The sequence below is a fragment of the Desulfonatronum lacustre DSM 10312 genome (assembly GCF_000519265.1).
Taxonomy (GTDB): Bacteria; Desulfobacterota; Desulfovibrionia; order Desulfovibrionales; family Desulfonatronaceae; genus Desulfonatronum; species Desulfonatronum lacustre.
Map to the genome: position 1 here is coordinate 1,301,253 of NZ_KI912608.1, position 57,671 is coordinate 1,358,923.

A 57,671-nucleotide genomic window follows, 5' to 3' on the forward strand; every position below is an offset into this window, starting at 1 on the left:
AAGTCGCCGGACCATAATTTTATCTTCAATCTTTTGAATTTATACTAACAATTTATATTGATCATAGTCCGGGTCGTGCGACCGGAACAACCACGATCCAGAGAATGCGGACAGCCCAAGAGGCTTGAAAAGGGACGGAACAGGGGGGAAGCGTTGAGGAAAACGGCAATCTGCGAAAAGTGGACTGGGGAGGTGGGGGGGAACTCGGTTTTCAACTGTTGGCGTGAGTGTCAGATCACCAGAAATACCACTGCCCGGTCTGAAGCACGTACGCGGCCAGAGCCAGGTTGGTCACGGCGTGGGCCAGAATGGCCTGGGCCAGGCTTTTGGTTCTGTAGAGCAGCCAGGAGTAGGCCATGGCGGCCATGATTCCGGCCAGGATGAAGTGGTGGGCCAGGCCGAAGAGCACGGCGCAGACCAGGAACGAGGAGAGCGTGAACGTGCCCAGGGGCACTTTGGAAAACTCCGGGTTGATGATGTAGCGGAGCAGAAAAGATCGCCAGAAAAGCTCCTCCATCACCGGGACCACCAGCACGGCGCTGGCCACCCGGATCAGGATCATGGTCAGCCGCATGGTATCATGGGAGAAAATGGACGGATCATAGCCCGGAGGAGCGGGAAGCGCCCCGAAGGACCAGTCCATGTTGATCCAGAGTACAAAGACCACCAGCCCGACGACGATACTGAGCAAGGTCGATCCGGGTTCCTTCAGGTCCGCCCAGCGCAGTTCCGTGTAGGCCCGGCGCAGCATGATCAGAGCAATCAGGGCTGCCAGAGGCTTGAGCGGATAAAGCAGAGCAAACGTCACGTCACCGAGGACGACCCACCCCCTGCCGTCCATGAAACGCAGACTCTCTTCCAGACCGATCACGGCCATGAACAACGCAAAAGGCAGTATCCGCGGCCAGGCTTTGTTTTCCATGAAACCATGGGATGCTATTTTTATGCCGGGATACCAGAGTCCCAGTGGGGTTATCGTATGCCGTCCCGTTGGGGCTGAAGAGCAAGCCCTGAAAGGGCGAAATAGGCAGCCCAGGGCAATGCCCTGGGATTCAAGGTGATATCCTTCAAAGCCCTGAAGGGGCGGCCCAAAAAGAAGGGACGCATCCAAAAACTTGTTCCCCCTTGACACGCCAAGCAAAAAGGCAGGGTCATTGCTGACCCTGCCTTCTTGAAGCGTCGTTGTACGGCGTGATTACTTGTTCATTTTTTTCCGGATAACACCTGCCAACGCGAGCAATCCGACCCCGAGAAGCATAACCGTGGAGGGTTCGGGAACGGGATTAACATCAAAGGGCAGGGTGGAAATCGTAAATGAGAATCCAAGAGCAGTGGATTCATTTTCCGGAGTAACAAATCCCAGCGTTCCTACCGGCACTCCCGCCAATGACGCGTGGGGTTCCTGGAGCCCGCTCAGCACGCCCCCCGTGCTCGGAAACACATTCACGAAATAGGTCTGAAGGCCGTCCGCGTCTCCAGCGTCATATTGGAAATCAAAATTCGGGAAACCGTCCAGAAGGGCGAAAATGTCCCAATCTCTAATATCTCCGAACACATTGGGAGTCTCCGTGAAATCAATGCCGAACGTAAACATTTGTGTCGGCAGTGCGGGTTGATCCGGGACCAGAGGTTTCAACATAACCGTCATTAGCAATGTGGTGAAATCAAGGGACGGAGGTTGAATGACGAAGTTATTATGCGTCAGGACAACGGAATCAGCCCAAAACGTATTAGGAATGCTCCCTCCTCCGACATACGTATCCACTGATCCACTGACTTCGGACGGATCTATTACCAGACTGCTCTTGGCTGTGCCTCCTCCCCATTCTAACGTGGTGCCGTCGGGCAGAGGCGTCCCGTCGACCAGTTCGGCATTGATAAATAGACCTGTAAGGGCGTAGTCCCAGGTGACCACGATTGCATGAGCATTGCCGCCAAACGACAGCAGCATGAAGCTCGCCAGCAGTAAAAATAATTTTTTCATCTCCCAACTCCTCATGGTTAAAAGCTCTCAAGGACTGAATAATGTCCTCGACACACAGCATGACCGACATGACCTATTGGATGCGCGCAACCCTGCAGTTTGAAACAGAACAAGCAATTCGTGTGCCGAATCGCAACACCATGAAATTACAAACCAAATATTATTTTTTTTCGACAAGTGTAATATTATTCGACAAGGAAAATCATGCGTGCAGGCATTCTCCAGTACACCTCCGATTGGAGTGAGTGCATGATTGTATGTTCGCTTCACAGCCATGCGCAGCCATGCATGATCTTAAAATCCGTCCCGTTTTTTCGACGTTTCGGCCATCTAAAAAGCCGTGGAGTATTCAGTTTCGTTTACGCTTGGTGCGGCATTGACGACCATATTTGTATGGATACTCCTTCGGACCTTTGTCGAAGAATTTTACACTTGCCAGCGAGCAACAAAAAAAACCAAACAAACAAACATATTACACTATGGCACGCCATTTGCTCAACCTCTGTCGTCCGGGAAGAGTTCCCGCATGCACACTTTAAACGTCGGAGGAAGCACAATGCGAAGCCTTAGAAAGACAATCACCAGCACTATCCTCGGCCTGTTTTTGGCCCTGTTCCTTATTCCGGGAACGGCATCGGCTTTTTTAAACAACTGGTATCTTGACCTGGACGGCGCAGGCCCCTTGCCGGCGGTACAGATCAACGAATTTCTGGACATTGTCGGCCCGGCCTACATTCAGAGCACATTTACAAGCCCGACCGGCGGCACCTTTCAGGAGTGGGGCGCATTTAAGGCCAACGAGCATGATGGCGGTGCAAGTTTTGCCGCCACGGACCTTGGGTACCTGGGATACGAAGTGACTTCCGTTTTTTATGCAACCGGCACGTTTGCTCTGGATGGATCATTCTCCTTCGATCCAGGCGGATATTTGAATGTTTATGTCAACAGCACACCTCAATTCGCCACAACTAACGGCATCTACGGCGCCAACGTCGGCACGTTGATCGGCACGTTCGAAGTTGTTGGCGGCACTGGAAGCATCGACGCGGCGGGTGTTCCGAACGGCCAGATCACCACGCTGCTCGCATCCACCGGGTTGACTCCGGGCTACTGGTTCGACAGCGACATGAACGACCTGTCGCTTACCGATCCCATCTCCTGGTTCATCGGTTTCGGCACCACGAACGCTTCCTGGGTCGCCAACCCAAGCTTCACAGTAGTGAATGAAATCGTCGGTGATTTCGCGAACCAATTGGCGAACTACAACAATAGTCCCTTTAATCCAGCCAACCCGACACCCACCTTCGACCTGCTCGTCAGCGCCAATGGTCAGTTCCGAGTGAATGTCGTCCCCGAACCCGGCACGATCCTCCTGCTCGGCATCGGCCTCCTGGGCTTGGCCGCCATCGGTCGCGGGAAGCTCCGCAAGAGCTGACAGTTCGTCCCGGCAAGCGCTACGCACCAAAAAAAACGGCCTGAGCGAACCAACGCTCAGGCCGTTTTATTTATGTATACCCTTCGCTACTTCAGTAGAAAATCGCGCATATCCTTGCGCGGGGTGCGATGACGTATTCCCGGGCCGTAGCCGGTCCGGAAAAGCATGCACAGCCCTTGCTTCTGGAAATCCACATCCGGGAACACGCCTGGGATTTCTTGCCAGACCTGTTCCAGCAGCCTTTGATGCGTGTCTGAAAAACTCCCCGGCCCCTCCCATTTCCAGCGCAGATGGAACAAGGTGAGCGCGGTCATAGGCTGCATCCGCAGACCGTGATGCTCCAGAGCCAGCCAGATGCGCTGCAACGCCTGACCGCCTTGCAAAAAATCCCTCTTTTCCATGCCGGAAACCACCACCATTCCCACAGCCCCGCTGGCCAGGATGGCCTGGGCCGAGTGCATGGCCACCATCCGGCCCAGACCGATGCGGTTCACGGCGCGCATGACCGACCACGGCTTGGTCAGGCGCAAAAAAAGTTCCCCGGCCCATCCGGCTTCCAGGTTTTTCAAGGGCAGGCCGTCACCGGACAGCCGCGCATCGTCGTCGGCGAACCGGACCATGGACGTGAAATGCTCGTGCAGCCCCTGATGCTCCGTGCGAATCCGGTCCGCCAGGTAGACCATCCTCGCAACTCGCTTGATCAGCGGGCGGGTGGTCAGCAAATGCAGACCTGCTCCGGGAATGTCCTGAATGCGTTCCTGCAGGTCGGCCTGCAGCCAGTCCGGCAGGACATCCTTGCGATAGGGACGGCGATTCGTGCAGCGGTTCCAGATCTGGTCTGTAAGTGGATTCGACAGCGGGTCCGCCACCCTGTTCGACTGACAAGCGCCGGGGGAAAGGCGGATGGTGGCCATCAGGTTGTCGTTTTCAGATGGCGGAAGCAGGTCTATGGCCGACTCCAGACCAAGGGAGCCGGCAGCCAGCCTGATGTTCTCGACGGCTGCTCCGCAAGCGATGACGGAGGCTGTCTGGCGGATGTTGAAAAAGGATTCGTCAGCCTGGGGATTCAAATACACATCAATGGCGTCGGTGGTTCGGGAAAATTTCCAGGGCTGGGCGTTGTCCCCTGACGGGGCTTGGATTCCGGCCCGGATCAGATAGGTCAGGGCATCGACGGAGAGTCCCCCGGCCGTGCCGGGCATGGCCGGGCGCTTCGGAACCACCGGCCTGGCCCGCTGGGTGGCTTGCAGAACGCGGCGCACGTACAGGATCTTGGCGCGTTGGAACGGGGAACGATTGCCCATGATCAGCCGCCCCTTGCGCAGTGTTTGGCGGTATGGATCAAACTGCACGAAATGCGGCGCCGGCTTCAGCTCCGGCTTGCCCAGAGCGATGCGTACGGCTTCGGTGGCGGCCAGGGCGGAGCACAGTTGGCAGGCGATGTTCAGGGACGGGCCTTTTCCGCCCTCAAGGTCCACTCGCGACAAATCCATATAGGCGATGTGCGTCGGACTGGGCGCCAAGCCCATGGCAAAGCGCAGATATTTTTCTTGCGCGGGCAGGCTGTCCTGCACGTCGAAATACTCGTCAAAGCTCATGCCTAGGGGGGAAAAAATCAGCAGGGCCGAGCTGTAGCCCAAAGGACCGGCCGTGATCACGGGAATGCCCATGGCCCGAGCCGTGTTGAACAGGGCCCGGCGGATCTCGAACTGGAAGAAGTCCAGGCCGTCCAGGACCACGTCCACCCCGGTCAGGAACGCTTCCAGGTTGTCCAGGGTCAATCCCTTGTCGAACAGCTTGAGGTCCAGAAACGGATTGATGGCCAGTGCTTCCGAAGCCAACACCTCCAGCTTGGGGCGGCCGAAGGAAGGAACAGCCGCGCCATACTGGCGGTTCACGTTGACCGGTTCAAAGTGGTCAAAGTCGGCCAGATGGAACCGGCCAAAGCCCGTGCGCACGAGATTGATCAGGTGCCCCCCCCCCACTCCGCCCATGCCCGGGATGGCCGCCCGAACCTGGGCCAGCCGTTCCTGCTCGCCCGGGGAAAACAGGCCGATGTTTCTGGAAAAGGCCGATTCACGGTAGGTCTGCGCCGAGTTGATGCCCAGAGACTGCAACGTGGTTGTCAGTGCTTCACGGTCCATAATGCTTCCTTGTTTTTAGTCGATCCGCATAGTTGCTCTGATCATGTCATACCCGAACGCCCATCCCATCCTCGGCCCTCCCTCGATGAAACGCCAGCATTATCGCCGGCAGGACGACCAGATCCCCGACAAGCGCCGTGACCATGACCACCGCGCTCAGGCCGCCGAAGCTGATGGTCGGCACGAAGTTGCTGAACAGCAGCACGCCAAATCCGATCACCAGGATCATTGAGGTCGCGCAAAGGGCCGCGCCTTTTTCCAGAGTAGCCTCGCGCAAAGCGTCCGGGATGGACATCCGGTCCGCGCGTCGACGGTTGTATTCCGTCAGAAAATGGATGGTATCATCCACGGCGATGCCCAGGGCCACCACGGAAATCAGGGCCGTGGACGTGTTCAGGGGAATACCCAGAGCGCCCATGATCCCAAAATTGATGACGAGCGGGAAAATGTTCGGGATCAGGCTCAAGGCGCCGATACGCACCGAGCGCAGGGCGAGAAACATGATCAGGCTGATCACGGCCGCAGCAATGGCCAGGCTGTGAATCTGCCCCCAGACCAGGTCGTCGATGATGTTCACATCCTGGACCGCGCGGCCCGTGACCCGGATTTCCAGACCCTGACGGTCCATCATGTCGATGAACTTCCGCAGGGCATCAATGAAGACGGCTTGGCCGGAGGAGCCGTGTTCGGATATGCGGATCAGAATGCGGGCATGGTCATACTCCATCGTGACAAAATCATCGATATCATCGGAATCATAGAGCAACAGGTACTGGGCGACAAGCTCCCGGCTATACGGGATGACATGGAACATGGCATCCTCGTCATGAAAGGCCTTGTTCATGTCCTTCAGAAAATCCACGAAGGACATGGTTTTATCCACATGGGGCAGGGTCTCGGCAAAATGTTGGATGTTTTCGATCACGCCCAGATTCTCCGGACTCAAAAAAGCTTCCTTGTCCTGGGATTTCAGGGAGACATCCACGGTGCCCACGCCGCTGAGCCGAGTTTCCACAAAATCCAGGCTTTGGCGGATGGGGCTGGAATACTTGAAGTATTCCAAAAGGTTGGTTTCCACCTGAATCGTGGACCCCGCCCAGACGGAGCCGACAACCAGCAAGGCGACGATCATCGATATGCTCCGGGGATAGCCCTGGACCGCGTTCACGAGTCGGCGTAGCGCCGGGCCGAAACGCCGCTCTCGATCCTGTCCGAAATATATGGATTCCGGTTTACAGAGCAGGAGCAAGGGAGGCAGCAGCAGGAAAGAGAAAATAAACTTGAACACCATGCCCGCCGCGGCCACGTAGGCGAATTCCTTGATGGGCGGAACATGGCTGACCGAGAGGGAGAAGAAGCCCACGGCGGTGGTCAGGCTGGTCAGAAAGCAGGGCATGATCACCTTGGCCAGGACGCTCTCCAAGGCCCGGGCCGGGTCGGGACTCCGGCGCAGCACGTTGGTCTTCAGGTTGGAGAAAATATGCACGGTGTCGCCAAGGGCCAGGGCCATGACCAGGGGCGGGACGATGGTGGTCACGTTGTTCAGGGTGATGCCCAGCACGGAGAACATGCCCATGGTCGCGCCGGTGCAGACGGAAATGTTGGCCAGGGCCAGCAGGGTCAGCCGCAGGTTGCGAAAGACCAGCCAGATGGTCAGGGTGATAAACAGGTAGGTCACCGGGATGAACACGGCCACGTCGGCCTTCATGTATCGGCTGAGGCTGAAATTGGTCACGGTCCAGCCGGCCAGATGGAACTCATCGACCAGGTCGCGGTGCTCTTCCAGGATGACGGTTGTGTGCTCCAAAATCCGCTTGCGAAAGCTGCCGTCACCTGTATCGCTGAGCTGGGGAAACACGGCAATGGCCGTGGTCCGTCCGTCTTCGGAGATGAGATTGCCCACATACAGCGGGGTCTCCAGGGCCTGACGACGAAGGGTCTCCAGTTCAACCGGGTCTTCGGGAATGCGCTCCAGAAATGGACGCACTTCAAAATAGTCCTGCTCACCATGGATGAAGTCCACATTGGCCAGACTCTGGACCTCCCGAACTTCCGGAATGGAGCCCAGTTGGTCCGTGAGCGCGACGATCAGCGTCAGAAAGGGGGGGGTGAACAGATCAGGATGGGTGAAGGCGACGACAAAGAACTCATCCTCGCCAAAGGTTGCCTTGATGGAGTCGTAAAATGCGACGTCCGGATCATCCTCAAGGGTAAAATAGTCCACATTGTCCACGGTTTGGACATGGGGAAGATGAGCCAGAAACGGCGCGACGAAAAGCAGGGAAAGAATCAGGGAAATAAAGGGATGCCGGGTGACCAGGGTTGGTATACGGTTCATGATCGTTCACGCGCTTTATGCTCCGCGAGAGTGGGCAGGAGGCATGTCAAATGGTGGTGGGACAGGCATCTTGCCTGTTCGTGCAGGCAGGATGCCTGCACCACCCAATTCACAAACGGTACTTCAGTAACAGCCATATCCCTAAACTTGGCGGCGACGCAGCAATTGGGAGTTTTTCAACGGACTGTTAGAAAAAAAATCTGGCCAGCATGTAGACCTGATCATTGTCCCGGTACTGTCCCGGAATCGTGTCTCCTGGTCCGCCGAGCAGATCCAGGCCCAGGGTGAATTCCCAGTTCTTGATAAAGCGCAGGATCACGTGCGGGTTCACAAAAAAACTTTGATCAGTGATGCCGTAATGATAGCGGAGCACGGCCTTCAGATTTCCACGCTGGAATTCCTTGTTTAATTCGCCGTTGATGGAATACTCATTGCGCTCCTGGAACAGGATCGTCGGGTCATGATCAAAAACAATCTGATGTCCGAACTGGACGTTGACATACCAGTCCTGCTCCCCCAGGTGGTCGACGCCCAGGACGTAATGCAGCACGGGCTTGCTCGTGGAGACAAGGCTGTCGGTCAGCAGGGAGCGGCGGTCGGAGTATGCGGCCTCGCCTCGAAAACCATACTGGTCCAGTGTTGTTTCAAATTCCAACCCCAGGGTATGGGAACGTTTGAAGACCACCTCGATACTCTCCCGCGTCAACCATGCATTGCGCGCAGCCGTTGTGATGGATTCAGGGGAGAGCCCCCCTTCCACATGCAACCCCTTCACGGGAAAGCTGCTGATGTGCGGAAACTTTTCCCAGGCATACAGATAGCTTGCGGCCAAATCCCATCCACTGATGCTTTTGGAAACACGAGTGCCCCAGTCTCCATTGGCCGCCCGGCGCGAAGGCGTATTTTCATTGACCGAGAGCGCGGAAAGATACTCCGACATGGGCTCGGGCAGGTTGGAACGCCGGGTGTCCTCCTTGAGATGCCGGAACATGGCCCAGTCCGTGTCGAAATAATCCAGCCTGGACGGTTCGAAGAACGGCACATACACGCCTTCCACGGTGAACCGGTCCGGAAAGAAGCGGACTCTGGCCATCCAATTAGGTATTTTGCGGTCCTCTCTCGGCGGCAAGAGAAACTCCCGGAGATCCTGCGGGTTGAGATTATCCACCGGACTGATCTCATCGGTCTTCCCCCACCGCACCCGTTGCCGCCCCAGACGGACTTCCCAGGGAGCTTTGGCCCAGTGCATGAAGCCCTCAAACAGATCCAGATCGTAGTCCTCGGTCGTGTTGTCCGGCCCAAACCAGAGATAATCGGACTGTAGGGAAGCCAGGAAAAACAGGGAGGATTCAGAGGGCCGGGCCGCCCTCTCGGAAAGGTGCCGCCCAGGCGTCCATCTGCCTTCCAGGCGGATGCGATGACGCAGCATGCGATCATGTTCAAAAGTATCGGATCGCTGGGTATCCAGGGCGGTTTTCAACTCCATGAAGCCGCTCAGATCCAAGGCTTCCGACCAGACTCGGGAATCGTTCTCAGCAGTAATCGGCTCGCCCGGCTCAGATGGCCCAGATGACTCGGATGGCTCAGAGAAGATCAGCACCTCGCGCGCGTCGGCCTGCGCAGTGGACGCCAAAAGGGCATCGCCCTCGGCCGCTGAAAGGAGCGACGCCGGGCACGGATGCTGGAAAAAGAGCACCGCCAGGAGGATGAGCGGTCCGCGGAGAAATTTCGGCATAGGCTTCTCGGATATCTCCCTGAATCCCAGGGCGCTTGCCCTGGGACGGGAGATGGCAAAGCAACGTTGAATGTAACTACTCAGTACATTTTGTCCGATCTTGCTCCGGCAATCGGTGTCGGGGTCGGCGCTTCGCTATCGGAGTCGGAATCGAAACAGGAAGAATTGAGAACGCATCAGCGTTTTCGATCCCGATCCCGATTCCGATTCCGACACCGGCAACAGAATTACTCTGTGCTGAGAGTTACCGTTGAATTACCAATTCTCCAGGTTCTGCTGCGTAAACAAATTGTCCGACAAACCCAGGTTGTACCGGATGTCCCTGGTCTCCAGCGTGGTGCTGTGCCCCGAGAGGAGGTCCTCCATGATCACCTTGGTCTCTGTCCAGATTCCCTGGATATTCTCAAGCTGCAAAACCCGGTACTGCTTGATGTGTTGATCGCGGTCGTCAAAATAATCAATTTTCAGGGGTACGCTTAAGTCTTGGGCAATCCACAGCCGGACCAAACCGTACTGGGATTGTGTTTCCGGTTTTGGTCGACTTTCAAGGATCCATGTTTCGACCCCGCTAAGATTCGCGACTCCGGCAATGAGATATTCGAAGTCGTCCACCGGGCGACGCTCCATGTCTTCATAGGTGAAGTCCGTATTCACGAAGCTCCGGCCTTTTTGTGTCGTTGCGATGCGCCGGGTCCGGTTCAGCGCCGGCAGGAAGAGAAACTGCTCGGTCCCGCCCTGACCGTCCTCAATGGAAAGAAAGCCGGTTCCGTTGATATCCGCCGGCGAGGTGAAACGCATGATTGTTTTTCGGATCGGGCCGTCCGCCTTGGCGAGGACGGTCAGTTCCCGCAATCTTCTCTGACCGCCGGCACTGATCAACTCCATGAGCACCTGGCTTTGGGAGTCTTGCCCGAGATCTCGATCATGGACCAGTTGCGCCACCTCGCGGCCTGAGGGAACAGTTTGGTCGGTGCTCCAGGTGATCACGGGCAGAGTGAAATAGAGAAGGAAGGTGGCTACAATCACTCTGTTTATCATGCTCGTCCAACCGCCTTACTGCACAGGGTAATTTTGTTCTCGACTCTTCTCACACTCTACCGGATCGGTATCGAAATCGAAAGCGATTTCTGATATATTTTTCGATTTCGATTTCGATTTCGATTTCGATTTCGATAGCGATTTCGATTGATGTTGGCGCTCTCCCTGGGAACACGCTGACCCCAGGCATCTACTGTATCGGTATTATTTACAGATAACAAAATTGTCCTGCCTCACTGCATATTTGCCCGGACATCGGCGGTGATGAGGTCTCGCAACCCGGGATAAAAAGAACTAAGAAATTTTGCCTGCCTTCCATCCAGTATCTCTAAAATGTCAGTTCTCAATCTGATAAAAGAAGCGAACGTCTCCTCGGACATCGGTTTTCTGAGGGGAACGCATGTGTTGAAAACGATTTCCGCGTATTTGCCTGATTCATCACAAAAAAAGGAGTGAAGATTGCTTTCAAAGGCGAAGTTGGCATAGGCTTGCCGGGATCGTTGCCCGATCAAGTCCAGATTCAGGCGCAGGGCCACGGCGGGAGCGTTGACCTCGGCATAAAACCGTTCCGGTCCAAAGTCTTCAAAAAGAAATAACGTCTTGTAAAACGAGGCGTGCTTGGGATTGACCATGATGCACAGATCGTTGACCCCGGTGTACATGGAATAGCGCAGGATGGCCCGGGAAAGATAAACAAAAAAATACTCCCAGCGGTTGCTGGAATGCGTTGCCAGGCTGGATATCTCGGCAATTCTTCTTTTCCTGGAGCGTAACCTGTTCAATTCCGCCCCGTACAAGGCGTCCATGGGCAAGCCGAAGAATGTGCTGTCCCCTATTTGAGTCACCGTGGAAATGACCCTACGGTATTCGCGAAACAGAAACGTCGTTGTTTGGGGCAGAAGTGAAAAAATATTGTAATGCAACGAAACGGAACCGTCCGCATGCACATAGCCTGCATTGACATACTCCTCATGCACCAGGGCGAAGGATTGTTCAAAATCATCTTGTTCCTCGGCGAGCTTGATGCTTGGTCGATCAATTTTTTCCAGATTGACCTTGAGCAGCGATGAACGCCGGAGGCGGATGGTTCTTCTCCGTTCAAGAGCGTGTTCCTGTTGATCCTGGATAATCATGGGGTAGGCGTCAAATCATGTTTATGTGAGTTTTGATATCCGGATAATGATATTGCAGAGATGCTATCTGCAACGCATTGAGTTCATGGAAAATTTCCTTTCTGATGTTCAAGAAGTACAGGAAATCCTCATAGTCCATTGGCTTTCGCTTTGTTGGACAGATATTGTCGCCTTCAATTTCCTCCATCGTGCTGTTTACCTTGCAAAAGAATGCATACAGATTTGTCTCGAAATCTAAATCTCCATAAGCTTGATTCAACTTCCCTTCGATACTGTCATAATTTATCCGCAAGGCGACTGCTGGAGCACCTACGGTTTCATAATATTTTTCTTCACCAAAATCTTCAAAAAGAAATATGGCCTTATAGAATCTGACATGTTTTGGGTTGACCATGATACAGATATCATTGACCTTGCTCAATTTGGAGTATTCGAACATGGTCTTGCACAAATAGACCATCAGATTGCACCAACGCGCTTCTTTTGGTGTTGCCAGGGCGGAGAGTTCCGTGACGATACGGCCTTGATCACGCAACGTGTTCAGTTCGTCGTGGTACAAAATATCCATGGGCAGACCGAATTCAGGGCTGTCGAAAATCTGCGTCAGGGTGGAGATGACGCTCAGATAGCTTTTGAAAATGAAAACACAAGTGGAAGGCAAAAAATTATAAACAGTGTATGAGAGTTTGGATGGGTGAGCTTGTTTGATGTATCCCTGCTCAAGATATTCCTTGTAAACAAGGGCAAAGGACTGACGCCATTCATCACGAATTTCCGCGACCTTGATGGCGGGCCGGTCTATGTCGTCCAGGTTCGTCTTGAGCAAGGCCGAACGCCGAATTCGGATGGTTCGCCGTCGTTCATGCATCAATGCGGCATTGTCGATGGATTCCATGATAATTCCCCTGACGGATCACACGCCGATCCTCGGTCTTGCGCGGCAATTTCGAGATCATCCCATGTGATGCATATACCATTGCCCGGCCAAGGTGAGGCCCTCATGGACGGAATATTCCGGGCGGTAGCCGAGAAGATTTTGAGCCTTGCCGATATCGGCAAGGGAGTGGCGGACGTCCCCGGCCCGGAAATCCTGGTAACGCGGTTTTACCGCGGAGATGGCGGGATGTTCCGCGGCCACCAGATCCCGAATGTGCGTGAAGAGCGCATTCAGGGTGGTCCGCTGACCGAATGCCACGTTGTAGACCTGGTTCACGGCCTGCTCCCTGGTCGCGCCCGCGGCCAGGATGTTGGCCTGAATCGTGTTTTCGATATAGCAGAAATCCCGACTGGTCTCGCCGTCGCCGTTGATAAAGGGCGCGTCGCCCTGAAGCAGGGCGGCAAACCATCTGGGAATCACCGCGGCGTACGCGCCGTTCGGATCCTGGCGTGGACCGAAAATATTGAAATACCTCAGGCCGATGCACTTGAAGCCATAACAGGAGGCGAAAACTTCCGCGTAGAGTTCGTTGACGTATTTGGTCACGGCATAGGGAGACAAGGGCCTGCCTATGGCGTCTTCATGCTTGGGAAGGCCCGGATGATCCCCGTAGGTGGAGCTGGAGGCGGCGTAGACGAATCGTCTGACCCTGCTGTCCCGTGCCGCCAGCAGCATGTTCAGGTGTCCGGTGATGTTGTTCGAGTTGGCCTCTTTGGGATCTTCCAGAGACCGCGGCACGCTGCCCAGGGCGGCCTGATGCAGCACATAGTCCACGCCGCGCGTGACATGTCGACACGACTCCAGGTCGCGAACGTCCGCTTCGTGGAACTGGAACCTGGCCCATTGCTCGGCGCCCACCAATTCCCGGACCTCATCCAGATTCTTCTGGTGGCCGGTGGAGAAATTGTCCAGGCCGACCACGCGCTGATCCAGTTTCAAAAGCGCCTCCAGCAGATTGGAACCGATGAAGCCGGCCACTCCCGTGACCAGCCAGGTCTTCGGGGCGGTACGCAGCCGGGCGAGCAGTCGTGGATAGGTATCGTCTTGGGTCATGGTATTTTTCTTTTTAGAGGATCGCCATTTCAAGGCTCTTCTTGTTGGATCATCCCCGTCCCAGGGCCTCGCCCCCGCCGACCCCGCTCAATCACTGTCCTCTCGCGGCCCTGCCCGCCATGAGATATTCCCCCCGCAGCAATGGTCCGGTATCTCGTGGAAAGGCAAACTTGCGATCTTGCAATTCGTGTTCACGGCCTTGATCCTGGATGCACCCCGCCAGAAATTCGTCCGCGGTTTCATCCGTCAGCGGCCTGGAAAACAGATAGCCTTGGGCGTAATCACACCCCATTTCGGACAGCAGTTTCAACTGGGCGGGAGTTTCCACCCCCTTGGCGGTGACTTCTATGCCCAGGCCATGGGCCAACGTAATGGTGGTCCAGACAATATCCTTGCTCGTGTTATGCTCGCCCAGACTTGTGATCACGGACCTTTCGAGCTTTACATTGTCGACGGGCAGCAAGGAAAAGCCGCCCAATTGACGGAACAAGGACTGGCCCGTGCCGACGTCGTCAATGCTCAATTGAACGTCCTGTTCTTTCAGACGCAAGAGCAGTTCGCCGGTATTCTGGAAATGCGTCATGTCCTTGCTCGGAAAATCCAGCACCAAGCTTCGTTCATCCAGGCTCGAAACTTCGAGCGCGGACTCGATGCAGTGCATAATGCCCGGAAAGGTGATCCGCTTCATGGACAGGTTGACGCAGATGGACAGCAACGGGTGACCGGCATGTCTGTTTTGCCAAGCGCGCATCCGCGCGCAGGCCTTGTGAAGCACCAGTCGGGTCAAAGGAATGATCTGACCGTCTTGCTCGACAAGAGAAACAAAATCAGCGGGATACAATAGCCCTCGGCGAGGGTGTTCCCAGCGAATCAGGGCCTCGAAGCCGTTGATCCTCTTGCTGCTGACCTGAAAGATAGGCTGGTAGTGCAAACAGAACTCGCCCCGGTCCATGGCTCCGGGAAGGTCGTGCCGGAGTTCGTCGCGGCCGTTGGACAACGACGGTTGATTGGAGAACCTCAGTAAGTGGATCGTGCCTTTTTTCTGGATTTTGGCCTTGTACATGGCCAAATCCGCATCACGCAAGATCTCGGAGGAGGATGCATACCCCGTGGACAGAACCAATCCCGTGCTGACGGTGCAGACAAATTCGTGCTGGTCGTTGATCAGTGTCGGGACAGCCAGTTCTTCTCGAATCCGATGCAGGATGTGCATGGCCTCTTCTTCATTCTGAATATTCTCCAGCAGGATGACGAACTCGTCTCCACCGAACCTGGATACCGTATCCACGTCGCGCACGCATTTCATGATTTTCCGAGCCACCTCGACAAGCAACGTGTCGCCGGCAACATGGCCGAAGTTGTCATTTATGTGTTTGAAGTTGTCGATATCCAGAAAGGCCAGGGCAAACAACGCGTCGTGAGTGCGTTTAAGCTGCTGCAGGGCCATCTCGATCCTGTCCATGAACAATGCCTTGTTGGGCAAACCGGTGAGCTGGTCGTGAAAGGCCTGATGCAAGAGTTGTCTTTCCATTTTTTTCCGCTCCGTGATATCCTCGAATACCGCGATGAAGGCGTAACCGCACTCAGCCTGATTCTCGGCGGTGTATGCGTCCAAAAGCAGCTGGCGGGGTTCTCCCTGGTCGGACCGGAGCTCGAGTTCAAACTTGGCAACCGACCCGTGTTCGCGGATCTCCCGGAAAAAATTGAGATATTGGATGGGAGTCAGGCAGTTTTCCTCCCACCACGTCATACCTTGAGCTTGCGAAACCGCTTCGGGCGAAGAGCCCAGCATCTCCGCCAACGCTTTATTGACGAAAAGGATGCGTCCATCAGCGGCAATCTTGGCAAGTCCGCGACGGGACAACTCAAAAATACGCTGGTAGTGATCCTGGATCCGGCCGGACGCATCCGATTCGCATGGCTTCAATCGCCTTTCCTGGACCACCAGCAGCCTGGCCGACGTATCACCGCCAAGGACATCCGGGATGTGGAGCACCGTCAGGGAAACCGGCATGGACGCCCCGCTCAGGGCCACGATTTCGCCGGACGCCGCGCCCCCCTGCTGATCTGCAAAAAAGGGCGCCGTGCTGATGTCGCTCTGGATCCGGACCACGGAAGCGAGGGGAAGCCGCGTTCCGTTTCCGGAAATTTCAAGACCCGTCAGCGAGGCAAAGGCGGAATTCCAGTGGATCATCTCGTCTTGGCCGTCAATGACGCAAAAAGCCGGACCATGCTGTTCCAGCAAGAAAAAGAGGGCGGCGTTCTGGTCGAACACGCTATTCCATTGTTCGATGCCTTGCAGCAGATCGTCGGCCCCCTGGGATTCCTTGGCAACGCCCAACCAGTGAAGCCGACAAAAATTATGTCGGATGCGTCCTTCAAGGACCACGAAAATGCAAACCCGCAGCAGGGTCTTGAAGGCGTCCAGGGGCAACCCCTGTTGGGGAAATTGCAGCAGGACCGGACTGTGCTGCTTTTCCTGGAACCTGCTGGTGATGTCCTCCAAGAATGCCCGTAAACAGGAGAGGTCCGCCTGCAAGCCGACCATGTCCACGCTGATGTCGCAGACCTCGTATCCTTGCTCCGCGGCCTCGCGACGCTCCTGCTCCAGGCGACTGAACAGCAGGGAAAGAGACAGCTTGCCGTGCCGCAGAAAATCGCCGGGATCAATGAAAGCGATCTGATCGGGACGCAGTCCCTGGCCCTCGAGCTCCCAGATCACGTCCCGCAAAGAGGCGTGGCGTGGAGAAATCGGGTCCGTGACCCAGAGACACTTGGCCCGTCTTTGCACCATTCCGAGCCAGTGGGCGCGGTTGTTCTTGAGCAGGTCGTCCGGCCCCCTGTAGAGCATGGCGAGCCGATCCTGGGGACGGATGGATGAGAAAGTTTTTGGCGTATGAAGCATCATGGCCTTGAGTCGCGGTTTACGGTTCCCTGATGACGGAGGAAGTCTCAGCGCGCCTATCTGAGTGTTGAAAAAATCCTTTGTCGACAGTCCGTTCAAAAATCCCAAGTGCAAGGAGCAAGAAAAGTTCAATGTCGAAGCGTATTTATTGATACGTGAGAGGTTGAACTCTTTGCAGCGACGCAGCAATTGGGAGTTTTTCAACGGACTGCTATATGGGCAAGACCAGCAGCTTCTCGATGCAACCGTCTCCAGGCGGCGCGCCTTGCTTCGGAAAGAACCATGAGTCGTCGTCATTTCTTCAAGATGCATGCCAAGGAGTCCATATCTGTCGTTGTTTTTTTGATATGCAATTTCAAGGTATTAGGAGGCACACCCAAACCAGAGATGGTGGCGCGGGATTATATGACTGGTTCCCGCATCCGGCTTTGCAGGACTTCAGGATTCCGCGGAGCGTTCGTATCCAGGCAGGGCATGCAGCGGCATGAGAGGACTCGCACACCATCGACATCCCCTTGAATAAGGGAATCCGGATTTTGCAACCATCCGCATATCCTGGATTACTCACTATGCGGTTCGGACTGATATCCTCCGGAAATTCCATGGTTTCAGGCGCAGAGCCCAGGGTCGCGGCCGCACCGCTACCTTGGGTTCTGCGCCGTGTTTCCTTCGCCACCCCCAACGCCTGTCGTTGCGTCGCTATTCTTTACACTGCTTCTGTTTAACGGAAAAACATAACCATCCAATAAGATATAACTTTTATATTTACACTTGGGTCATCGGTGTCAGGAAAGTTTACAGCTGGTTTTCTGCTATATTGAACCGGGCTCGTAAATCTATTGATTCCGGCCTGCTGACCAATAAAAAATTTAAGTCCTGAAGGGGCGACGTTATTGGCAGTTCAACTGCTAACGTCGCCCCTTCAGGACTCGATCCGTAATCCACTCCGCCTCGGGGGTAAAAACCGCCGGCTCTACGGCGAAATCCCTTCGGGATTGTCGAAACTTCTCAGTTCAACGGAATGGAATGGAGTGCTTTTTGAGCAGTTCGTAGAACCTGGCCCTGGAAATGCCGGAGAGGCGCAGGACTTCGGGTAGGTCGTGACCGACACGCCGCAAGATTTCATGGATGTACTCCCGTTCCAGGGCACTGACGGTCTGTTCCCGCAGTTCCCGCAGTGTCGGGAGGTCTTTGGCCATCAACGCACTTGCCTTGACGGACTCTGATTCCGAAAAGACGAAATCCGGAACGGCGCGGGCCGAATTGAGGGCGGGCTCGACCACGGGGGCTTCCATATCTTCGACGGGAGCGCCCCGCTCTTCCGGTTCGACCTGCCGCGGAACCTCGGAAAAATCGGGGAGCTGGGCGTGATTGGAGGATTTGTGCCCCTTGCGCAGGCATGCTTTCTTTGCCTTGATCCGCACCTCCATAGGTAAATGCTGCGGATAGAGGATCGGCTCTTTTCTGGCCGAAACCAGGACGTTCTCCAGGGTGCCGAACAACTCACGGACATTGCCCGGCCAATCGTAGTTCATCAGCGCCTCGGTGAATTCCGGCGACATGCCCTTGGTGGGCAGTCCGTATTGTTCACAGACCGTGTTCATATGATGGACGGTCAGTTCCTTGATGTCCTCCCGCCGGTCGATCAGGGCCGGGAGTTGAATATGCATGGATCTCAAACGAAAGAGGAGGTCCTGACGAAAAGCGCCGGCTTGGGTCATGGCCTCGAGATCCTGGTTCGTGGCGCAGACCAGCCGAAAATTGCTCTTGATTTCCCTGTTGTCCCCAACCTTGCGGAAGCGATGTTCCTGAAGGACGCGCAAAAATTTTTTCTGAACGGACAGGGGCAGTTCTCCCACTTCGTCCAGAAACAGGGTTCCGCCGTCCGCCTTGATGATCAGCCCTTCCCGAAGCGAATCAGCGCCGGTGAACGCCCCCTTGACGGAACCGAACAACTCGGACTCGACGAGGTTTTCGTGAAGGGTCGCGCAATCCACAATGACAAAGCGCCCCTTTGCCCTGGCGCTGTTCTCGTGAATGGCCCTCGCGAATAGCTCTTTGCCCGTACCGGTCTCGCCCGTGACAAGCACCGACATGTCGCTCTCCGCGGCCTGGGCCAGCAGATCGAAACACGCCTTGATCCGGGGGCTTCGACCAACAATACCGTTGACTTTCAGGGCCTTCAGGCCTGCGCATGGCTTTTTCTCACGGTATTGTAAGGCGCGGATCAACGGCAACAGCATCGACTTCAAGGAAGACGGCTTTTGAACATAATCCCATGCGCCGTTGCGGATGGCCAATTCGGCGCCGTCCGGATCGGACTCGCCGGTAATGATGATCACCTCCGGGGGCTTGCTCCCGCGGTTGATCGTCGGCAACGCCTCCAGGCCGTTGCCGTCGGGCAGGCGGACATCCAGGAAAACCACGTCGAAGTTATAGCGTTCAACGAGTTCAAGGCCCTTGCGGAGGGAATGCGCGCACTGAACATCATACCCCAATCGAAGGATCTTTTTAGACAAGACGTTACAGATGATCTTGTCGTCATCAATGATCAGGACAAGAGTCCTCTTCCCCTCCTGGCACCGACCAGAATCATCCGAATGAAAACAAGGTTCCGGCATGACGTCCTGATTGCATGCTCGCGGGGAATCAACCTGGCTATTCATCAAGATGTTCCAGGGAAACGCATCGGGGAAGGTAAACATGGACCGTCGTGCCCCGACCTTGACGGCTGTCCAGAACAACGCCGCCGCCCAGCTTGTGCGCGACGGCGTGAACGATGGGCAGCCCCATGCCCGTCCCTCCCGTGCTTTTCTTGGTGGAAAAGAGAGGCTCAAATACCCGGTCGAGGATTTCCTCGGGAATGCCTCGGCCGTTATCCCTGACCGCAAGGTGCAGGTATTCGCCCTCGGGAAGCTGGTTGCCGTAAACAGCCAGGGGACCTTCAAGGATTGCCTCGGACAGCGTCACTTCGATTTCGCCCTGACCGTTCATGGCCTGGGCTGCGTTGATGCAGAGATTCATGAGGATCTGATGCATATGCGTGGTGTCGGCGACGAGCAGCCAGGAGGTCGTCCGAAGATTCTGGACGATGCGTACGCCTTTGGGCAACAACCCGCGACTGACGGCAATGACGCTCTGAACAAGATCAAGGCCGGCCGTTGGAAAAGCAATCGGGGAGCCCTGGCGCTTGAAACTCAAAATCTGACCGACCAGTTTTTTGGCGTCTTCAGCGTATCCCAGGGCCTGCTCCAGGTCCGTGCGCACGGGGTCGCCATCCTCGAGCTGCTCCGCGGCCAGTTCAATGGAACCGATGATCCCCCCGAGAATGTTGTTGAAGTCATGCGCGGTTCCCCCGGCCGCGATCCCGATGGCCTCCAGTTTCTCGGCATTGCGAATGCGTCGCGCCAAACGCACCTCTTGCGTCACGTCGCACAGGATGGCGACGTAGTTGGTGATCGCCCCGCCCGAATTCTTCAAGGGAGTAATCTGGGCCTTGATGTCGCGGCGCGAACCGTCCTTACGCCGCATAACAAGATTCCCATGCCAGATGCCTTTGTCGAGCATCAGTTCTTCCATGTTGTCTTTTTCCGGCAGGCAGGAGTGCTGAAAAAAGGTCAACAGGTTCACCTTTCCCGAGAGAACTTGTCGTCTGTCCAATCCGGTCATTTGCCAGAACGCTGGATTGACGTAGCTGATCCTCCAGTCAATGTCCGTGAGCACGACACTCTCGGGCACATGTTCGATGATCGAGGCCGTGCGCAACAGTTCGTCCTGAGCGGCGTCTTTTTCCCGTGCATGAGTGATCAAAGCCTTGTCGCCGACCTGCTGATGGGTGTCGACAAGGCTTTCCTTCGAGTGTTCCCACACGGTTATGTTGTGAATAACGTAAACCGCTCCAACGGTGTTGTTGCTGGAGTCGTTGAACGGCGATACCGTGACCTGAATCTCCCCTAGACGGTCAGAATGGATTGTCTGCTGCAGAACGTTTTTCTTCGCGGACAAAGGATATTTTTGTTCATGGGATAAACGAGGCAGGCAAAAATCAAAGAGTTCTTCACAATTTTTGCCGATCAATGCGCATGGATGCATATTGAAATGCCGTGCAAAAGACATATTGACTCGTTTGATGACATTCTTCCTGTCCACAACGCATATTAAGTCATGGACTGAATCAATAGTATGCTCCAGCTCTTTCTTCGCAATGAAAACAGCATCACTAATGCCCATGCTGTTTCCCGCGATTTTTGAAAATACCGTAAAAGCACCGGTAAATTCTCGAAAATTTTGTGGGAACGGAAAGACGGATACGCCGAGATGGATGAAAGCGCCATTCCTTATCGGAAGCTGGATGTCAAAAGAGATATTTTTTCCGTCTCCGAGCAAGAGCATCTGGTGATGGATCAAATTACGCTGATGTTTCGGAACAAGAGCATCGAGCCTTACCCCGAGGACATCGAATGACGTAAAACCTGTCAACTGATAAAATGTATTGTTGGCATAGGAAATCCTTCGTTGTGCATCAAGCATCACCAAAGGGACGTTGATCCACTCCACGAGCGTCTTGAAGAACTGCTCACCTCCGTTTGGGTTCACAAATGCGGGAGGGCATGACGATCCTCTCCCAAGGACTCCAGCCAAAGGCAGCGAAGAGTGATAATTCATGATCGATGTCTCCGTGGGTCTTCGATGCTACCGAGTGTCGGCGATGGATTCGTGGCGGCGACGAAACGGGGAAATCCGGCCCTCCCCCCGTGATCGTGCGGCACACTTCAGTCTTGGATTATAGAAGAAAATTACATATTACGGACCGAAATATCCTCTTCAGATAGCCTCGTCTGTAGGGGAATCTCTTATTTATGCGGGAAATAATCTCTGATGGGTGCAGGAATATTTCCCGGTAGAGGCGGGAGTATTTCCCGAAAGAAGCGGGAAAATTTCACATGGAGAAGACGAAAATCCCCCCGGGAGAAGACAGGAAGTTCTCCCGGGGGGGACACAGAGGAGGTGTTTGTTGCGTTGATCGAAGGCGCGTTGGGGGGGAAATGCTCGCTTAGGCGTGAAACAAATCAGTTTTCATCAAAATCGAAATCGAAATCGCGATCGAAATCGAAATCATTGAAATCGAAAAAACTGTGCATCACCCCTTGATTACGCCATCTTTTTAGAGATGACGTTCGATTTCGATCACGATTTCGATTTCGATTTCGATTTCGATTTCAATACCGATCCAATAGCGCGCGAGAATCGAACCAATCCGGGGTTCAATCCTTCCATTGGTCCACATCGACCAGGCCGATCTTGACCGCATAGCGAATCAGGTCCATGGGCCGCTGGAGTTCGAGCTTGCGCATGATGTTGGTGCGGTGGTTCTCCACGGTTTTCGGGCTGACGAAAAGCCGGTTCGCGATTGCCTTGGTCGATTGCCCTTCCGCCAACAGCCGAAAGATCTCTTGCTCGCGGGGGGTCAGGCTCCCGTAGTCGCCGTGGGGCTCGACCGCTCGCGGGCCAGGAGAATTCACGATTCCCTGGATCACTTCACGGGAAACCGAACTGTCCAGAAAAAAATCGCCGTTGGCCACGACTTCCAGTGCCTTCAACAACCCTTCCGCGGCGGATTCCTTGACCACGTAGCCCAGAGCCCCGGCCTGGAAGGCCTCGCTGATGTAGTCCATTCTGGAATGCATGCTGATGACCAGAATCCGCGTCTCGGGCAGGACGTTTCTTAGGCTCCGGACCAGATCAATGCCGTTTCCTCCGGGCAGGGATATGTCCACCAAGGCGAGATCGGGCCGCAATGCCTTGGCCCGTTGAAGCCCCTGCTCCGCGTCGCCGGCTTCTCCCGCCACCTCGAATGACGGGCTTCGAACGATTATCGCCTTGAGGCCTTCCCTGTAGAGCGGATGGTCATCGACAATCAATACTGTTTTTTTCGGCGTCATGGCGCTTCCTTGTTCTACGTTGCTTCCCAAATGACAGTATCAGGCCAACTCAACATTGGAATCGAAATCGAAATCGAAATCGAGAAAAACAAGTACGTCATTGACGTGACGAAATGCAATTTCGATACCATTTCAATTTCGACCATACTCCGCGCTCTTTACGTCATGTTGATGTAAAACTTTCGTATCTACTCAGCACATTTTGTATCCGCCCTTGCTCCGGCAATCGGAGTCGGGGTCGCTATCGGAATCGGAATCGGAACAGGAAAAATTTTGAACGCTTCCCAGCGTTTTCGAACCCGATACCGATACCGATCCCGACTCCGACCCCGACAACGGCATTACTCTATGCTGAATAGTTACAAACTTTCATCAGCGGGAAGTTCGACCAGAATTTTCGTTCCTTGTCCCAGGCGCGACTGGATGTGCATCGTTCCCCCGAGCAGGGTGGCCCGTTCCAGCATGCTGCGCATGCCCATGCGCTTTTCCTCGATCGCGGTCGCCATCCGTTGCACCGGATCAAAGCCGAGGCCGTCGTCTTCGATCCGCAGGATGATGCCTGAAAAGGATTTCACCACTTTCACGGCAACCTGTTGAGCCTGGGCGTGCTTCTGGATATTGCGCAGGCCCTCCTGAATCAGACGATACAGATTGATGTCCATATCACCACCCAGGGTCAGGCCGTCAAAGCCCGTAAGGCTCAGATCCACATCAATGCCGGTTTTCTCACTAAACTCGTTGACGTGCTGCGTAATGGTCTGCTTGAATCCGAACTGCTCCAGCCCCAAGGGGTGCTGTTCATAGGCCATATCCCGGATGTCCGCGATGGCCTTGCCAATAAGACGGGAAAAGGCCGTGGCCTTCTCCTGAATTTCTGGGCAGGCGTCCGGACAACACTGGCTCAGTTCGTCCAGGCCGATTTTCACGCTCACAAGATCCTGCCCAACACCATCATGCAGTTCTCGGGAAATCATGCGGCGCTCGTCTTCATGGGCCAGGATAAGCTGCCTTGAAAGTACACGCTGGCTCTCCTGGGCCTGCTTGCGGGCCGAAATGTCCTGAACCTGGACCATGTATCCGGTTACGACGCGGGCCGGATCCGAACCAAACGGAGTGATCCGTACATCCAGATACAACATCCCGGTCTTTGTTGTTCCATACGCTTGTCGGGCCGCGGCGTGTTGACAATCAAAGGACACTTCCTCTTGGACAGCACTGCCCGCCAGCAGACTCCGCCTTGCTCTTCTGCTTAGAAATGGATCGTCGAAAAGCGATATGCCCTTGATCGGACTCTCATCGCCTATTCCATAGATTTCCTGGAAGGCCTTGTTCATCGAGCGCATAATACCCAGCTCGTTATACACCGCAATGCCGATGGGCGATGCATGAAAAACGTTATCAAACTGTTCTTCTTTCGCCCGGACCAATATCTCGTTGGCTCGCTTGCGATCGGAAATATCATAGATGACAACCCGGCAAACCGGTGTACCGGCGCTGTCCATCGCCGCGGTGGCGGCCAGGTGCGCCCAGAAGAGCGCGCCGTCCGATCTGACCAGCCGCAGTTCGCATTCCTGCGGTTCGCCCGTCCGAAAGAGTTTTTTGCGATGCAGGTAGTAGATGTCCTGGTCCTCTTTATGGATGATGCGGGAGATCGGCTGCATGAGCAGGGCGCTTCGATCCATGCCCAGCAGGACCGAGGCGGCGAGATTGGCCTCCAGGATCAGTCCCGGCTCGGAGAGGGTGAGGTAGCTCACCGGGGCCAGGTCATAGAGGTCGAAGTAGCGCGCGCGGCTTTGCTCCAGCGCCGTCTGGACGTGGCGAAGTTCCTCGTTCTGCAGCTCCAACTCGATCTGATGGACCTGGTATTCGTGGATCAGAGCCTTGATATCTTCCACGGAAAGATATTCAACCGACCGTGGTATTTTGGTCAATCGTGCTTCAGCCTGCTTTCGCAAAAGCTGTTTTCTGGCATCTAAATCAGGATCCATGAGAATACTCCTTCCCAAACCCTTGCTCTTGATCTGGGTGTTGCCGAGGGGAGCCATGATTCACGGCATCCAGGGCCATACGGACGCCATGGTCGCGTCCATGGCGTAAAAGGGCTAGTCCGGATCTTCACTCGGCCCGCAGGGCCTGGATGGGATTGAGGGCCGCGGCTTGGCGGGCCGGGTAGTAGCCGAAGAAGATGCCCACGGCCGCGGAGACACCGACGCCCAGGAGCAGGGCTCCGTGGATGAGTTCGAACTGCCAGTCCGAGTAATGGGCTATGCCGTAGGAGGCCCCCACGCCGATGAGGATGCCCAGGACCCCGCCCACCAGGGAAAGCATAACGGACTCGATCAGGAATTGCCATTGGATGTCCCGTTTCTGCGCACCCAGGGCCCGACGGATGCCGATCTCCCGACGACGCTCGCTGACCGAGACCAGCATCACGTTCATCACCCCCACCCCACCCACGACCAGGGAGATGCTGCCGATGGCCCCCAGGAGCAGGGTGAACATCCGGGACTGGCGTTCCATGTGCTCGATGATCTGCTCCGGGCTGGTCACCCGGATCTGCTTGGGCCTGGACAGACCGGCAAAGTGGGCCTGCACGTCCTCAGTGGCTTGGCCGGCCGTGACGCCCGGCTCCAGCCGGGCCATGATCGTGCGGATGGTGTTTTGCGGCGAGACGCGCAGGACCGTGGTGATGGGCAGCATCAGCCCTTCGCTGGCCTCGTAGGGCCGCATGGCGCCCATGGCCGCGGGGCGCAGGATCCCGGCCACGGTCAGCTTGCGGTTGTCGAAATAAACGTGCTCCCCCACGCCCACGGCCATGCCCTGGCCCAGCAGCCGTTGGGCCAGGTTGCCGCCCAGCACGGCATGGGACATCAGCACGTCCAGGTCCGAGATGAACCGGCCCTGCTCCAGTTCCAGCTTGTTCATGTCCAAAAAGGATTCGGTCACGCCCAGCAGCGGAATGGAAATCCGCTGGCCTTCCCGGCGCAGCTCGCCGAAGGCCGAGGCGTACGGGGCCACGGAACGGATCGTCGCCAACCGCTCCGGCAAGGCCAGGGCCTCCTCCAGGCTGAAGCCGGTCGGCGCGCCGCCCCGCTCCCCCCTGCCCTGCTCCAGTTGGATACTGATGATGTCCGTACCCATTTCCATGAACTGGCGCAGGGTTTCGCGCTGGGCCAGAGCCCCGGTGGAGACCAGGGCGATCACCGAACCGATGCCGATGACGATGCCCAGCAGGGCCAGGATGGAACGCTGCTTGGCGGCGATCAGGGACCGGGAGGCTTCCCGGAGATTGGCCTTGAGCATCATGGCGTGGTCCTCGCCTGAGCGTTGTCCGCGATCACCCCGTCCTTCATCCGGACCACCCGTCGGCACTGGGCCGCGATGTGCGGATCGTGGGTGATCAGGATGGTGGTAATCTTCTGGGTGGCGTTGAGTTCCAGAAACAGGTTCATGATGTCCTGACCCACCTGGGTGTCCAGGGCCCCGGTGGGTTCGTCGGCCAAGATGATGGACGGCGATCCGGCCAGAGCCCGGGCAATGGCCACCCGCTGTTGCTGGCCGCCGGACAGCTCCGTGGGCTTGTGCCCGGCCCGCTCAGCCATGCCCACCCGCTCCAGCATTCCCCGGGCGATCCGTCGCTGCTCCCGCTCCCCCATGCCCCGGTAGATCAGGGGCAGGCAGACGTTTTCCAGGGCCGTGAGTCGGCCCAGCAGATTGAACTGCTGAAAGACGAAACCGATCTTCTGGTTGCGGATGGTGGACAACTCCCGGTCCGACAAGGACGAGGTTTCCCGGCCCTCCATCAGATAGCGGCCCGAGGTCGGCTGATCCAAAAAACCGATCACGTTCATCAACGTGGACTTGCCGCACCCGGACGTCCCCATGATGGACACCAGCTCCCCGGCCCCCACCTCCAAATCCACCCCCTTGAGCACCTCCACCTGCACCGGCCCCAAAGTAAAGGACTTGCGAATATTTTCCAGCTTGAACAGGGACATGGTTACCACTCCACCAACCGATCCTCAACGTGCAGCCCGAAGAGAATTTCCACCGCGTTCAGCGTGGTCATGCCGGTCTGGACTTCGCGTTCTTCGATCTGGTCGTTGTCCAGGAGCACCCGGACCAGCGACTGGCCGTGCTGGGGGCGGACGAGGTGCAGGGGCAGGAGCAGGGCCGAGGGATTGTCGTGGACCAGGACCTCCAGGTCCGCGCTCATGCCCACGCGGATCACCTCTTCGGCCTCCGGACTCAGTTCCGGAATGGTGATCTGGACGTCGAAGGTCGGGGCCTGGTGCCCGGTGCCGCCGGTGGCCTGGGCCGAGATATGGGCCACCAGGCCGGACAGGGTCAGGCCGGGAAAGGCGTCGCCACGGGCCGTGACCTTCTGGCCCGGGACGAGCTTGCCGATGTCCACTTCATCCACCTTGGTCAGCACCCGCAGCCCGCTCAGATCTCCCAGGGCCAGCAGGGCCGCACCGGCCGTGACCCGGCCTCCCCGGTCCAGGGAGGTCTTCTTGTCCTCCTCCACCGTGGGCCGGACCACCACGCCGGAGGCCGGAGCCAAGACCCGGGCCTGAGCCAGTTGTTTTTCCAGCTCCGCAAGGCGCAACTCGGCGTTGTCCAGCTCCATGCGGGCGATCATCACGTTGTCCGGGTTGCCCTTGTCCCGGGTGGAGGCCAGGTCTTCCCGGCTGGAGATCAGATCCGTTGTCGAGGACTGGAGCTGCTGCTTGGCGGTGTCCAGTTCGTTGGCCGGAATCAGCCCACGGGAATAGAGCAGCTCACTTTCCTCCAGCTTGCGCCGGTCGGTTTCCAGCTTGTTCTCGGCCCGCTCCACGCTGCGCCGGGCCCGGGCCATTTCCTGGCCGTCGTCCCAGTCGCGCAGTTCGGCGTACTTTTGCGCGGCCTTGATCCGGTTGCCCCGGGCCTCGCGCAGCTTGACCTCCAACTCGGACACGTCCAGGACCAGCAACAGGTCGCCCTGGCGCACCCGCTGGCCGAAAATGAAGTGGTTTTCCAGAATCCGGGCGTCAAAGGGCGCGGTGACCACGATCTCCTCCACCGGCTGGAGCCGACCGGACAAGGAAATGGTGGCCGTCAGGGGCTGGGTGCGCACTGTATGGATCTGCCGGGTCGGTCCGTCGGAGACCGGGGCCGGGGTGGTCAGTCCGGGCAGGGACTTGAGCGGGGTGAAGCCCTGGAAATGGACGACTCCCAGGCCGACGAAAAAGAGGATCACGCCCAGGGTGGCCAGAATGCGCACCACCTGGGCCCGTTTCAGGGTCTGGGTCAGGCGGGCGTTGGATTCTTCCAGATCGGTGTAGGCCCGGGCCAGCTTGCGGCTGTTTTCCCGTTCCTGCTCCTGCAGGGTCTTCAGGGCCGTGATGTCCGAAAAGACCAGGATCACGCCACGGGCCTGGTCGTCCGCCTCGCCGCGCAGATAGGACGAGGTCAGGGACAGGGTGGCCCGCGCCCCGCCGGGACGCATGAAGTCCACGGTCTCCTGTCGGCCCACGGCCTTTTCAAAGACCGCGTCCAGCACCACCTGGTTGAACTCGTCGTTGGCCTCGTCCATGCACAGAAAGACTTCGGCAAAGGTCCGCCCGCGCACCCGGTCCCGGTCCAGGCCCAGGATATCCGAGGCAGCCGGGTTGAACAGGGTGACCCGGCCCTGAAAATCCAGGGCCATCACCCCGTCGCGCATGTTTTCCAGGATATTTTGGTGCAAATGGTCCGCGGGGTTCATGACGGATCCTTTCAGGTTAGGAGTCAAGCAAAACACAGGACAGAATCGAAATCGGCATCGAAATCGAAATCGAAATCGAGAAACATAAGTAAGTATTTAGAATTACGGCGTTTTCTATGATTTCGATTTCAACTCCAAGTATGTCCTGGCTATTTGCGTCATGTTGAACGCAAAACGGAATCAGCGGTCCAGCAACCAGACGTTGCCGCCAAGATACTGTTCTTCCAGGTCTGCGCGCTCCGCGACAAAGGCGATGCCCCAGGTATCCAGGGTCGTGGCCAGGAGGGCGTCCAGTTCGGTCAGGGAATTCTGGTAGTTGATGATGGAATCGTTGAAGTTGTTGCGGGCGTTGCGCAGCCGGTCCTGCTCGGTGATGAAGTTGGTGTTGGACATCTGTCCCAACTGGTATCTCAGTTCACTGAACTGATAGGTCTGTTCGGACAGCTCATAGGTCCGCCGGGCCAGCTCGACCTGCTTCAGTCTGGATTCCACGTCCAGCACCCGCTGTCGCACGGAATTTTCCAAGTTTTCCCGAACGGTGATCAGGGACATTTCCGCCCGGCGCAGGGCGATGCGCGCTGAAAGCAGGGGCTGCTCCCGATCATACTTGGGATCGCCGTAGATGGGCAAGGGGATTTTCAGGGACACGCCCACCCGCCATTCATCCTGCCGGGAACTCGGGTCCGGGTGACGATGGCGCCAGCCGTCGGAGTAGGCCCCTTCCAGGTCCAGGTCCCAACGCCGCTGATTCAGAACGTCGTCCAGGCTCATCCGGGCCAGTTCCAAGGCGTTTTGGGCGGCCAGATAGCCCTGGTCGCGCTCCAGGGCCAGCTCCAGGCAGTCCTCGAAAACCGGGGTTACGGGCTGCAACTCGATGGGCTCGGTCAGGGCGATGGCCGTGCCGCTGTCCAGCTCCAGGCGACGGACCAGGTTCAGCTGGGCATTGTCCAGGTCCTGGCGGGCTGTTTCCAGGTCCAGCTCCTTCTGAGCCAGGTCGGCCTCGGCCTGCAGGCTCTCGCTGGCCGCGCGCCGACCAGCGGAGATGAGCACCCTGGTGTCATCCAGATGCTTGTGGGCCTTGGCCAGGGCGTCCTCGGCCAGTTCCAACCGCTGCTTGGCCCGCATCATGGCCCGGTATTCCCTGATCACTCCGTTGATGGTACCGATCAGCGTATCCCGCAAGGCGCGGACGTTGTCTTCCTCCTGCATCGCGGCCCGGACCAGGGATGCCGTGTTGTACCTGGTTCCGCCGCCCTTGAGCAGGGGCTGACGAAAGCCCACGGACCAGCCGGTCAGCCCGCTCTCCCGGCTCACGGTTTCCCCGTCATGGCTACGGATTCCGGCGATGGTGTTGTCCCAGGCAAAAAACAGCTCCGCCCCGGTGGGCACCTTCTGGGTCACGCTGGTGGTGATCCCGGCGTTCACGGTCTCTGTCCGCGACCGCTCCGCTTCCGGGCCGTCCGCGACGTACTGAGTGGACGAACCGGCGACGGAGGCATCCGTCCTGGGCGAAATTTCCAGATTCGGCCAGAACTTGGACAGATCTTTGCCTAACGAGAATTTCTGAAGAATCCGGCCCAGGTAAGCACTCTCAATCTCCCGGTTCTGGCGCAGGGCCAGATGGATGGCCTCGGTCAGGTTCAGTTCCAGGACTTCGGGCAGGCCGAGCTGATCAGACGACGGCAGGACGTATTGCGTGGACCCGGACGGATTATCCGTCTGGTCTTGAAGTTGGTTTTGTGGAGGAGTTGCGATCTGAAGCTGGGACCGCAACAAGCTCAAACCCATATTCTGGTCCGTATCCCGCCCCAAATCCTGGGCCTTGGCAGGTGAGAACCAGAATGCAAGGAAGAGCATCAGAGGCAAAAACGCCCAATTTATTTGACGAAAAAAAACTGGCATGCACCAACCTGTCTTCAGTTCTGGAGCTGAGGCGATGATTTGGGAGGGAGCGCCCTGCTTACCTGCACGCGCCGATGGAGTCCAGGGCGCAGCCCCGGCCGTCCGTCCAGGTGGCCTGGGACAGGTTCGCGCCGCGCAGATTGACTTTGCGCAGATCCGCGTCTCGGAGATCCGCGCCGCGGAGGTCGGCGTCTTCCAGGTCAGCGCCGAAAAAGTTGGCCCGGCGCAACGTGGCCAGGCCCAGTTTGGCCCCACGCAGATCAGCATTTTCCAGAACCGCCGAAATCAGCCAGGCCTCGCCCAGATTGGCCTCCCGCAGGTTGGCTCCGGCCAGCGTAACCCTGTTCAGGCTTGCTGTGCGCAGGTCAGCCCGCCGCAAGCCGACGTCGTTCAGGATCGCATCGTTCAGACTCGCTCCGCGCAGATCGGCCTTATTCAGTTTCGCGCCGCCCAGATTGGCCTCCATCAGCATGGCCCCGCGCACATCGGCCCCGTCAAGGTTCGCACCGCGCAAATCGGCTCGAACCAGATTGGCCTGAAGCAGCGAGGCGGAAAGCAAGATGGCGTCCGTCAGGACGTGTCCCTCCAGATCGGCATAGTCCAGGTCGCACTGCTCGCAGTGCCCGGTCTCCATCAACCGCTCAAGATGCCGCGCATCATAGGCCCAGCCATATCCGGCCGGATACAGGGCCGGATACAGGGCAAGGCTGACGGCCAGAAATAGCGCCCGCGTTCTTATCATGGTTCTTGTTCCATTCAATAACAGGTGCCACGCCCGGAACATTCTGAAAAACAGCCCCCGATGGAAGGGATTGCACGGAGTCGGAATCGGGATCGGGATCGAAAACGCTGGGATGCGTTCTCAATTCTTCCTGTTCAATTCCGACTCCGATTCCGACTCCGATTAACGTGCGTCGTCCAGAGCCAAGCGCGGATCACGCGCCGTGAAAGTGGTATTTCTGCTCAATGCCCATAATCAGCTCAAAAAACTGCTCGTCGGTCAGGGATTCCAGGTCCAATTCCTTGGCAAACCGCGCAATCAGCTCGTCGAGCATCTGCTCCAGGTCAGCCACGGCCTGATCGGTGAAGGTCTGGATCAGAGCCTTGGCGGCGTCCCGGTCCTGCTGCCACAGCGCGAGGTACCCGGCTTCCATGGTTGACTGCCTGACCGCCAGTTCCTGCTCAAAATCGGCAATGATCTGATGCGCGACAGGGGCCAGACGCGGATAGTCCTGCAACACCAAGGCCTGCATCTTGCGGGAGCGCCAGAACATGGAGTGGTCGTCCATCTCGCCGGTGGCGCCCTGGTACGCCGCGGGCATGTCGGTCACGCCCTTGTAAAAGGGCATGTACACGCCCAGGTCGGGCATGCCCAGGGCGATATATTGAATAACCGCGAGGTCGCCGGGCAGGTCCGGCCGGGTCTGGGTGATGTGCGACAGGGAGGCGCGCATCACGCTGACGGGCCGGTAGGATTCCTTGGGATTCTGGTGCATGTAGGGATCATGCGGGGTGCCCTGATAGCGATTGCGCAGGCCCTGGGCCACGTCCTGGACCGTCAGTTTCCGGTCGGGCCGGACAAAAACCGGATACAGTCCGTCCTCCCGGGCATACTCGATGCCGGAGTAAAGCTTGAGCAGTTCGCGCACCCGGGGATAATTGTAGGTGTGGTCGTGCTCGCTGTCGCTGATGCAGCAGGTGAAGAAATTGAACGGGCTTTGGGCCGGATCGGACAGCTTGTTTTCCACAAGAAACTCCACGAACCCGGCGGACGACATCACGTTCATGGAATCGCTGAAGTCAGCGGACTGGAAGCGCCCCTGGTTGGCGGAAACAAAATACGTGTCCGCCGGGAGGCGCTGGGCCAGCCAGTGATGACCGGAGGCGGTCTCCAGGTACCAGATCTCGTTGCGGTCGCTGAAGGCCACGCCAAAGCCTTCACCGGCGCCGGCCGTTTCGATGACCCGCCCCAGCAGTCGAATGCCTTCCCGGGCCGAGGTGGCATAGGGCAGGACCACCGAAGTGATGGAATCCTCGGTCAGACCGGTGTCTGTCACGTAGGGATCAATGGCCAAAATGGCGTCGCTGTTGAAAATGGTTTCCGTGGCCGAGATGGCGATACCGTAGTCGTTGATCCCGGTTTCCTCAAAGGACAGGTCCTTCTGGTCTTCGGACTGCCATTTGGGAAAGGCTACGTAGCCCAGCCCATTCGGCGGCATGGGCCAGGTGAAGTCGTTGTCGTTGGCGTTAAAAGTAAAAGCCTCGTTGCGAGGAGCGTGACGCACGATGTTCTGGGCGTCTGACGCACCGGCGTTGTCTTCATTGCGGGCGATGATCAGGGACCCGTCCGCGGTGGCCTCGTGGCCGACGAGAATGGTGGTGCAGGCTTCTGCCGGGGCCATGGGCAGCGCGATGAAACCGGACAACAGGAGCAGAAACAGTGCCGCAATGGGCGAGGCAATGCCCCAGGACGAACAAGACTTGGATTTCATGTGATTTCCTCCATGTGATGCGTAAAATGTGTATCTGTTCAGCATGCGAAGCAGATGTTGCCTGAATCAAGCACGATCCATGCCATAAAAAAGACATAAAATTTCGTTATATTACAAAAATACGTCAACCATTAAACGCCATACTGTTTGCGCCAACATTTCGGGCACTGCCAACATTCATGGCGGCCTGGAGATGCCTGAACATGCCTGGACATGTTGGTGACGTGTCCGGATCGCACGGGCAGGAAGGCCAGGGAGAGGCTTCGCTCCGGCTGTCTGCTGTTATCAGGATCTTCCCCCAGGAAGTTCATTCCCTCCTCTCCATGCGGGCCGTTTCCTCACAGATCCGGTCACGGGGGCCGATGGCGATGATCTGGACTTCTCTGTTTGCAGCCAAGTTGTAAATGATCCGAAATCTGTTGACGCGAAAGCTTCTGAGGCCCTCCAGTTCTCGCTTCAAGGGCTTCCCCAGTGCCGGATTCTCCACGATCAGCACAAGTGCCTCGCGGACTTTTCGTTTCAGCTCTGGATGCAGACCGCGAATCAGTGCTGCCAGATCGTCTGAAACGCGCAGTCGATACAAGGGACTCCGGCTCATTCGGCGAAAAGTTCGTCAATGGTGTACAGGCTGGCCTTGTTTTCCTTCATATCCCGCATTCCCGAGGCAATTTCCTCCAAAAGCCGTGGATCGGACTGGATGAGCAAGGTTTCCGACCAGCTTGAAAACTCGTCAGGGCTGACCAAAACAGCGGCAGGTCGCCCGTTTCTGGTGATCACGACCTCCTGGTCCGTGGCGTTGACCATGTCCACAAGATGGCTGAACTTCATTTTCGCCTCAGAGAGGGAAAGTATTTCCATGTTTCGGACCTCCATTCCGGTTGACCTGAATTCAGGTCATGCTTCCTGATGCCGGTTTGGTTGTCAAGCACATCACCCGAACTCCCCCACCGCCCCGAACACGATGACCTGGAGAATGGCCGGCAGAATTGCCGGCCAGATTATCGGGGTCGGCGTCGATACAAAATCATTCGGGAACCGAATTCAGGTAGTCCTGGGTGGTTCGGACCGACCGGACGCCCACGGTGGAACCCGGCCAGATGACGAACTCGCTGAGCCCGGTGTCGCACCCCTGCCCGCGATACCAGTCGCAGGTATATCCCAGGCGGGTCCACGGATAGGGCTTGCTTCCGCCATAGCTGGAAGCCCGGTTGGCCTCGAACCATTGCCTGTAATCCGAGGACAGTTCCTGGAAGCGAGGCGGCGGGAAGTCCAGCTCGCAAACCGTGTCCGTGATCTCCGGATCCGGGCAGGGGCGGACCATGTCGTTGGGATTGACCCAAACTTCCACGAACTTGATATTCGCTGTGTCCGGCGGCATGCCCAGGAGTTGTTCGACCCTGCGCTTCAGGATCGCCTCGTTGGAAGAAGGCCTGGGCGCGAAAAAAGCCTGTATTTCCGGGACCGCCGTCACCCAAAGCCGCAGCCAATCAGGCAGGGTGTAATCCTGCCCCACGGAGTTGTCGTAGTAGTCGCCATCCACCCAGGTAACCATCAGCACCCGCGACGCCCCCGGCTCCCCTTCCCAGATCAGGTCGGTGTTGTACCCGACGATGGGGGTCAGCGAGACCACGATTTCATCCGGCTCGGCCACAATCGCATCCGCCACGGCCCGCTGATACGCGGCCTGGGTATCGCCACCGCCTCCGGAACCTCCCGAGGACCCGTCCGACGACCCGCCGCCACAGGCGGCGAGAAAAAGGAGCATTGCCCAAACAAGGGCGAATTTCATTGCTCTGCCTGATGGATAGCTCTTGGGCTCCATGGCTGTCTCTCCTGTTTATGACCGGTTTTCCGGCGCGATTTTGGGATCAGGGCACTAACCTGATTGTTGAAAAAGACGTTGTCCGGCAGTTGCCCTGACGGACAGCACGGTCATTGGAAGCCAAAAACTCGCCGCCTATCGGCGATGCTGATCCCTCCCGACAGGGAGGGGCAATGTTTTGGAAAGCAGCTTTTTCCCTGCTTTCGAAAATCTTTTCCTTGGCGTACCTCGCGCCTTGAGCGACCAACGGGAGCGGGCGGTTCGTTTCCCAAAACTGTTACGTTATTTTCAGGGAGCTGCCTTACCCAGCAGAGTGGATCATCTCCGACGTCGGGGGAAAATGCCTTCGGGAAAACTCCCGGACCTGGGCAGCTGAATCCAGGCTCAGGGCCTGGGCCGCCAGTTCCCGGCAGCGGGCCATGTTCAGGGTGCGGACGAGGGCCTTGACCCCGGGGATGGAGGCCGCGCCGACGCTGAGTTCGGTGACGCCCAGGCCGATGAGGATGGGCACGGCCTCCGGGTCGCCGGCCAGGCCGCCGCAGACGCCGCACCACTTGCCGTGGGCCGCGGCGGCCCGGGCCGCCTTGTGGATCAGGGCCAGCACCGCCGGGTCCAGGCCGTCGCAGTGGGCCGCCAGCCGGGGGTGGCCGCGATCCATGGCCAGGGTGTACTGGGTCAGGTCGTTGGTGCCCACGGAGAAGAAATCCGCCTCCCTGGCGAACTGCCCGGCCAGCAGGGCCGCGGAGGGGGTTTCCACCATGATGCCCACGGGAATGGACACCGGACTGCCTTGGCCCTTCAGGGCATCGCGTTCCTCCTCGAACAGGGCCTTGGCCTCGCGGAATTCCGCCAGCCGGGAAATCATCGGGAACATGATCAGGGCCCTGGCCGCGCCCTCGCCCTGGGTCTGGGTCTGGGTCTGGCCCTGGGTCTGGCCCTGGGTCTGGCCCCGATTCAGGCCCTGATCTTGGGCCTGGGCCTGGGCCTGGGCCTGCATGGCGGCCCGGATCACGGCCCGCAGCTGGGCGCGGAGCACTTCGGGCCGATCCAGGCCGACGCGGATGCCCCGCTCGCCCAGGAAGGGGTTTTCCTCGGGGGCGATGGGCAGATAGGAGAGGGGCTTGTCCCCGCCCACGTCCATGGTCCGGATGACCACCGGCCGCCTGTTGCCCACGGCGTTGAGCACGGCGGCGTAGATCTCGGTCTGCTCATCCTCGGTGGGGGCCTGGTCCCTGTTCATGAACACGAATTCCGTGCGCATCAGGCCCACGCCCTCACCGCCCATGGCCGCGCACTTTTTGGCGTCCTCCAGGCCGCCGATGTTCCCGGCCACCTCCACGCGCACTCCGTCCGTGGTGATTGCGGGGTCGTCCTTGGCCGCCAGGTCGCGGCGGCGTTTTTCCTCTGCCTGGGCCATGCTCGTCCGCAGCTCCGCCATTTCCCGGTCCGAGGGGTTGAGGCGCAGGACGCCCTTGGCCCCGTCCAGGATGGCCGGAGTGTCCTCGGGCAGGTCCAGCAGGCGCGGGTCAACCCCGACCAGGGTCGGCAGGCCCATGGACCGGGCCAGGATGGCCACATGGGACGTGGACCCGCCGGTGACGCTGCACAGGCCGACCACCGGATTCGGGTCCGGTTCGGCCAGGTCGGCCAGATCCGACGGCGTCAGATCCCGGGCCGCGAGGATGGTGTCCGGGGGATAGACGGCTTTGGCGGCGACCGCGCCCGTGAGGATGCGCAGCACCCGCTGTCCCACGTCGTGCAGATCATGGGCGCGCTGGGCCAGCAGATCGTTGTCCAGGGCGGCCAGCTGCTCGGCCTGGGCCGTGTACGCCCGGCGCCAGGCAAAAGCCGCGCTCTTGCCCTGGGCGATCAGGCCTTCGGCCTGGTCCATAATCTCGGGATCATCCAGCAACTCCTTGTGGGCCGCGAAGATATCCGCTTGCGGCGACGTGCCGGGCTTGCCGGGCTTGTCGGGCTGGGCCGACTTCCGCCGCATGGTCTCGATCTCTTCCGCGGCCCGGGTCGCGGCCCGGCGCAGATCAGCGCGCTCGGCGTCCGGATCCCGGCCTGCTTCCTGAATATCGAAAACCTGCCCTTGCTTGCGGCGAATCCGGCCCACGGCCAGACCCAGGGAGGCCGGGACGCCAATGATCAGGTTCGGGTCGTCCGGTTCAGATGAATGAACATGAGCTTTGTCGCGCGGGACGGAGCCCAGACCTGTGGCCGGGCCTGTGGTCGGGCCTGTGATCGGCTGGGGTTTGGCCGCCGGGCCCGCCTCCCCCAGGCCGGAGGCCAGGGCTTGGACCAGGGCCGGGATGGCTTGGGCCGCATCCGGGCCGACGGCTTCCACGGTCACGAGGTCGCCCTGCTTGGTGGCCAGGTTCATCAGGGCCACCACGCTGCGGGCATTGGCCTTTTTGTCGTGCAGGATCAGGCGCACGTCGGCCTGGAATCCCTTGGCCAGATTGGCCAGCACCGCGGCCGGCCGGGCGTGCAGGCCGCTGGGATTGATGATGGCCACGGGCTCGGAGACCAGGGCGTCCCCTTCGGCCCGGGACGCTGCCTCGCCCGGAGCAACCGTTGCGGGCCGGCCAGCGAAGCTGATCCGCAGGGCCACGTCCCGCCCGGCCACCACCTGGCCCTGTTCCGGGGTGAACAGCGCCCCGTCCCCGGCATTGTCCACGACCATCTGGGTCAGCAGGCTGGGCGCGTTTTGGGAGATATAGTCCGGATCAAAAACGATCAGCGGCGCTCCGGTCTGGACCACGTCGCCCTGGCTGACCCGGGTGGTGAAGCCCTGGCCGCGCAGCTTGACCGTGTCCAGCCCGATGTGCAGCAGCACCTCCAGGCCGTTTTCGGCCTGGATGGTCAGGGCGTGTTTGCCGGCATGGAGATTGACCACCCGCCCGGCGCAGGGGGCCAGCAGGGTGGAACTTTCCGGCTGGATGGAAATGCCGTCGCCGACCATTTTTTGGGCAAAGACCTGGTCCGGAACCTCTTCCAGGGGAACCAGCCGCCCGGAAAGCGGCGCGAGCAGGGCAAGGGGCTCGTGCCGAAGAGGCGGCGGAGGCGTTGCCGCATCGGACATTTCCGCATCGGCCTTTTCCGTCCCGGACTCCTCGCCGAGCAGAAACTGCTCCATGGCGGTTTTCAGGTTTTCGGACCGGGGCCCGAAAATGGCCTGCATGTTCCGGCCCACCACCATGACCCCGGTCGCGCCCAGGGCCTTGAGCCGGGCCTGGTCAGCCCGGGCGATGTCCGCCACCTCCACCCGCAGCCGGGTGATGCAGGCGTCCAGGCTGACGATGTTCTCCCGGCCGCCAAAGGCCGCGACCAGGCTGCGGGGAAGTTCCCGGGCCACATCATCAACCAAACCTCCGGCCGTGCCCGCGTCGATCCCGGTATCGGCCGCAAGGTCCTCCCGGCCCGGCGTCTTCAGATCCCAGGCCCTGATCAGCACCCGGAAGGTTCCATAGTAGATCAGGCCCACCAGGGGGCCGAAGACCAGGACCAGCCAGGGCCTGGTGTCCAGGGCGAAAAACAGGGCAAAGTCGATGAAGCCCTGGGAAAAGGTGAAGCCCAGTTTCGCGCCCAGCAGGCTGAACAGGAGTTGGCAGCCCGCGGCAAAGACCGCGTGGATGGCGTAGAGCACCGGGGCCACGAACATGAAGGAAAATTCAATGGGCTCGGTAATGCCCGTGAGAAAGGAGGTCAGGGCCGCGGAGAGCATGATGCCGCCGGTGCGCACCCGGTTTTCCGGCCTGGCCGTGTGCCAGATGGCAATGGCCGCGGCCGGCAGGCCGAACATCTTGAACAGATAGGCCCCGCCCAGGATGCCGGCGGTGGGGTCTCCGGCGAAAAAGCGGTTGATGTCCCCCCGGACCACTTCTCCCGCCGCCGTGGTATAGGAGCCGATCTCGAAGAAAAAGGGTACGTTCCAGATGTGGTGCAGGCCAAAGGGGATCAGCAGCCGCTCCACGAAGCCGTAGATGGTCACGGCCAGGGTCGGGTTGCCGTAGGCCGCGTACTGCGAAAACCGTTCGATCCCGGTTCCGGCAAAGGGCCAGATCAGGCTGAGTACGAAGCCCAGGGCAATGGCCGCGAAGGCCGTGACAATGGGCACGGATCGCTTGCCAGCGAAAAAGCCCAGATACTGGGGCAGCTCGATGCGGTAGAAGCGGTTGAACATCCTCGCGGCCACGGCCCCGGCCAGAATCCCGCCCAGAACCCCGGTATCCATGGCGTTGATGCCCATGATGGACTTGGTGACGATGGTCAGATCCAGAGTCTGGGTCACGAAGTCCCATTGCTGATAGATCTTGCCCAATACGCCCAGGGTGGCCAGCATGACCACGTACCCCACCACCGCGGCCAAGGCGGCCACCCCGTCGTTTTTCGTCAGTCCCAGGGCCACGCCGATGGCGAAAATCAAGGGCAGACTCCCGAAAATCGCCGAACCGGCCGCGGCCATCAGCAGGGAGAGCTGCACCGGCATCCAGGAAAACTGGGCGCTGCCCACGCCCAGCAGGATGCCGGCGATGGGCAACACGGCCACGGGAAGCATCAGGGCCTTGCCGATTTTCTGCAACGTGGCGAAGGAATTGGTCAGGATGGGCATGACGGGAACGCTCCGTGTCGCGAAGTTTGGGGTGAGCTTGTGGAAGCGGCGGGATCCTGTACGGAGGACATATCACCGGGAAAGCATGTCGGCCGACGAGGCCGGAAAAAGGCTGTTGCGGGCAAGCAGGCAGTCCCTTTCACGGCAGTTGGTGTTTCCCAGGCAGGAATACACCGGCGTGCGGGGACCGATGTCCGCGACCCGGACCGAGTTGGGACTCACCATGCTCCTGACTCGCCAAGATCCCCCAACAACTCCCGCAGAAAAAGCGCCACCCGCTCCACGGAGGGCACATTCAGGCGTTCCCTGGGGGTGTGGACGTATTCCAGGGTCGGGCCGATGGAGATGATTTCCATGTGGGGGTATTTTTCGGCGATAAAGCCGCATTCCAGACCGGCGTGGAGCACTTCGGTCCGGAGCGGGGTGCTGAAGGCCCGTTCGTAGGCCGCCAGGGCTTTCTTGTAGAGGACGGAATCCGGGTTGGGCGGCCAGGTGGGGAACTGGCTGCGACGGCTGGTGGCCGCCCCGGCGTCGGCCGCTGTCCGTTCAATCGCCTTGGCCAGGTTTTCCAGCTTCTCCGGGCTGAAGCTGCGGTGAAAGATCGTCAGCTCCAGAGCCGCGTCCGTGGTCAACAGGATTCCGATATTATTGGATGTCTCAGGAAGTCCGGAAAAGGTCTCGGACCATTCGACCACGCCTTGGGGGATGGCCAGGACCAGTTCGATCACCTGCGCGGTGTCCGCTTCGGAAAGGGCCGTGTCCGCCCCGGCGGAGACTGGTTGCAAGGTCACGACAAGGCCGGTTTCCTCGGGATACTCCCGGCGGATTTCCTGTTCAAAGGCGGCGATCCGGGCTTTCAGCGCGTCTTCGTGGCCAGGATCCAGGGCGAAAATCAGTTCCGAGGTCGGGGTGATGGCGTTGTCCGCCGAGCCTCCGGCGAAGCTGATCAGCCGAAACGGCACAGCCTCGCCCAGGGCGTGGGCGATGAGGACATTGGCATTGGCCCGATTCTTGTGGATTTCGACGCCGGAATGGCCGCCCAGCAAGCCGTTGATACGCAGGGAGTACGTCAGTTGACCGGAGGGAAGGGGAGCAAAGGCCAGCGGCAGCGTGATTTCCATCTTCACCCCGCCGGCCGCGCCCAGGGTCACGAAGCCCTCGGTTTCAGAGTCGATATTGATGAACCGCTCGGCGCTCAGGGCGTCCTCGGCCAGCCCTTCCGCGCCGGACATGTCCACCTCTTCGTCCGTGGTGAAGAGCAGCTCCAGGGCCGGACGCTTCAGCCCCGGCTCCTCGGCCAGGAACAAGGCGATGGCCATGCCGATCCCGTCGTCCGCGCCCAGGGTGGTGTCCGTGGCCCGCAGCCATTCGCCGTCCCGGACCAAGCGGATGGGGTCAATGGTGAAATCGTGGTCCGAATCCGCTGTTTTCTGGCAGACCATGTCCATGTGCGCCTGCAGGGCCACCACCGGCGCGTCGGCATAGCCCTCGGTCGCGGGCACGAAAACAATGACGTTGTTGAACGCATCGGTTTTGACCGGCAAGCCCCGCTCCTCGGCCCACTGGATCAGCCAGGCCGCAATGCGCTTCTCGTCCTTGGAGCAGCGCGGCACCTGGCTGATGGCTTCGAATATGGCCAAAATGCGCTGGGTGTCCGCGCCGTCCCCGCCCAGGGCCGGGCCCTCCTGATCAGGCACGACCTCGGCGGCCAGGGCCGAGGTCGAAAAACCAAGGGTGAAACAGGCCAGAGCGGCCCACAGCAGTCCCATGGTGATCATGCATTTCATCGCGTACTCCTCTCGGTTGAGCAGTTTTTCCGGGTGGTTATCTCACCGGGCTGGTGCCTTTCTCTCCGTAAGAGAAAAGCTCAAAAGTCTTTAAATTTTCGTAACTATTCAGCATAGAGTAATGCCGTTGTCGGGGTCGGAGTCGGGATCGGTATCGGGATCGAAAACGCTGGGAAGCGTTCAAAATTTTCCTGTTCCGATTCCGATTCCGATAGCGACCCCGACTCCGATCGCCGGAGCAAGGGCGGATACAAAATGTGCTGAGTAGATACAAATTTTCATGAAAAACACTCTACTCGTTTCAGCATATCCCTGGATTTCTTCCGCGCAACATCCGCTTTACCTTGCATTCTCCACCGGGCATCCCTTGTGCCTGATGCAGCTTCTGCCTAATTCGGACGACAAAGTAACTCAATGGTGGGATAGGCATCTTGCCTGTCCGCCCAGGGTTTCCGGGCACTGGGCAGGTCACTTGCGCCGATCTCTACAGTGGAACTTCACGAAACGGCAAGACGCCCTTTGCATGCACGAAATACAATACTTTTTAGCCACTCGCTTCGCTAGACCATGCAGGACGACAAAGGCAGACGGTAGATTTCGCCAGCCAAGTTGGCTGGAGAAAAGTCCTTCTTTGTCTGCCTCTCCCGTCTGTGGCCAAAACTCTGAACAGCAGGACAAACTCCTAATGCTCCCCCTGCTCCCCTGCTCCCCTGCTCTCCTACGGACATGATCCAACGCAGCCCAGCGACGAATCGCGGGTCAGGGCCAGCTTTGGTTGCATCCATTCCCAGCGTGGTCTAAGCGATTACCAGTCCGTTGAAAATCGCCCAATTGCTGCGTCGCTGCAAAAAAATCAAACTCTCACGTATGAGTAAATACGCTTCGACCTTGATTTTATTTAACATCCATCGCGTAAGCTTGGTATGACTATCGGAGGTGCTCTCATGAACCAGTTGGAACAGAGCAAGATTTTTACTCTGATGGAATCAGGGCCTGTGGTCCTCGTGACAACCCATGATGGGAAGAAAGACAACATCATGACTATCTCCTGGACCATGGTGATGGATTTCACTCCGGTATTTGCTCTCACCACCGGTGCATGGAATCACTCCTTCGCTGCGTTGCGAAAGAATCGGGAGTGCGTCATTGCGATTCCCACCGTCGATCTATTGGATAAGGTGGTTGGCATAGGGACGTGCTCTGGGGCAGACACGGACAAGTTTGCCAAATTCAAGCTCACACCGGTGCAGGCCAAGCTCGTCAGCCCGCCCTTGATCAAGGAGTGCTTCGCCAACATTGAGTGCAAGGTCATCGACATCGTTAAAAAGCACAACATTATTGTGTTAGAGGCAGTTGCCGCATACATCGATACCGCACGCAAGGAGAAGCGCACGGTGCACGCGGTTGGTGACGGAACGTTCATCGTCGACGGTCGCAAGATTGACCGGAAAAAGATGATGGCCTCCAAGCTCCCAGCAGGCGTTTAGCGTTCATTGGGCAGCCAGGAGGAAGTCCTGGGAGCAACTGTTTCCAAAATGGAAACAGTTCAACAGGAAGGCAGTCGGCAGGTGACCCGGACCAGGGACTTCTACAATCTCGACCATTATCGCGGTGGGCTACCGGGTCAAAGTTAAACTCAAGGCCATAGGTGACTTTGGCGAACGAGTGCGCGGGGATGGAATGCCGAAGTCTGATTCCACAAGGGAATCGCTCGCTTCGCTCAGGACGCCAAGGCCGCCAAGGTAGATTTTGGAAAGCAGGGAAAGAGCTGCTTTCCAAAAGATTCTCGCTCCCTGCCAAAAATGCCGTCAGCTGCTTGAACGTAGGCAGCACCTCCCCCCGCTCCCACTGCGGGAGCTTGGGGAATCTGGCCATAAGCCCCTCAATATCCAAATGAGCCCGCTCACAAGCCCACTGCACCATCTCGGGGCTGACGGCAACCGGTTCAAGTGGACAGGTTCGGGCATCAAGTACCCTCCAGTTGATCGACGGAACCCATTTTTGATGGGTAAATGGCCGTTCTAAGGAGAAATATCAAGAATATTTAAGACATATACCATATTGAATCAAGGGGTTGACTCGGTCCGCCCCTGGGAATTGTTGGTCCTCTAAGCACTCTTCCGGGGCATCATCATATTTGACGTTCCCCCCTCCTCCGCCGTATGGAATCGAAAACACCAAGAATCCACACTAGAAATCTAAAGGATAGCTTTGCTTGGCTCATCGGTTGATGATGAACCGGCATTTTCATTAGGAACCACCAGTGTATCCCACAAGCAATTTTATCGAGCTTGAATCAAACATTCTTCTGGAAGACGAAGAGCAATATACCGCTCGATGCACCGGCGATTTGCTCAAAAATCCTAGGCGTTATCGACTTATCGATCTCTTTTCCGGGGCGGGCGGCATGTCTCTGGGATTTTCCGAGACTTTCGGGCAGCCGTTCAAGTCCGTATGGGCGAACGACTTCAATCAGTTTTGCGTGGACACCTACAACGAAAACTTCGGCCCGCATTGCGTCGCCGGGGATATCGTCGCCATCCTGGAGGACGGGAAATACGAAGTGCCGGAGGCCGATGTGGTCATCGGCGGGCCGCCTTGCCAGGGATTCAGCCTTCTCAATAAAAATCGAGATGGGGATCCGCGAAAGGAATTGTGGCGCCCCTTCCTGGAGGTGGTGGAGAGGAGCGGAGCAAAAGTTTTCGTCATGGAAAACGTTCCGCAACTGCTCAATACTTTTGAGCACGGCGAAATCGTCGGCCTGGCTGAATCGCTGGGATTCAAGGTTTGGCAGGACAAGTTGACCGCAGCCGATTACGGGGTCCCGCAAAACCGCACGAGAGCATTCATTATCGGCTGTAAGTTCGCCGACCCTCGAGTCCTGTTTCCACCCCGCAAAATCCACTTCAATTCGAAGCCCAACGGCAAACAGATCTCGCTTCCGTTCGACAGGGAGCACTATCTCTCCAAACCGCTCAAGTGGCGGACGGTGCGGGACGCCATAAGTGATCTGCCGCCGCCTGTGGGCACGGAGATCAGAAATGTTTCTCCACCTATTGATCTTCATTTCGGGAGAAATCCCACAGAACTGAGTCGCAAAAGGTACAGGGCCATCCCGCAGGAAGGGATGAACCGCTTCGACCTGCAACGAATCGCACCTGAACTGACCCCGAAGTGCTGGATTAGAAAGAAGAGCGGGGGGACGGATTTGTTCGGCAGGCTCTGGTGGGACAGACCTGCGTTCACGATCCGCACGGAATTTTTCAAGCCGGAAAAAGGCCGTTACCTACATCCGGAACAACACAGACCGATCACCCATCGAGAAGCCGCCCGGTTCCAGAGCTTTCCCGACGAGTTTCGGTTCACTGGATCGAAAATCGAGATCGCCAAGCAAATCGGAAACGCAGTTCCGCCGCTTTTGGCCGCACGAGTGGCGGACGTGGTCAGAATTCTTCTCGACAAACACAATACACAATGGACGTATTCACAAAAGAAAAACGAAGCGGAATCATGTCGCGCATACGCGGCAAAAACACAAAACCTGAGTTGATCGTCCGCTCTCTACTCCATGGATTGGGATACAGGTTCAGACTGCACAGAAAGGATTTGCCGGGAAAGCCGGATATTACGTTACCGAAATACAAAAAAGTGGTTTTCGTCCACGGATGTTTCTGGCACTCCCACCAGAACTGCCCTCGGGCCAAACGGCCTACGACGAATACGGAGTTCTGGCGAGAGAAGCTGGGAAAGAACATTCGAAGAGATCAGGAAAATTCAGAGCGCTTGAAGCAAAAAGGATGGGACGTTCTTGTTTTGTGGTCGTGCGAAATCAAAGACCTCGATGCCCTCAAGGCGAAGCTCCGGCAATTTCTGGAAAATTGAATGCAAAACATGAATTCGGCAGAACTCTGTAAGCAGCTGAAAGAGCTGTTGTCTGATTTCGAGCGGGAGCTTGAATCCGACGGCTTGCGGGCAAAAGTCCTTTCGCTTGTCCCATGCTTTCATCAATTGCGGGAATTGGGCAAATCGCTGATCACCTCAACATCGGCCCGAAACGCTCAAAGCCGTATTCTCTACTATTTCAAAAAATACCCCAGGACCGTGATCAACGGAGATGAACTCCTGGTGGTCTCAGGCATCCAGGAATATGCCCGTAGGGTTCGGGAACTGAAAGTACAGTTCGGATGGTCCATCATCAGCGGTCTGACGGCAAAACAAATGGCGGAGGAAAACGAGTTCCCTCTCCCGGACATCGACCCGACTTCCATGGGGCCTTCGGATTACATCCTCTTGTCCGTCGAGCAGGACAGGGAAGCTGCGCATCGCTGGAATCTGGCCAATGTAATCCGAAGGGAAAACATTGCCGTCAGAGACAAGATTCTCAAATTCTTCAGAGCAAACGTCGGACAAAAAATCACCGGTGAGGAACTGAAATATCTTGCCAAGGACAGGTCGGAATGGGCCAGGAGAGTAAGGGAGCTTCGCACGGAATACGGTTGGCCCATAGTCACGAGAAACACCGGCCGCCCCGATCTCGAGGTCGGCGTCTATCTCCTGGAGGCGAACAGACAAAGCCCTGAACACGACCGCCGCATCCCCGACCCGGTCAAAAGAAACGTTCTTCGCAGAGACGCATACAAATGCGCAGTCTGCAAATGGTCAATTGCCGAATGGAATCGTTTCGATCCCAGACATTTGGAGTTGCATCACAAAAAGCCGCATGCCGTGGGTGGGGAAAACACTGAAAACAACCTGACTACCATATGTACGGTTTGCCATGATGAGATACATCGAGCGAAATGACCCAAGGGAGAATTAACCGATAGCTAAGTAGATTCATTCATTTGGCTATCAGAATGAATCAAGGGCAGATCTGACCCGCATTCTGACCGCGCATTACCGCACGAGGACAAGCTTCGCGGGTATGAGTGATTCGGAAATCCCGCGCATCACCCCCAAACTCACTCACCGTCCGTGTCAAAGACACCGATCTGGTTGCCCAGGCGGACCTTGACGCCGCCGGAGACGTACCGGCCCGGTTCGAACACCAGGATCACCAGGGAGCCGCCATAGAGGAAATGGCCCAATTCATCCCCGCGCAGGACCGGGACCGGGCCGGTTGCGTTCAGGAACCGGTCCTGGAAGACCACGGAACCGATCTCGCTCAGGCCCACGGCCACCGCGGCCACCAGACCGTACGTTCCGGTATCGATGATGAAATAGCCGCGCTGATAGTTTTCGAAGGCCCCGAAGTCCGCGCCGGGCCGCCCCACGTTGCCGTTGGACGGGACAAAGGCGGGAAAATCCTCCATGCCCAGCAGGGCCCCGTCCACCAGCGCGGTCTCGATCACCGAACCGGCCACCGGGGAATGGTAGCGGTGATAGGTGTTGGGCATGAGAATGCAGGACAGGGCCGTGCCGCCCACGAACCGCTCCCAGTGCTTTGAACCGGCCAGCAGCTCCTGGATGTTCAATTCCTGGGTGCCCTTGGTGCGCAGCCTGGTGCTGTTGTCCACGATGGGCACGGGAATGGAATTCATGATCGCATCCGTGGGCGCGCTGATCACGTAGTCCCGCTCCGGCATGGTCTGGGGCCGGCTTTGGGCCTGGTCCTTGAAGGTGCGGGCGAAAAACTCGTTGAACGAGGCAAAGCCGCCGTCAGGGGCATCGGGGTCCGGGAGCAGGTAGTCCTCCTTTTCAATGCGCGGGTTGGCCAGCCACTGGGCCACCACTGCCCGGGATTCCGGGCTGTCCATGAATGCGCCCCGGTCCTGAATGAAACGGTGAAACAGCTCCCGGCCCGGAGAGATCTGGAAAACGGCTCTGCCAAAGGGGTTCTGGTAGGCGAAGAAGTCCATCACCTCGATGTAGGCCAAACCGTCGTCCGAACTGCCCTTGGACCTGGGCAGAAACAGGCACCAGTCACCCAGAAAGGCGAGCAGGTCGTCATGATTCTTGCCGATCCAGGGATTGCCCTCCGGGTGGTAGCCCGCAGGCAGGGGCTGCATGTTCTCGAAGGCCTTGTCCATGAGCAGCCTGAACACCTCGTTTTCCTGGTACGTCTGGGCAAAGGCCCCGATGCTTTCCGCGCATTGCGCGGGAAGCGGCGGCACGTCGGCCCGGCTGAAGGTGGCCCAACACGTCGCGCAACAGACAAGGCAGCAAAGCAGCAGGTTTTTCATGGTTTCTCCCTTGGTGATGAGTAATACCGCATCCGGGCGGCTCAGGCGGCGCGGAATTCGACTTTTTCCACGGCATCGAGATTGACGGATTGCCGAGCATGCCAAAGATCATAATTGTCCTGCATGTTCAGCCAGCTTTCCGGGGAGCGGCCAAGGGCTTTGGACAGCCGAAGCGCCATTTCGGGGCTGATTCCGCTGCGGCCCTGCAGAATGCGGTTGAGCGTGGACGGCGAGACGTTTAAATTGGATGCCAGACGGCGTCCGGTCAAATCATAGGGCTCAAGGTAGACCTCGCGGATAAACTCGCCGGGATGCGGGGGATTGTGCATAGCCATCAGTGATAATCCTCATAATCGATAATGTGAGCTTGACCATTTCGAAATTCGAAGGTGAGCCGCCAGTTTCCGCTCACCCGGACCGACCAGCGGTCCGAATCCCTGCCTTTAAGCTGGTGCAGGTGAAATCCAGGGATGCCCATGTCCTGAACCGTAACGGCGGTATCCAAGGCCGCAAGCAGCATCCTCAGGCGTTTTGCATGGTTTGGTTGTATGCCCGCCACTGAGCCGGTTTCGAAATATTTGGCCAGCCCCTTGTGCCGAAAAGACTGAATCATGCAAAGCAAATAACATGTTGCGCAACGCGCATCAAGGATGCAAAAGTCTTGGGCAGAACTGAGTCAACATACTGAATTATCTAGTGACAAGTTCCGAAACCAGCCCGTTATAGTTGAGCATGACCCCTTGAGGCGCGTCATCCCCGCATCACGACAGCAGGCTCAAAAAGTTCGTCAGGGCCACCTTCCGGGCCGTGTCCGGGCTCAGGGAGTCCAGCAGGCTGTAGTATTTGACGATATTCTGGTTGTACGTGGCAAAATGACCGATGTTGTCCGAGCCGATCATGAAGCGGTCGGAAAAGTCCGAGATCAGGGTCAGCCATTCGGAGCGGATGCGCGCTTCCTGCTTGGAGGTCTGGACGTAGGTTTCGAAGATGATCCAGGACAGGTCGATGTACAGATTGTCGTGCTTGGCGAGCATCTCCCGCAACAGTCCGGTATAGGCGATCTGGTCCAGATCCAGCATCCGGGACAGCCCGGCATGGGCCCAGATGATCACGGTCTTGGGATGCCGGGTCAGGGCGTCTTGCACCTCGTGGACATAGATGGGCCGGTCCAGCCGGTTGCGGGAGGTGGCGTTGTTGTGCAGGTTCACGGGCAGGTTTTTCTGGGCCGCCAGGTCGTAGACCGGGTCCAGGGCCGGGTGGTTGGCCCGGGCCGTTTCGCCGTAGGTCAGGTTGGTCAGGTCGTCCCGGTGGCCGAAGACCTCGCCCACGCCTTGCCAGAGCCCGGGATATTCCTCCAGCATCCGCTCCACGTGGAGCACGGCATGCTTGTCCGTGGCGTTGAACCCGCAGATGAAGGGGTGGAAGCGGGGGCGGGCTTGGTCGGGCAGTTCCAGAACGCGCCGGGCCACGATGAAATCCGTGGCCGAATACCAGTAGGTCCGCCCGTTGTCATCGAGATAGTACCCGGGTTCTTCGGGTTCGGCGGCGTCCCATTTCTTGACCAGGGGCATGCCGGAAAACATGATGTGCGCAACGCCCGCGTCGTCCATGGACCGCAGCAAGGCGTCCATCCCCTCGGTTTTCTGCAGAAAATCCACGTAATGAAAATGGCTGTCCGCAACCATGTACCTGACGGCTGCATCCGAACCCGAACTCGAATCAGGTCCGGCCAGGGCTGAAAACGGTCCCGACACGCCCTGAACGCTTCCGGCCAACGCTCCCACGGCCGCGATCTTCAAAAACGTTCTGCGATCCATACCCTGCTCCTTTTGCTCAATAGCAATCACTGCCATGCGGCGATGACGTCATTTATCAAAAAAACGCCAGAAACGGCGAGATGACCAAAAGAACTCCCGTTGCCGTGACCATCCAGGCCTGGGGTCCGCGGTATTTGGCGAACCGGTCCACCTTGTAGATGAGAATGACTGGGATGAAGCATCCGATGATGGCGAAAATCGGGCTGCAGATGCTCGTGAAATAGAGAATCGGAAAATCAACGATCGTGGCAAACCAGCCCAGCAGCACGATAAAGGCCAGGACTCCCATGGACAGTTTGGTCTGGTTCACGGCTTGCCTGGGTTTATCCTTGAGCACAAGTTTCCTGTACAGCCCGACGCAGGCCTCATGCAGTCCGAGGAGCACCCCGAAAAACGACGTCACCACCGCGCAGAGATCAATGACAACGCCCATGGCCGGAATAAGCGTGCCGGGGATGACCTTGGCCATCAGGGCCAGAAAGGAGGTATTGGCCAGAAAAGCCTGGTAGGCGTCCTCAGCAGAGACGGAAAAGGTACAGGATAGGACGAAGAAGAAAACAACGCCGGCCAGGATGGCAAACGACCAGTTCATGATCTGAGCGGCCTTGCGCCTGGCGGTATCGATGTCCTGATGTTCGGAGCGGGCATAGACGACCAGGGGGCTCAACGACTGCAGAAAAAGAATGGAGGTCATGGCAAAAGGCAGGGTGATGATCGTCTGGGTCAGCAGGTTCCCAATGGAGGTGATTTCCTTGATATTGCCCAGGTCCCAATGCGGGATGAGCATCAGGGCCAGCACGGTCAGGGACGAAAGGATGACCACCACCAGGAGCTTGGTCAGATTGAGGAGCAGGGTCTTGCTGGCAAAGGCCACGAGCACCAGAAACGCGACAATGGCCAGGCCGTAGAACGGATTGGCGGACAAGAGCCCCTCGGTCATGCCCGCGGTCTGAAGGTAGGACGCGCTGTCGTTGGTCACGGTTTCGCTGTACACGAAGAGCCAGATCACCAGCATCAGAAAATACAAAAACCCCAGCCCGACCCCCCACTTGTCTCCCAGATATTCGCTGATCGTGGCCGGATAATCCGTGGCCTGCCGGGCTTCCACCAGCGTGTTGATGAAAAGTCGCTGGAACTGGTACAGGGCCGGGTAGGCAATGAGCACGGCCAGCAGAAACGTCCACAGCCCCACGATTCCGGCCTGGATGGGCAGGAAGACGATCCCGGCTCCGATGCCCATGCCGATATTCACGGCCACCCATCCCCAGTCCTGGGACGTCATCTTCAGCTGCTCGCGCGTCGCGCCCATGTGTTCCCCATGCTTGCTTGTTGGTCGGTTGCGGCGCAATCACCGCGCCGACATGGTTTTAATGCCAAGATCGTACCGGGTTTGGCCGTCCTCACTCGGAGGTCATGATCTTCAGGATCACCTCGTCGGTCTGCTCCATGCCCGTGCTGGCCAGTACACCGATATTGCGGATGGTGGCTTCCACGTCGTGGCCCACGATGCCTTCGCCTCCGTGCAGGTCCCGGTGGTAGGAGGCCAGGGTGGCGGAATCAAAGGCGGCGTAGATGCCCGTGGCGATCTTCATGGCGCAGGAGGGCTTGGCCCCGTCGCAGATGATCCCCGAGACGTTGCCCAGGGTGTTCACGATGGCGTGGGCCGTGGTGTCGTCATCCGCGCCCATCAGGAAGCTCAGCGCCCCACTCACCCCGGCCGCCGCGCACATCGCCCCGCAATAGGCCGACAAGCGGCCCACCTGGGTTTTGATGTGCACGGTGCACAGGTGCGAGAGAAAAAGGGCCCGGATCAATTCGTCTTCGCTGTGCCCTTTCAGCCGCGCGAATTTGATCACCGGTAGTGAGGCGGTCATGCCCTGGTTGCCGCTCCCGCTGGTGGTCATCACCGGCAACGGGCAGCCGCTCATCCGTGCGTCGCTGCCGGCCGCGGCAAAGCTCGCGCAACGGTTACGCACGTCGTCGCCGTAGATCCCCTGCTCAATGTTCTTGAGAATGCTGGCCCCGATGTTCACACCGTAGGTATTTTGCAGCCCCTCCTCCGCGATGGTGCTGTTCAGGTCGATAACTTGCCTGAACAGGGGCCGAATCAAATCCAGATCAATGGTCCTGGCCAGGTCGTAAATCAGGCGGACCGACAAGATGGAACGATCTTCCTCGGTGGTGTGAAAGGTTTCGGGACTGAAGCCGCGGTTGAGCAGAACCTGGCCGTTTTTGACGACTCTGGTCAGGTTGGTGTGCAGATACCGCGCCTCGACCTCGGCGCTCTGGTCCCCGGCAACCGCCTCGATCCTGATATACAGCTTGATGGGCGTCTTTTCGTGGATCACCTTGAAGGATGTCCGCTCCAGGCACTCCCTGACCCCGGCCATGTCCTGTTCGGTTATGCCGCTGATCACCATCAGGTCTTTGCTGCAATCCCCGGCCACGATGCCCATGGCCGCCGAGGCCTCAATCCCGACCATCCCCCCGCTGCCCGGTACGACCACGCTTTTGACGTTCTTGATGATATTCCCGGAAACGAAAATGCTGACCTGTTCCGGAAGGATGCCCAGCACTTCACGGACTTTTGCCGCCACGAGAGCTATGGTGATGGGTTCGGTGCAGCCCTGGGCGGGCACGATTTCCTCATGCAGAATTTGCAAAACCTTGGCGACGGTATCGGATGCAACGTTCATCACAGCTCCGGGGTTGAGGTTGGCCTGAGCATGCCTGTCTCATTGTGCGGCTTCCCGCTACAAAATCAGAGGCGTGCAGTGGGTCGCGTCGGGCCGCGGTCCACTCAATTGCCCGGACTAGGCTTTCCAACTGCTCCGGGCTGAAACCGCGCTGACGGTCATTCGCCCTGGCTGTCCTTGACCACGGCGATTCTGGCCCGGAGCGGAATGTTTTCCGAGTGCAGTCCCGGCGTCTGGCCGTGCAGATCGAACTCCAGGTTCACTTCCGGGCGGAAGATCAGGCAATGGGTGGAACCTCCGAAGTGGAACATCCCGAGCTGGTCGCCTTTTTGGACATGCTGGCCTTCGTACACCGTGATCTCGTTGGATGAGACCTCGGCCATACCCACGAACATCAAGGCCATGAGGCCGATATCCGGATTGTCCGCTTCAATGAAGATCAGCGCCCTGGCCGCCACCTGGGTGATGTATCCCTGGGATTCATTGGGACCGGCCGGATCAAAGCCTTCGTCAAGCGCTTCGGCGTAATAGGAACCGTCGATCAGCCTGGTCTTGACGATTCTGCCGCTGACCGGGCTGTGCCAGCGGTGATAGCTGAGCGCGCTCAGAAAGGCCTGATAAATGGTCCCGCCCTTGAACTGATCCACGAGTGGATCGCCGTCCATCATGTGGAAGAGCGAGTAAGGCTGGGCCTTGATCCAGAACTGATCGCGCAGTTGGACATCCGTGGCGATCCGGTACGGAGCGGATTCGCAGGCATTGGCGATCACCGCGTCGTTGTCGGGTTCGGCCACGGGGCGGCGGCCGTCGCGGAAGGTCCGGGTAAAGAAGTCATCCCAGGATGCGAAGCCGTAATGGGGCTGATCCGGGTCGCAATTGAAATCCTCCACAAAGGTCGGCATGGCTTCCCGGGCGTCCCGGCCGAACCAGCCTTTTTCCGGATGATCGGTGAGCACATGGCGGGAATCCGGGGAGGCCAGGAACACGGCCCACTGATTCAGGATCTTCTTCAATTGGCGATTCACTTTTTCGTTCAGGAAGGCCGAAGTGCCGGCAGGAGTGGCCATGGGCCAGTCCAGGATAGCGTTGATGGGAAAGCCCACCAGCCCGGTTTTGTTGAATTCCGGGGCCTGGGTCAGAATACGGTTCATCAGGACCAGCATGTGCCGGTAATCCCTGATCTGCGGCTTGCCTGTGGGGTCATTCAGAAACGGCGGCTTTTGCGGGACCTGCTCGAACATCTGGGTGAAGAGCATGAACAGTTCCGGATCGTTTTCAATGAGTTCCTTGAATTCCCGGATAACGGGCAGCAGGGGCACATCTTCGGCCAAAGCGTCCGTTTCCCGAATCAGATCAGCCCGCCAATCCTCCAGGACTTGCTGGTCCGAGGGCAGCCATTGCCCGACATTGTAAGGAAGGGACTTCTCACCCGTCTCGGCCTGGGCAAACGGCAGCCCAAACCAGAGCTGGAGTGTGGCCACGATGGCCAGGACACTTGCTAAAAAACATTTTGTCCGTTGCATGAGATGCTCCATGTTGAGATGCTACTTGATAACAATCTTGAAGTTATTTCCAGCGTCGCGCTTGCTCTTGTAAAAGGCGGTTTTCAATTTTTTGAGGATGTTGCCTGCAGTCAAGGATCGCGTAAACTGAAGCGACATCTACATCATAAGTGTAGTATATGGCATACGGAAAACGCTTGGCCAATAGCCAATGAAAATGGGCAAACTTTATGGGATGTATCCCGGCATAAAGCATGAGCGAGTCAATATCGGCGTAAATGGAATCAAGAAAATACTGGCCAACGCCCGTGGCTTGCTCTTCATAGAAACGGTAACCCTCAACAAGGTCGAGTTTGGCATTGTCAAAAATGCGAACTCTCACGAAACGCTCTCCCGTATTTCTCTTTTTGCCGTTTCCCAATCTGTAAATCCAACTTCCCCAGTTTCAGCAAGACGTTTTCGCTCATCAAGAATCTGTGCATGCCAAAAAGGCGGTTCATATTCGCCTGACACCTTGGAGATATCCTCCCAGATTTCTTCCATTACCCCAATTTTTTCAGCCAAAGTCATTTTGTGAAGGGGCAAACTGTATGACATCTCCATCCTCCTGTTGCTTTGATGTTTCTGATCCTTCCGTTCACTATCCAATGTTTCTCGGTTCATATCCGATTTGAACCTGTGCAAATTTTGCACAAGTTGCCTCCCGATCAAGTTCGCTTTCCTTGAATATTTTACGCAAATGCTTAGTGATAACAGAACGTTCTCGCCCAAAAAGCTTGGCCATCTGCTCTTGAGTCAGCCAAACCGTTTCCCCTTCCAGGGTCACCTGGACAGGCTTGGTGATATCCGGGTCTTCGTAGATGATGATTTCGCTCATGGGTGGGGTGCCTTCAAGGCTTGGCTGGAAGATTTTTGGCTTGGAGTCGGACATCGTTAGTCTGCTGAATTGTGAATCTCCCAGTCCCTTCAGCGATACACATCTTTTCTATGACCAATCGTGACAATCCATACAGTTCATCATCTTGGATGGAGTAAACAATGCGGTATCTTCCCTGACGCAGGCGGTACCGTTCCTGCCCGGTCAGCTTTTCGCCGCCTGGCGGGCGAGGGTCATTTCCCAAGTCTTTTATGCGGTCAAGGATTTTTTTAACATCCTTTTTTGGAATTCCGGACAGGTCCTTCTCCACGGATTTCCTGAAAAATATGCTATATCCGGCCATCTTTCCTGAGCCTCTTCACCATTTCATCATAACTGAGAAGGGGCTCATTTACCCGGTTTTCGAATGCCGCAAGATCTTCGGCATCTTCGGCAAGAGCATTTTTTACGGCCGAATTGACAAGATCCGAAACGGATCGAGATGTCTCCAACGCCTTCATTTTAAGAGCCTTATGAACAACCTCGTCCAGATAAATCGTCGCGCGCTTAACAGTTGCTTCCATACTATCGCCTCCATGAGTTTGAAGACATTGTGGTGCTACAGCGTTTAAACGTCAAGACGTTTTTTTTCATCAGTTTTCGCATATCTCACAGGTGTCCAGCCTGCAACCATATGTATAAAAAGGGGTAATTACTCAGCACAGAGTAATCTGTTGCCGGGGTCGGAATCGGAATCGGGATCGGGATCGAATTAGGTTATTGGCGAACAAACAGTATCTATCCCGATCCCGATACCGACGCCGACCCCGATAACTGCATTTTCTCAAGCGAAAAAACGCATTGCCGAAGTAGAATTGGTATAAGTCGTTTATTTTTTCGGTTCCCCTCAATGGCGACTCACCTTTCCAGTGCGGTCCATTCTTCTCGGATGAAGTCTCGCAACAGGCGGGCTGTGTCGGTGAAGACTTCGAGCCTGGCGAATGGATCTCCGGATACGTTGATATACTGCATGACGAGCGCGTCGGCTCCGGGAAAGGCGTCTGGAGACACTCCCGCGAAAATGTATCCCCTTTCGGCGCAGGCGTCGGCAACTTTGGCGCATTCATATTGTTCAATGTTCAGAAACAAATATATCGTGTCCGCTTTGTCGCGGCAGAGGTTTCGGGTCCAATGGAAAATCCAGTTGGACACGGTGGTTGGATCGTTGCCCAGGTTTTCCACTTCCAGAACGCCGACATTGAGGTCTGGGATGTGGCTGGAATGAAGCAGCGGGCTCCCCTCGGCCAAGGACGGCGGCAGGCGCGGCGGTGCGGCTGCTGCCGGGCATATCGGTATTTCTGCCTGTTGATAGAGTGTCGCGACGATGTCGGCATAGCGCTGGGGCGGATGGATCACGCGTTGACGCGGCGGCGTAAGGGGCAGCCACTGGAGCATCAGGCTCATTTTGCCCTGCTGCGTTCCTCCGATGCTTTTGAGCTCCACGTTTGGCGGACAGAAAGCCAGAAACAGGCACATGTCGAGGAAGCTGTTCGTTTTGGCCAAGCGTTGGGAGGAGTTACTTCCCGAAATCCTTCTTCACGTCCGCGATGAACTCATCCAGCAGATCCTTGCTTACATGCTGCATGATCAGCACGTGGGCCAGCTCGCCCTGCTCCGGATGAACATCCGGGGCCAGGCCGTAGAAGTCCATGATCGCTGGGCTGGGGCGCTGGAAGAACACGGTGTTGGAGTATTCGTTGAGCCAGGACTTGATGCCCAGCTTTTCCAACTCGCCATGCAGATACTCGGCGTTGGCGATGAGCTGGGCCGCCTGGTTCTCGAAGACGTTGGGCTCGGAAAACGTGATCTTCCACCACAGCTTCAGTGGGGAAATGGCGCTGCGGGAGCAGGTGATGGTGGGCACGGCGTCCTGGAGGTAGGCCACCTGGAAGGGGTTGATGTTGTCGCGCACATACTGGGTGGAGATGAACAGCCCGGACGGCTCGTCCAGGCCCCAGAACTTGTGGCCGGAAATGGCGATGGAGTCGAAGCCCATCTTGGCGCTGTTCACCAGGTCGCTGGCCGGAGGCGGCAGAAAGCCCAGGATGCTCCCGAACAGGGCCGCGTCCTGGTGGCGGTACACGGCCGGCGGGCCGACCTTTTCCAGGATGGCGTTGATGCCCAACTGGTTGTCGATGCCGCCCTTGAACGTGGTGCCCATGGCAATGACCACCAGGGCCGGGCGGGTTGGGTCGAGCTGGGCCTCGAAGTCGGCCAGTTCCATCCGGCCCATGGGATCGGCCTTGATCAAGCGCAGCTCCAGGCCCTGCACGTCGGCCAGCTTCTTGATGGAATAGTGAGCCTCCTCGGAGACGTAGGCGATGGGCGGCAGATCGGACTGGGCCTGCAAGACCTTCTTGCCGAAATACATGCCGTGGTTGTTGCCGTCCGTGCCGCTGGCCGTGACAAAGCCCCAATGGCCCTTGTCGAAACCGAAACGGGGCGCGAAATAGTCCACCACTTCCTGCTCAAATTCATGGGAGTTGAGCAGCAAGCCGCTGGTCTTGTACGGGTCGCCCACGTTGTTCATGGCCGCCTGGGAGAGCCCGCTTTCCTGATACCACTTGTAGAACCCGTGCAGTTCCGTATCCTGGTTGATGGGGTAGCCGATGAAGTGCGGCCGCTCCGAAAGCATGTACGCGGCATAGGCGTTCAGCCGGTCCATGGCTTTTTGGTGGTCGGTGTTCTGGGCCAGAGCCGGGGAGGACAGAAAAAGGGCGAGGACCAGGATGATCCTGGCCAGGCCGAGAGGATACGACGGGAAAGACGATCTTTTCATGGGAGTTGCTCCTATTTGAGTTGGTGGTTGGTTGGCTGATTCGTCTGTAGATATGCTTCCGCGGAAGCTATTGCGCCGATGAGGCGAAGTCTGGAATGGATTTGGCGAAAGAACTCCAATGCCAGCTGTGCCTTTGCTGTCACCGGCAAAACCGTTCCGCAGTTGCCATATGAGGGTATGAACAGAATCCACTGCTTACGTGGGGTGTTACGTGACGTATCCTCACGAGTTCAAGCAACCGAATCACCAAATCATTAATAATAACGCACAGCACGGACAAAGAGACGACTCGACATTTTTTCAAGTTTCGCGTCGCCGTTTTTAAGGTCCACGTACCAGGCGAGTTGATCATCGTTCCCAGAACGGCTGTATGACCAATGAAAATAGGGTATCAAGTCCATCATGTTTTTGCATGGTGAGCGAGAAAGGTCCAGCAATTCATCCTTGCTTGGAGGCTGCCAGCCGGAATGACCGCCTAAAGAAAGAGAAACGGAATAGCCAATGGCCGTAGCATAATCCATTTGAACGGCCGGTTCTTTTTGCCACATTTTGCCTGTGTTGTTGTCCGTCACGGTCCCGTCTCCGTTGTCCACGCACTGTTGGGCAAAGGCAGGGCCGGACATGACCAGTCCGGTCAGGCAGAGCATGCATGCCAGCGCCGAAACGGCGAACAGCTTTCTCCACATCTTGTTCATGACGATCCTCCTTGAACGTTGAATGGTGTTGATGTTTCATTCAATTAAGCACGATTCGCGCCAAGCAGGAAAT

46 protein-coding genes are annotated in these 57,671 nt (G+C 57.6%); 5 read left to right on the top strand and 41 right to left on the bottom strand.

Annotation, left to right across the window (positions count from 1 at the left end; genetic code table 11):
• Positions 1–235 precede the first annotated feature (235 nt).
• The gene (locus tag DESLA_RS0106130; protein WP_051434437.1) at positions 236–922 is read right to left on the bottom strand and encodes a CAAX prenyl protease-related protein; all 687 of its coding nucleotides are present in this window, start codon (positions 920–922) and stop codon (positions 236–238) included.
• Between the two features lie 273 nt (positions 923–1,195).
• Positions 1,196–1,984: a THxN family PEP-CTERM protein gene (locus DESLA_RS0106135; RefSeq protein WP_028571776.1), complete on the bottom strand. Its 789-nt coding sequence runs from the start codon at positions 1,982–1,984 to the stop codon at positions 1,196–1,198.
• A gap of 556 nt (positions 1,985–2,540) precedes the next feature.
• On the opposite strand from DESLA_RS0106135, the gene pepA reads away from it, so the two are divergent.
• Complete coding sequence (pepA, locus tag DESLA_RS0106140; RefSeq protein WP_028571777.1) at positions 2,541–3,419, top strand: flocculation-associated PEP-CTERM protein PepA; 879 nt, start codon at positions 2,541–2,543, stop codon at positions 3,417–3,419.
• Positions 3,420–3,505: 86 nt separating this feature from the next.
• On the opposite strand, the gene DESLA_RS0106145 is transcribed toward pepA, so the two are convergent.
• From DESLA_RS0106145 to pepD, 24 genes are all read right to left on the bottom strand, one after another.
• On the bottom strand, positions 3,506–5,563 hold the full coding sequence (locus tag DESLA_RS0106145; protein WP_028571778.1) for a ThiF family adenylyltransferase: 2,058 nt from the start codon (positions 5,561–5,563) through the stop codon (positions 3,506–3,508).
• 46 nt (positions 5,564–5,609) lie between these two features.
• Positions 5,610–7,901 carry an efflux RND transporter permease subunit gene (locus tag DESLA_RS19070; RefSeq protein ID WP_051434438.1) on the bottom strand — a complete coding sequence of 764 codons (2,292 nt, stop codon included), beginning with the start codon at positions 7,899–7,901 and terminating at the stop codon, positions 5,610–5,612.
• A gap of 187 nt (positions 7,902–8,088) precedes the next feature.
• Entirely contained in the window at positions 8,089–9,636 is a 1,548-nt protein-coding gene (locus tag DESLA_RS19075) for a DUF1302 family protein (protein WP_051434439.1), read from the bottom strand.
• Between the two features lie 255 nt (positions 9,637–9,891).
• The gene (locus DESLA_RS19080; RefSeq protein ID WP_084031927.1) at positions 9,892–10,674 is read right to left on the bottom strand and encodes an outer membrane lipoprotein-sorting protein; all 783 of its coding nucleotides are present in this window, start codon (positions 10,672–10,674) and stop codon (positions 9,892–9,894) included.
• Positions 10,675–10,907: 233 nt separating this feature from the next.
• On the bottom strand, positions 10,908–11,807 hold the full coding sequence (locus DESLA_RS0106165; RefSeq protein WP_035261442.1) for an N-acyl amino acid synthase FeeM domain-containing protein: 900 nt from the start codon (positions 11,805–11,807) through the stop codon (positions 10,908–10,910).
• 10 nt (positions 11,808–11,817) lie between these two features.
• Entirely contained in the window at positions 11,818–12,702 is an 885-nt protein-coding gene (locus DESLA_RS0106170) for an N-acyl amino acid synthase FeeM domain-containing protein (protein WP_028571780.1), read from the bottom strand.
• A gap of 57 nt (positions 12,703–12,759) precedes the next feature.
• On the bottom strand, positions 12,760–13,797 hold the full coding sequence (locus tag DESLA_RS0106175; RefSeq protein ID WP_028571781.1) for an SDR family oxidoreductase: 1,038 nt from the start codon (positions 13,795–13,797) through the stop codon (positions 12,760–12,762).
• A gap of 91 nt (positions 13,798–13,888) precedes the next feature.
• Complete coding sequence (locus tag DESLA_RS21575) at positions 13,889–16,705, bottom strand: putative bifunctional diguanylate cyclase/phosphodiesterase (RefSeq protein ID WP_169732600.1); 2,817 nt, start codon at positions 16,703–16,705, stop codon at positions 13,889–13,891.
• Between the two features lie 1,010 nt (positions 16,706–17,715).
• Positions 17,716–19,323, bottom strand: coding sequence for a sigma-54-dependent transcriptional regulator (locus DESLA_RS0106190; RefSeq protein WP_084032191.1), 1,608 nt, complete (start codon positions 19,321–19,323; stop codon positions 17,716–17,718).
• 37 nt (positions 19,324–19,360) lie between these two features.
• The gene (locus DESLA_RS0106195) at positions 19,361–21,367 is read right to left on the bottom strand and encodes a PAS domain-containing sensor histidine kinase (protein ID WP_084031929.1); all 2,007 of its coding nucleotides are present in this window, start codon (positions 21,365–21,367) and stop codon (positions 19,361–19,363) included.
• 599 nt (positions 21,368–21,966) lie between these two features.
• Complete coding sequence (locus DESLA_RS0106210; RefSeq protein WP_028571785.1) at positions 21,967–22,644, bottom strand: response regulator; 678 nt, start codon at positions 22,642–22,644, stop codon at positions 21,967–21,969.
• Positions 22,645–23,003: 359 nt separating this feature from the next.
• The gene (locus tag DESLA_RS21580; protein WP_051434442.1) at positions 23,004–24,632 is read right to left on the bottom strand and encodes a PAS domain-containing sensor histidine kinase; all 1,629 of its coding nucleotides are present in this window, start codon (positions 24,630–24,632) and stop codon (positions 23,004–23,006) included.
• Between the two features lie 127 nt (positions 24,633–24,759).
• Positions 24,760–25,950, bottom strand: coding sequence for an ABC transporter permease (locus tag DESLA_RS0106235; protein ID WP_028571786.1), 1,191 nt, complete (start codon positions 25,948–25,950; stop codon positions 24,760–24,762).
• On the bottom strand, positions 25,947–26,642 hold the full coding sequence (locus DESLA_RS0106240) for an ABC transporter ATP-binding protein (RefSeq protein WP_035261444.1): 696 nt from the start codon (positions 26,640–26,642) through the stop codon (positions 25,947–25,949). The genes DESLA_RS0106235 and DESLA_RS0106240 overlap by 4 nt, the downstream gene beginning before the upstream one ends.
• Positions 26,643–26,644: 2 nt before the next feature.
• Entirely contained in the window at positions 26,645–28,390 is a 1,746-nt protein-coding gene (locus DESLA_RS0106245) for a PAS domain S-box protein (RefSeq protein WP_028571788.1), read from the bottom strand.
• Positions 28,391–28,570: 180 nt separating this feature from the next.
• Entirely contained in the window at positions 28,571–30,247 is a 1,677-nt protein-coding gene (locus DESLA_RS0106250; RefSeq protein ID WP_169732601.1) for a TolC family protein, read from the bottom strand.
• Positions 30,248–30,350: 103 nt separating this feature from the next.
• A complete protein-coding gene (locus DESLA_RS19100; RefSeq protein WP_051434443.1) occupies positions 30,351–31,034 on the bottom strand; it encodes a pentapeptide repeat-containing protein in 684 nt (227 codons plus the stop codon).
• 193 nt (positions 31,035–31,227) lie between these two features.
• A complete protein-coding gene (locus DESLA_RS0106265) occupies positions 31,228–32,784 on the bottom strand; it encodes a C69 family dipeptidase (protein WP_051434444.1) in 1,557 nt (518 codons plus the stop codon).
• 307 nt (positions 32,785–33,091) lie between these two features.
• Positions 33,092–33,382, bottom strand: coding sequence for a type II toxin-antitoxin system RelE family toxin (locus DESLA_RS0106270; RefSeq protein WP_084031933.1), 291 nt, complete (start codon positions 33,380–33,382; stop codon positions 33,092–33,094).
• On the bottom strand, positions 33,379–33,642 hold the full coding sequence (locus DESLA_RS0106275) for a type II toxin-antitoxin system Phd/YefM family antitoxin (RefSeq protein ID WP_028571792.1): 264 nt from the start codon (positions 33,640–33,642) through the stop codon (positions 33,379–33,381). Before DESLA_RS0106275 ends, DESLA_RS0106270 begins: the two co-directional genes overlap by 4 nt.
• A 166-nt stretch (positions 33,643–33,808) precedes the next feature.
• Complete coding sequence (locus DESLA_RS19105; protein ID WP_051434445.1) at positions 33,809–34,573, bottom strand: hypothetical protein; 765 nt, start codon at positions 34,571–34,573, stop codon at positions 33,809–33,811.
• 334 nt (positions 34,574–34,907) lie between these two features.
• Complete coding sequence (ptsG, locus tag DESLA_RS22310; protein ID WP_084031934.1) at positions 34,908–39,224, bottom strand: PTS glucose transporter subunit IIBC; 4,317 nt, start codon at positions 39,222–39,224, stop codon at positions 34,908–34,910.
• Positions 39,225–39,296: 72 nt separating this feature from the next.
• A complete protein-coding gene (locus DESLA_RS22800; protein WP_156932882.1) occupies positions 39,297–39,449 on the bottom strand; it encodes a hypothetical protein in 153 nt (50 codons plus the stop codon).
• Positions 39,443–41,011 (bottom strand): beta-Ala-His dipeptidase, encoded by a 1,569-nt coding sequence (gene pepD, locus DESLA_RS0106295; protein ID WP_051434446.1) that lies wholly within the window; start codon positions 41,009–41,011, stop codon positions 39,443–39,445. Before pepD ends, DESLA_RS22800 begins: the two co-directional genes overlap by 7 nt.
• Positions 41,012–41,955: 944 nt before the next feature.
• Between pepD and DESLA_RS0106300 the strand changes: the two genes are divergently transcribed.
• The 4 genes from DESLA_RS0106300 (at position 41,956) to DESLA_RS0106315 (ending at position 45,814) form a co-directional block, all read left to right on the top strand.
• Positions 41,956–42,498, top strand: coding sequence for a flavin reductase family protein (locus DESLA_RS0106300; protein WP_028571794.1), 543 nt, complete (start codon positions 41,956–41,958; stop codon positions 42,496–42,498).
• A gap of 776 nt (positions 42,499–43,274) precedes the next feature.
• Positions 43,275–44,561 (top strand): DNA cytosine methyltransferase, encoded by a 1,287-nt coding sequence (locus DESLA_RS0106305; protein ID WP_051434447.1) that lies wholly within the window; start codon positions 43,275–43,277, stop codon positions 44,559–44,561.
• On the top strand, positions 44,522–44,893 hold the full coding sequence (locus DESLA_RS0106310; protein ID WP_245590015.1) for a very short patch repair endonuclease: 372 nt from the start codon (positions 44,522–44,524) through the stop codon (positions 44,891–44,893). The genes DESLA_RS0106305 and DESLA_RS0106310 overlap by 40 nt, the downstream gene beginning before the upstream one ends.
• Positions 44,894–45,814 carry an HNH endonuclease gene (locus DESLA_RS0106315; protein WP_028571797.1) on the top strand — a complete coding sequence of 307 codons (921 nt, stop codon included), beginning with the start codon at positions 44,894–44,896 and terminating at the stop codon, positions 45,812–45,814.
• 158 nt (positions 45,815–45,972) lie between these two features.
• Here the strand turns inward: DESLA_RS0106315 and DESLA_RS19115 are convergent, their stop codons facing one another.
• From DESLA_RS19115 to DESLA_RS0106390, 15 genes are all read right to left on the bottom strand, one after another.
• Positions 45,973–47,193: a phosphatidylserine decarboxylase gene (locus tag DESLA_RS19115; RefSeq protein WP_051434448.1), complete on the bottom strand. Its 1,221-nt coding sequence runs from the start codon at positions 47,191–47,193 to the stop codon at positions 45,973–45,975.
• 41 nt (positions 47,194–47,234) lie between these two features.
• Positions 47,235–47,528 carry a HigA family addiction module antitoxin gene (locus DESLA_RS0106325; RefSeq protein ID WP_028571798.1) on the bottom strand — a complete coding sequence of 98 codons (294 nt, stop codon included), beginning with the start codon at positions 47,526–47,528 and terminating at the stop codon, positions 47,235–47,237.
• Positions 47,528–47,806 carry a type II toxin-antitoxin system RelE/ParE family toxin gene (locus DESLA_RS0106330; protein ID WP_028571799.1) on the bottom strand — a complete coding sequence of 93 codons (279 nt, stop codon included), beginning with the start codon at positions 47,804–47,806 and terminating at the stop codon, positions 47,528–47,530. The genes DESLA_RS0106325 and DESLA_RS0106330 overlap by 1 nt, the downstream gene beginning before the upstream one ends.
• Positions 47,807–47,954: 148 nt before the next feature.
• The gene (locus tag DESLA_RS19120; protein WP_051434449.1) at positions 47,955–49,010 is read right to left on the bottom strand and encodes an amidohydrolase family protein; all 1,056 of its coding nucleotides are present in this window, start codon (positions 49,008–49,010) and stop codon (positions 47,955–47,957) included.
• A 55-nt stretch (positions 49,011–49,065) separates the two neighbouring features.
• On the bottom strand, positions 49,066–50,319 hold the full coding sequence (locus tag DESLA_RS0106340; RefSeq protein WP_028571800.1) for an aromatic amino acid transport family protein: 1,254 nt from the start codon (positions 50,317–50,319) through the stop codon (positions 49,066–49,068).
• Positions 50,320–50,410: 91 nt separating this feature from the next.
• Positions 50,411–51,706: an L-cysteine desulfidase family protein gene (locus DESLA_RS0106345; protein WP_035261449.1), complete on the bottom strand. Its 1,296-nt coding sequence runs from the start codon at positions 51,704–51,706 to the stop codon at positions 50,411–50,413.
• A 158-nt stretch (positions 51,707–51,864) separates the two neighbouring features.
• A complete protein-coding gene (locus tag DESLA_RS19125; RefSeq protein WP_084031936.1) occupies positions 51,865–53,229 on the bottom strand; it encodes a phosphatidylserine decarboxylase family protein in 1,365 nt (454 codons plus the stop codon).
• A 43-nt stretch (positions 53,230–53,272) separates the two neighbouring features.
• Positions 53,273–53,590 (bottom strand): hypothetical protein, encoded by a 318-nt coding sequence (locus DESLA_RS0106355; RefSeq protein WP_028571802.1) that lies wholly within the window; start codon positions 53,588–53,590, stop codon positions 53,273–53,275.
• Positions 53,587–53,805: an addiction module protein gene (locus DESLA_RS0106360; RefSeq protein ID WP_169732602.1), complete on the bottom strand. Its 219-nt coding sequence runs from the start codon at positions 53,803–53,805 to the stop codon at positions 53,587–53,589. Before DESLA_RS0106360 ends, DESLA_RS0106355 begins: the two co-directional genes overlap by 4 nt.
• A gap of 43 nt (positions 53,806–53,848) precedes the next feature.
• Positions 53,849–54,085 (bottom strand): virulence RhuM family protein, encoded by a 237-nt coding sequence (locus tag DESLA_RS22805; protein ID WP_051434451.1) that lies wholly within the window; start codon positions 54,083–54,085, stop codon positions 53,849–53,851.
• Between the two features lie 13 nt (positions 54,086–54,098).
• Positions 54,099–54,395 (bottom strand): type II toxin-antitoxin system RelE family toxin, encoded by a 297-nt coding sequence (locus tag DESLA_RS19135; RefSeq protein WP_211239036.1) that lies wholly within the window; start codon positions 54,393–54,395, stop codon positions 54,099–54,101.
• Between the two features lie 19 nt (positions 54,396–54,414).
• A complete protein-coding gene (locus DESLA_RS0106375) occupies positions 54,415–54,648 on the bottom strand; it encodes a CopG family transcriptional regulator (RefSeq protein WP_028571804.1) in 234 nt (77 codons plus the stop codon).
• Between the two features lie 334 nt (positions 54,649–54,982).
• Positions 54,983–55,528, bottom strand: a complete 546-nt coding sequence (locus tag DESLA_RS0106380) for a hypothetical protein (RefSeq protein ID WP_156932885.1) — start codon at positions 55,526–55,528, stop codon at positions 54,983–54,985.
• 112 nt (positions 55,529–55,640) lie between these two features.
• Entirely contained in the window at positions 55,641–56,903 is a 1,263-nt protein-coding gene (locus DESLA_RS0106385) for an aminotransferase class V-fold PLP-dependent enzyme (RefSeq protein ID WP_156932886.1), read from the bottom strand.
• Between the two features lie 254 nt (positions 56,904–57,157).
• Complete coding sequence (locus DESLA_RS0106390) at positions 57,158–57,598, bottom strand: Lcl C-terminal domain-containing protein (protein WP_028571807.1); 441 nt, start codon at positions 57,596–57,598, stop codon at positions 57,158–57,160.
• Positions 57,599–57,671: the final 73 nt, after the last annotated feature.

Coding starts and splice junctions, on each gene's coding strand:
- DESLA_RS0106130 (WP_051434437.1), bottom strand. CDS start 922: ATGGAAAACAAAGCCTGGCCGCGGATACTGCCTTTTGCGTTGTTCATG.
- DESLA_RS0106135 (WP_028571776.1), bottom strand. CDS start 1,984: ATGAAAAAATTATTTTTACTGCTGGCGAGCTTCATGCTGCTGTCGTTT.
- pepA (WP_028571777.1), top strand. CDS start 2,541: ATGCGAAGCCTTAGAAAGACAATCACCAGCACTATCCTCGGCCTGTTT.
- DESLA_RS0106145 (WP_028571778.1), bottom strand. CDS start 5,563: ATGGACCGTGAAGCACTGACAACCACGTTGCAGTCTCTGGGCATCAAC.
- DESLA_RS19070 (WP_051434438.1), bottom strand. CDS start 7,901: ATGAACCGTATACCAACCCTGGTCACCCGGCATCCCTTTATTTCCCTG.
- DESLA_RS19075 (WP_051434439.1), bottom strand. CDS start 9,636: ATGCCGAAATTTCTCCGCGGACCGCTCATCCTCCTGGCGGTGCTCTTT.
- DESLA_RS19080 (WP_084031927.1), bottom strand. CDS start 10,674: ATGATAAACAGAGTGATTGTAGCCACCTTCCTTCTCTATTTCACTCTG.
- DESLA_RS0106165 (WP_035261442.1), bottom strand. CDS start 11,807: ATGATTATCCAGGATCAACAGGAACACGCTCTTGAACGGAGAAGAACC.
- DESLA_RS0106170 (WP_028571780.1), bottom strand. CDS start 12,702: ATGGAATCCATCGACAATGCCGCATTGATGCATGAACGACGGCGAACC.
- DESLA_RS0106175 (WP_028571781.1), bottom strand. CDS start 13,797: ATGACCCAAGACGATACCTATCCACGACTGCTCGCCCGGCTGCGTACC.
- DESLA_RS21575 (WP_169732600.1), bottom strand. CDS start 16,705: ATGATGCTTCATACGCCAAAAACTTTCTCATCCATCCGTCCCCAGGAT.
- DESLA_RS0106190 (WP_084032191.1), bottom strand. CDS start 19,323: ATGCCGGAACCTTGTTTTCATTCGGATGATTCTGGTCGGTGCCAGGAG.
- DESLA_RS0106195 (WP_084031929.1), bottom strand. CDS start 21,367: ATGAATTATCACTCTTCGCTGCCTTTGGCTGGAGTCCTTGGGAGAGGA.
- DESLA_RS0106210 (WP_028571785.1), bottom strand. CDS start 22,644: ATGACGCCGAAAAAAACAGTATTGATTGTCGATGACCATCCGCTCTAC.
- DESLA_RS21580 (WP_051434442.1), bottom strand. CDS start 24,632: ATGGATCCTGATTTAGATGCCAGAAAACAGCTTTTGCGAAAGCAGGCT.
- DESLA_RS0106235 (WP_028571786.1), bottom strand. CDS start 25,950: ATGATGCTCAAGGCCAATCTCCGGGAAGCCTCCCGGTCCCTGATCGCC.
- DESLA_RS0106240 (WP_035261444.1), bottom strand. CDS start 26,642: ATGTCCCTGTTCAAGCTGGAAAATATTCGCAAGTCCTTTACTTTGGGG.
- DESLA_RS0106245 (WP_028571788.1), bottom strand. CDS start 28,390: ATGAACCCCGCGGACCATTTGCACCAAAATATCCTGGAAAACATGCGC.
- DESLA_RS0106250 (WP_169732601.1), bottom strand. CDS start 30,247: ATGCTCTTCCTTGCATTCTGGTTCTCACCTGCCAAGGCCCAGGATTTG.
- DESLA_RS19100 (WP_051434443.1), bottom strand. CDS start 31,034: ATGATAAGAACGCGGGCGCTATTTCTGGCCGTCAGCCTTGCCCTGTAT.
- DESLA_RS0106265 (WP_051434444.1), bottom strand. CDS start 32,784: ATGAAATCCAAGTCTTGTTCGTCCTGGGGCATTGCCTCGCCCATTGCG.
- DESLA_RS0106270 (WP_084031933.1), bottom strand. CDS start 33,382: ATGAGCCGGAGTCCCTTGTATCGACTGCGCGTTTCAGACGATCTGGCA.
- DESLA_RS0106275 (WP_028571792.1), bottom strand. CDS start 33,642: ATGGAAATACTTTCCCTCTCTGAGGCGAAAATGAAGTTCAGCCATCTT.
- DESLA_RS19105 (WP_051434445.1), bottom strand. CDS start 34,573: ATGAAATTCGCCCTTGTTTGGGCAATGCTCCTTTTTCTCGCCGCCTGT.
- ptsG (WP_084031934.1), bottom strand. CDS start 39,224: ATGCCCATCCTGACCAATTCCTTCGCCACGTTGCAGAAAATCGGCAAG.
- DESLA_RS22800 (WP_156932882.1), bottom strand. CDS start 39,449: ATGGTGAGTCCCAACTCGGTCCGGGTCGCGGACATCGGTCCCCGCACG.
- pepD (WP_051434446.1), bottom strand. CDS start 41,011: ATGAAATGCATGATCACCATGGGACTGCTGTGGGCCGCTCTGGCCTGT.
- DESLA_RS0106300 (WP_028571794.1), top strand. CDS start 41,956: ATGAACCAGTTGGAACAGAGCAAGATTTTTACTCTGATGGAATCAGGG.
- DESLA_RS0106310 (WP_245590015.1), top strand. CDS start 44,522: ATGTCGCGCATACGCGGCAAAAACACAAAACCTGAGTTGATCGTCCGC.
- DESLA_RS0106315 (WP_028571797.1), top strand. CDS start 44,894: ATGCAAAACATGAATTCGGCAGAACTCTGTAAGCAGCTGAAAGAGCTG.
- DESLA_RS19115 (WP_051434448.1), bottom strand. CDS start 47,193: ATGAAAAACCTGCTGCTTTGCTGCCTTGTCTGTTGCGCGACGTGTTGG.
- DESLA_RS0106325 (WP_028571798.1), bottom strand. CDS start 47,528: ATGGCTATGCACAATCCCCCGCATCCCGGCGAGTTTATCCGCGAGGTC.
- DESLA_RS0106330 (WP_028571799.1), bottom strand. CDS start 47,806: ATGATTCAGTCTTTTCGGCACAAGGGGCTGGCCAAATATTTCGAAACC.
- DESLA_RS19120 (WP_051434449.1), bottom strand. CDS start 49,010: ATGGATCGCAGAACGTTTTTGAAGATCGCGGCCGTGGGAGCGTTGGCC.
- DESLA_RS0106340 (WP_028571800.1), bottom strand. CDS start 50,319: ATGGGCGCGACGCGCGAGCAGCTGAAGATGACGTCCCAGGACTGGGGA.
- DESLA_RS0106345 (WP_035261449.1), bottom strand. CDS start 51,706: ATGAACGTTGCATCCGATACCGTCGCCAAGGTTTTGCAAATTCTGCAT.
- DESLA_RS19125 (WP_084031936.1), bottom strand. CDS start 53,229: ATGCAACGGACAAAATGTTTTTTAGCAAGTGTCCTGGCCATCGTGGCC.
- DESLA_RS0106360 (WP_169732602.1), bottom strand. CDS start 53,805: ATGTCATACAGTTTGCCCCTTCACAAAATGACTTTGGCTGAAAAAATT.
- DESLA_RS22805 (WP_051434451.1), bottom strand. CDS start 54,085: ATGAGCGAAATCATCATCTACGAAGACCCGGATATCACCAAGCCTGTC.
- DESLA_RS0106375 (WP_028571804.1), bottom strand. CDS start 54,648: ATGGAAGCAACTGTTAAGCGCGCGACGATTTATCTGGACGAGGTTGTT.
- DESLA_RS0106380 (WP_156932885.1), bottom strand. CDS start 55,528: ATGAGCCTGATGCTCCAGTGGCTGCCCCTTACGCCGCCGCGTCAACGC.
- DESLA_RS0106385 (WP_156932886.1), bottom strand. CDS start 56,903: ATGAAAAGATCGTCTTTCCCGTCGTATCCTCTCGGCCTGGCCAGGATC.
- DESLA_RS0106390 (WP_028571807.1), bottom strand. CDS start 57,598: ATGAACAAGATGTGGAGAAAGCTGTTCGCCGTTTCGGCGCTGGCATGC.